Annotated in this window: 57 protein-coding genes, 1 tRNA gene and 2 other annotated features (1 of these 60 running past the window's edge); of the genes, 56 read left to right on the forward strand and 2 right to left on the reverse strand. The window is 42.9% G+C overall.

Annotation, left to right across the window (positions count from 1 at the left end):
- The first annotated feature begins 250 nt into the window (after window positions 1–250).
- The 19 genes from rph to ACTHPA_RS15805 all read left to right on the forward strand — a co-directional run bounded on the left by rph (window position 251) and on the right by ACTHPA_RS15805 (window position 23,005).
- Window positions 251–1,009, forward strand: coding sequence for a ribonuclease PH (gene rph / locus ACTHPA_RS15715; protein ID WP_440501527.1), 759 nt, complete (start codon window positions 251–253; stop codon window positions 1,007–1,009).
- Window positions 1,006–1,620, forward strand: a complete 615-nt coding sequence (locus ACTHPA_RS15720) for an XTP/dITP diphosphatase (RefSeq protein ID WP_440501529.1) — start codon at window positions 1,006–1,008, stop codon at window positions 1,618–1,620. Before rph ends, ACTHPA_RS15720 begins: the two co-directional genes overlap by 4 nt.
- Window positions 1,617–2,117, forward strand: a complete 501-nt coding sequence (locus ACTHPA_RS15725; RefSeq protein WP_440501531.1) for a metallophosphoesterase — start codon at window positions 1,617–1,619, stop codon at window positions 2,115–2,117. Before ACTHPA_RS15720 ends, ACTHPA_RS15725 begins: the two co-directional genes overlap by 4 nt.
- A 71-nt stretch (window positions 2,118–2,188) precedes the next feature.
- Window positions 2,189–2,262, forward strand: a tRNA-Arg gene (locus ACTHPA_RS15730).
- Window positions 2,263–2,601: 339 nt separating this feature from the next.
- Entirely contained in the window at window positions 2,602–3,546 is a 945-nt protein-coding gene (locus tag ACTHPA_RS15735; protein ID WP_440501532.1) for a ring-cleaving dioxygenase, read from the forward strand.
- 268 nt (window positions 3,547–3,814) lie between these two features.
- The gene (locus ACTHPA_RS15740) at window positions 3,815–5,461 is read left to right on the forward strand and encodes a PAS domain S-box protein (RefSeq protein WP_440501534.1); all 1,647 of its coding nucleotides are present in this window, start codon (window positions 3,815–3,817) and stop codon (window positions 5,459–5,461) included.
- A gap of 140 nt (window positions 5,462–5,601) precedes the next feature.
- Window positions 5,602–6,579: a DUF3196 family protein gene (locus tag ACTHPA_RS15745; protein WP_440501535.1), complete on the forward strand. Its 978-nt coding sequence runs from the start codon at window positions 5,602–5,604 to the stop codon at window positions 6,577–6,579.
- A 110-nt stretch (window positions 6,580–6,689) separates the two neighbouring features.
- Entirely contained in the window at window positions 6,690–7,976 is a 1,287-nt protein-coding gene (tig, locus tag ACTHPA_RS15750; protein WP_440501537.1) for a trigger factor, read from the forward strand.
- A 146-nt stretch (window positions 7,977–8,122) separates the two neighbouring features.
- Window positions 8,123–9,391 carry an ATP-dependent protease ATP-binding subunit ClpX gene (gene clpX, locus ACTHPA_RS15755; protein ID WP_440501539.1) on the forward strand — a complete coding sequence of 423 codons (1,269 nt, stop codon included), beginning with the start codon at window positions 8,123–8,125 and terminating at the stop codon, window positions 9,389–9,391.
- Between the two features lie 121 nt (window positions 9,392–9,512).
- The gene (lon, locus tag ACTHPA_RS15760; RefSeq protein ID WP_440501540.1) at window positions 9,513–11,837 is read left to right on the forward strand and encodes an endopeptidase La; all 2,325 of its coding nucleotides are present in this window, start codon (window positions 9,513–9,515) and stop codon (window positions 11,835–11,837) included.
- Window positions 11,834–12,415, forward strand: a complete 582-nt coding sequence (gene yihA, locus ACTHPA_RS15765) for a ribosome biogenesis GTP-binding protein YihA/YsxC (protein ID WP_440501542.1) — start codon at window positions 11,834–11,836, stop codon at window positions 12,413–12,415. Before lon ends, yihA begins: the two co-directional genes overlap by 4 nt.
- A gap of 313 nt (window positions 12,416–12,728) precedes the next feature.
- Window positions 12,729–14,063 (forward strand): glutamyl-tRNA reductase, encoded by a 1,335-nt coding sequence (hemA, locus tag ACTHPA_RS15770; RefSeq protein WP_440501544.1) that lies wholly within the window; start codon window positions 12,729–12,731, stop codon window positions 14,061–14,063.
- A gap of 40 nt (window positions 14,064–14,103) precedes the next feature.
- Window positions 14,104–14,934: a cytochrome c biogenesis protein CcsA gene (gene ccsA / locus ACTHPA_RS15775; protein WP_440501545.1), complete on the forward strand. Its 831-nt coding sequence runs from the start codon at window positions 14,104–14,106 to the stop codon at window positions 14,932–14,934.
- Window positions 14,935–14,969: 35 nt separating this feature from the next.
- Window positions 14,970–15,899 (forward strand): hydroxymethylbilane synthase, encoded by a 930-nt coding sequence (gene hemC / locus ACTHPA_RS15780; protein WP_440501546.1) that lies wholly within the window; start codon window positions 14,970–14,972, stop codon window positions 15,897–15,899.
- The gene (locus ACTHPA_RS15785; protein WP_440501547.1) at window positions 15,892–16,653 is read left to right on the forward strand and encodes a uroporphyrinogen-III synthase; all 762 of its coding nucleotides are present in this window, start codon (window positions 15,892–15,894) and stop codon (window positions 16,651–16,653) included. Before hemC ends, ACTHPA_RS15785 begins: the two co-directional genes overlap by 8 nt.
- Complete coding sequence (hemB, locus tag ACTHPA_RS15790; RefSeq protein ID WP_440501549.1) at window positions 16,650–17,630, forward strand: porphobilinogen synthase; 981 nt, start codon at window positions 16,650–16,652, stop codon at window positions 17,628–17,630. Before ACTHPA_RS15785 ends, hemB begins: the two co-directional genes overlap by 4 nt.
- A complete protein-coding gene (hemL, locus tag ACTHPA_RS15795) occupies window positions 17,631–18,923 on the forward strand; it encodes a glutamate-1-semialdehyde 2,1-aminomutase (protein ID WP_440501550.1) in 1,293 nt (430 codons plus the stop codon).
- A gap of 103 nt (window positions 18,924–19,026) precedes the next feature.
- Window positions 19,027–19,842, forward strand: a complete 816-nt coding sequence (locus tag ACTHPA_RS15800) for a hypothetical protein (RefSeq protein WP_440501551.1) — start codon at window positions 19,027–19,029, stop codon at window positions 19,840–19,842.
- A 226-nt stretch (window positions 19,843–20,068) separates the two neighbouring features.
- Window positions 20,069–20,293, forward strand: a binding site (T-box leader).
- Window positions 20,294–20,359: 66 nt separating this feature from the next.
- On the forward strand, window positions 20,360–23,005 hold the full coding sequence (locus ACTHPA_RS15805; RefSeq protein ID WP_440501552.1) for a valine--tRNA ligase: 2,646 nt from the start codon (window positions 20,360–20,362) through the stop codon (window positions 23,003–23,005).
- A 469-nt stretch (window positions 23,006–23,474) separates the two neighbouring features.
- Here the strand turns inward: ACTHPA_RS15805 and ACTHPA_RS15810 are convergent, their stop codons facing one another.
- Both ACTHPA_RS15810 and ACTHPA_RS15815 read right to left on the reverse strand, forming a co-directional pair.
- Window positions 23,475–24,272, reverse strand: coding sequence for an ATP-grasp domain-containing protein (locus ACTHPA_RS15810; RefSeq protein ID WP_440501554.1), 798 nt, complete (start codon window positions 24,270–24,272; stop codon window positions 23,475–23,477).
- The gene (locus tag ACTHPA_RS15815) at window positions 24,269–25,135 is read right to left on the reverse strand and encodes an ATP-grasp domain-containing protein (protein ID WP_440501556.1); all 867 of its coding nucleotides are present in this window, start codon (window positions 25,133–25,135) and stop codon (window positions 24,269–24,271) included. The genes ACTHPA_RS15810 and ACTHPA_RS15815 overlap by 4 nt, the downstream gene beginning before the upstream one ends.
- 62 nt (window positions 25,136–25,197) lie before the next feature.
- Between ACTHPA_RS15815 and ACTHPA_RS15820 the strand changes: the two genes are divergently transcribed.
- From ACTHPA_RS15820 to ruvB, 37 genes are all read left to right on the forward strand, one after another.
- Window positions 25,198–26,406, forward strand: a complete 1,209-nt coding sequence (locus ACTHPA_RS15820) for a bifunctional folylpolyglutamate synthase/dihydrofolate synthase (protein WP_440501558.1) — start codon at window positions 25,198–25,200, stop codon at window positions 26,404–26,406.
- An 88-nt stretch (window positions 26,407–26,494) separates the two neighbouring features.
- The gene (locus ACTHPA_RS15825; protein WP_440501560.1) at window positions 26,495–28,198 is read left to right on the forward strand and encodes a sensor domain-containing diguanylate cyclase; all 1,704 of its coding nucleotides are present in this window, start codon (window positions 26,495–26,497) and stop codon (window positions 28,196–28,198) included.
- Between the two features lie 20 nt (window positions 28,199–28,218).
- Window positions 28,219–29,946 carry a GGDEF domain-containing protein gene (locus ACTHPA_RS15830; RefSeq protein ID WP_440501562.1) on the forward strand — a complete coding sequence of 576 codons (1,728 nt, stop codon included), beginning with the start codon at window positions 28,219–28,221 and terminating at the stop codon, window positions 29,944–29,946.
- Between the two features lie 122 nt (window positions 29,947–30,068).
- Window positions 30,069–30,494 (forward strand): type II secretion system protein, encoded by a 426-nt coding sequence (locus ACTHPA_RS15835; protein ID WP_440501564.1) that lies wholly within the window; start codon window positions 30,069–30,071, stop codon window positions 30,492–30,494.
- Window positions 30,475–30,957: a prepilin-type N-terminal cleavage/methylation domain-containing protein gene (locus ACTHPA_RS15840; protein ID WP_440501565.1), complete on the forward strand. Its 483-nt coding sequence runs from the start codon at window positions 30,475–30,477 to the stop codon at window positions 30,955–30,957. The genes ACTHPA_RS15835 and ACTHPA_RS15840 overlap by 20 nt, the downstream gene beginning before the upstream one ends.
- A gap of 4 nt (window positions 30,958–30,961) precedes the next feature.
- Complete coding sequence (locus ACTHPA_RS15845) at window positions 30,962–32,179, forward strand: hypothetical protein (protein WP_440501567.1); 1,218 nt, start codon at window positions 30,962–30,964, stop codon at window positions 32,177–32,179.
- Window positions 32,180–32,194: 15 nt separating this feature from the next.
- Window positions 32,195–33,574 carry a VanW family protein gene (locus ACTHPA_RS15850; protein ID WP_440501569.1) on the forward strand — a complete coding sequence of 460 codons (1,380 nt, stop codon included), beginning with the start codon at window positions 32,195–32,197 and terminating at the stop codon, window positions 33,572–33,574.
- Between the two features lie 30 nt (window positions 33,575–33,604).
- A complete protein-coding gene (locus ACTHPA_RS15855; protein ID WP_440501570.1) occupies window positions 33,605–35,263 on the forward strand; it encodes a GspE/PulE family protein in 1,659 nt (552 codons plus the stop codon).
- A 10-nt stretch (window positions 35,264–35,273) separates the two neighbouring features.
- The gene (locus tag ACTHPA_RS15860; protein ID WP_440501571.1) at window positions 35,274–36,311 is read left to right on the forward strand and encodes a type IV pilus twitching motility protein PilT; all 1,038 of its coding nucleotides are present in this window, start codon (window positions 35,274–35,276) and stop codon (window positions 36,309–36,311) included.
- A gap of 2 nt (window positions 36,312–36,313) precedes the next feature.
- Window positions 36,314–37,525: a type II secretion system F family protein gene (locus ACTHPA_RS15865; protein ID WP_440501573.1), complete on the forward strand. Its 1,212-nt coding sequence runs from the start codon at window positions 36,314–36,316 to the stop codon at window positions 37,523–37,525.
- A 119-nt stretch (window positions 37,526–37,644) separates the two neighbouring features.
- Complete coding sequence (locus ACTHPA_RS15870) at window positions 37,645–38,082, forward strand: competence type IV pilus major pilin ComGC (RefSeq protein ID WP_440501575.1); 438 nt, start codon at window positions 37,645–37,647, stop codon at window positions 38,080–38,082.
- 21 nt (window positions 38,083–38,103) lie between these two features.
- Entirely contained in the window at window positions 38,104–39,057 is a 954-nt protein-coding gene (gene pilM / locus ACTHPA_RS15875; RefSeq protein WP_440501577.1) for a type IV pilus biogenesis protein PilM, read from the forward strand.
- Window positions 39,058–39,060: 3 nt separating this feature from the next.
- Complete coding sequence (locus ACTHPA_RS15880; RefSeq protein ID WP_440501578.1) at window positions 39,061–39,696, forward strand: PilN domain-containing protein; 636 nt, start codon at window positions 39,061–39,063, stop codon at window positions 39,694–39,696.
- On the forward strand, window positions 39,689–40,372 hold the full coding sequence (locus tag ACTHPA_RS15885; RefSeq protein ID WP_440501579.1) for a pilus assembly protein PilO: 684 nt from the start codon (window positions 39,689–39,691) through the stop codon (window positions 40,370–40,372). The genes ACTHPA_RS15880 and ACTHPA_RS15885 overlap by 8 nt, the downstream gene beginning before the upstream one ends.
- Window positions 40,369–41,124 carry a prepilin peptidase gene (locus ACTHPA_RS15890; RefSeq protein ID WP_440501581.1) on the forward strand — a complete coding sequence of 252 codons (756 nt, stop codon included), beginning with the start codon at window positions 40,369–40,371 and terminating at the stop codon, window positions 41,122–41,124. The genes ACTHPA_RS15885 and ACTHPA_RS15890 overlap by 4 nt, the downstream gene beginning before the upstream one ends.
- Before the next feature lie 89 nt (window positions 41,125–41,213).
- Window positions 41,214–41,882 carry a hypothetical protein gene (locus ACTHPA_RS15895; protein WP_440501582.1) on the forward strand — a complete coding sequence of 223 codons (669 nt, stop codon included), beginning with the start codon at window positions 41,214–41,216 and terminating at the stop codon, window positions 41,880–41,882.
- Between the two features lie 100 nt (window positions 41,883–41,982).
- On the forward strand, window positions 41,983–42,582 hold the full coding sequence (locus tag ACTHPA_RS15900) for a Maf family protein (RefSeq protein ID WP_440501584.1): 600 nt from the start codon (window positions 41,983–41,985) through the stop codon (window positions 42,580–42,582).
- Between the two features lie 28 nt (window positions 42,583–42,610).
- Complete coding sequence (gene radC / locus ACTHPA_RS15905) at window positions 42,611–43,288, forward strand: RadC family protein (RefSeq protein WP_440501768.1); 678 nt, start codon at window positions 42,611–42,613, stop codon at window positions 43,286–43,288.
- 239 nt (window positions 43,289–43,527) lie between these two features.
- On the forward strand, window positions 43,528–44,544 hold the full coding sequence (locus ACTHPA_RS15910; protein WP_440501586.1) for a rod shape-determining protein: 1,017 nt from the start codon (window positions 43,528–43,530) through the stop codon (window positions 44,542–44,544).
- A gap of 18 nt (window positions 44,545–44,562) precedes the next feature.
- The gene (gene mreC / locus ACTHPA_RS15915; protein ID WP_440501587.1) at window positions 44,563–45,459 is read left to right on the forward strand and encodes a rod shape-determining protein MreC; all 897 of its coding nucleotides are present in this window, start codon (window positions 44,563–44,565) and stop codon (window positions 45,457–45,459) included.
- Window positions 45,456–45,974, forward strand: a complete 519-nt coding sequence (gene mreD / locus ACTHPA_RS15920) for a rod shape-determining protein MreD (RefSeq protein ID WP_440501588.1) — start codon at window positions 45,456–45,458, stop codon at window positions 45,972–45,974. Before mreC ends, mreD begins: the two co-directional genes overlap by 4 nt.
- Window positions 45,975–45,998: 24 nt before the next feature.
- Window positions 45,999–46,670: a septum site-determining protein MinC gene (gene minC, locus ACTHPA_RS15925; protein ID WP_440501589.1), complete on the forward strand. Its 672-nt coding sequence runs from the start codon at window positions 45,999–46,001 to the stop codon at window positions 46,668–46,670.
- Between the two features lies 1 nt (window position 46,671).
- Window positions 46,672–47,469, forward strand: a complete 798-nt coding sequence (gene minD, locus ACTHPA_RS15930) for a septum site-determining protein MinD (RefSeq protein ID WP_440501590.1) — start codon at window positions 46,672–46,674, stop codon at window positions 47,467–47,469.
- Window positions 47,470–47,592: 123 nt separating this feature from the next.
- Window positions 47,593–48,144: a peptidoglycan DD-metalloendopeptidase family protein gene (locus ACTHPA_RS15935; protein ID WP_440501591.1), complete on the forward strand. Its 552-nt coding sequence runs from the start codon at window positions 47,593–47,595 to the stop codon at window positions 48,142–48,144.
- Entirely contained in the window at window positions 48,141–48,755 is a 615-nt protein-coding gene (locus ACTHPA_RS15940; RefSeq protein ID WP_440501593.1) for a M50 family metallopeptidase, read from the forward strand. The genes ACTHPA_RS15935 and ACTHPA_RS15940 overlap by 4 nt, the downstream gene beginning before the upstream one ends.
- A 41-nt stretch (window positions 48,756–48,796) precedes the next feature.
- Window positions 48,797–48,870, forward strand: a sequence feature (ribosomal protein L21 leader region).
- Window positions 48,871–48,883: 13 nt separating this feature from the next.
- Complete coding sequence (gene rplU, locus ACTHPA_RS15945) at window positions 48,884–49,192, forward strand: 50S ribosomal protein L21 (protein ID WP_440501595.1); 309 nt, start codon at window positions 48,884–48,886, stop codon at window positions 49,190–49,192.
- 6 nt (window positions 49,193–49,198) lie between these two features.
- Complete coding sequence (locus ACTHPA_RS15950) at window positions 49,199–49,525, forward strand: ribosomal-processing cysteine protease Prp (protein WP_440501596.1); 327 nt, start codon at window positions 49,199–49,201, stop codon at window positions 49,523–49,525.
- A 12-nt stretch (window positions 49,526–49,537) separates the two neighbouring features.
- Entirely contained in the window at window positions 49,538–49,828 is a 291-nt protein-coding gene (gene rpmA, locus ACTHPA_RS15955; RefSeq protein ID WP_041075331.1) for a 50S ribosomal protein L27, read from the forward strand.
- A gap of 186 nt (window positions 49,829–50,014) precedes the next feature.
- Window positions 50,015–50,539 (forward strand): Spo0B domain-containing protein, encoded by a 525-nt coding sequence (locus ACTHPA_RS15960; protein WP_440501598.1) that lies wholly within the window; start codon window positions 50,015–50,017, stop codon window positions 50,537–50,539.
- Window positions 50,540–50,550: 11 nt separating this feature from the next.
- Window positions 50,551–51,843: a GTPase ObgE gene (gene obgE, locus ACTHPA_RS15965; protein WP_440501600.1), complete on the forward strand. Its 1,293-nt coding sequence runs from the start codon at window positions 50,551–50,553 to the stop codon at window positions 51,841–51,843.
- Between the two features lie 45 nt (window positions 51,844–51,888).
- Window positions 51,889–52,344: an ACT domain-containing protein gene (locus tag ACTHPA_RS15970; protein WP_440501602.1), complete on the forward strand. Its 456-nt coding sequence runs from the start codon at window positions 51,889–51,891 to the stop codon at window positions 52,342–52,344.
- Window positions 52,345–52,457: 113 nt separating this feature from the next.
- Complete coding sequence (gene pheA / locus ACTHPA_RS15975) at window positions 52,458–53,339, forward strand: prephenate dehydratase (RefSeq protein WP_440501604.1); 882 nt, start codon at window positions 52,458–52,460, stop codon at window positions 53,337–53,339.
- A 185-nt stretch (window positions 53,340–53,524) separates the two neighbouring features.
- Complete coding sequence (locus ACTHPA_RS15980) at window positions 53,525–54,700, forward strand: LysM peptidoglycan-binding domain-containing protein (protein WP_440501606.1); 1,176 nt, start codon at window positions 53,525–53,527, stop codon at window positions 54,698–54,700.
- Between the two features lie 7 nt (window positions 54,701–54,707).
- On the forward strand, window positions 54,708–55,577 hold the full coding sequence (locus tag ACTHPA_RS15985; RefSeq protein WP_440501608.1) for a phosphotransferase: 870 nt from the start codon (window positions 54,708–54,710) through the stop codon (window positions 55,575–55,577).
- 11 nt (window positions 55,578–55,588) lie between these two features.
- Window positions 55,589–56,311: a YebC/PmpR family DNA-binding transcriptional regulator gene (locus ACTHPA_RS15990; protein ID WP_440501609.1), complete on the forward strand. Its 723-nt coding sequence runs from the start codon at window positions 55,589–55,591 to the stop codon at window positions 56,309–56,311.
- Between the two features lie 270 nt (window positions 56,312–56,581).
- The gene (ruvA, locus tag ACTHPA_RS15995) at window positions 56,582–57,187 is read left to right on the forward strand and encodes a Holliday junction branch migration protein RuvA (RefSeq protein ID WP_440501611.1); all 606 of its coding nucleotides are present in this window, start codon (window positions 56,582–56,584) and stop codon (window positions 57,185–57,187) included.
- A 31-nt stretch (window positions 57,188–57,218) separates the two neighbouring features.
- On the forward strand, window positions 57,219–57,671 hold the beginning of the coding sequence (gene ruvB / locus ACTHPA_RS16000) for a Holliday junction branch migration DNA helicase RuvB (protein WP_440501613.1). 552 nt of this gene lie beyond the right edge of the window; 453 of the gene's 1,005 nt are visible here — the first part of the coding sequence; it begins with the start codon at window positions 57,219–57,221; its stop codon lies off the right edge, out of view.

Consider the following 57,671-nt stretch of genomic DNA (forward strand, 5'->3'; position numbering starts at 1 on the left):
CAATCGCCGGTACAATACCGACAACTGGCTGCATAATAAGGTGTTTTTTAATTGTCTCAAAAAAGGTAGTCAGTGCCAAATTAAAAGGGTTCGAATCAATTGCGATCGATTGGCTCGGTATTGAAAATCCTGATGTCAGACATATTGTTCTACAGAACCCTGAAGCTTAAATTAGGCTTCAGGGTTTTGCTATCGTGAAAATGAATATGGTAAGATGGATGACGAATTTGATTTGTGGAGGGTATCCAATATGAGGCATGATGGAAGAACTGCAGATATGGGAAGGCCAGTATCAATTGAGACGGATTATTTAATCCATCCGGAAGGCTCGGTTTTAATTTCTGTAGGGAATACGAAGGTGATTTGCACGGCATCCATTGAGGAAAGAGTTCCACCGTTTTTAAGAGGAAGTGGACAAGGTTGGGTGACCGCGGAGTACTCGATGCTCCCTCGTGCTACCGGCCAGCGGACTCAACGGGAATCCTCACGCGGAAAAGTAGGCGGAAGGACAATGGAAATTCAGCGCTTGATTGGACGTGCTATGCGTGCAGTGATCGATCTGGGAGCGCTAGGAGAACGGACGATATGGATTGACTGTGATGTGATCCAAGCAGATGGCGGGACAAGGACAGCATCCATTACGGGTGCGTTTGTTGCCATGGGCATTGCTGTCTCTAAATTAACGAAAGAAAAGGGGCTAAGCCAATTTCCTATCAAAGACTATTTAGCCGCGATCAGTGTAGGGAAGACGGAAGAAGGCGTCTTGATTTTAGATCTTGATTATCCTGAGGACTCGGCAGCTGCTGTCGATATGAACGTCGTTATGACAGGCGCTGGAGAATTTGTTGAATTACAAGGGACTGGTGAAGAAGCGACATTCACACGGCAGGAAATGAATGATCTAGTCGAGCTCGCAGAAACAGGTATCCAACGATTGATCTGTGTTCAGAAGGAGGCACTTGGAGAAATCGGTACGCTTATTGGCGGAAAGGATGGCGAAGAACAATGAAGAAAATATTGATTGCAACGAACAATAAAGGGAAAGCAAAAGATTTTGAAACACTTTTTGGTCCTTTCGGTTTCGAAGTGCAAACATTGAATGATCTTGATCAAGACATTGATGTAGAAGAGACTGGCGTTACATTTGAGGAAAATGCGATTTTAAAGGCTGAAACGGTTTCGAAGCTGTTAGGTATTATGGTCATTGCTGATGATAGTGGGTTGGAAATCGATAGTCTTCATGGAGCTCCGGGCGTCTATTCTGCGCGTTACGCGGGCGAGCCAAAGAATGATGAGGCTAATATCGATAAAGTGCTGTCCGAGCTTCTGGGAGTGCCAGAGGAAGAGCGTACGGCTCGTTTCCGTTGTGTCCTTGCCGTTGCAGGACCTAGTGTGGAAACTGTAACATTTTCGGGTAGCTGTGAAGGAATGATTCTTGAGGAGAGAAGAGGAACGAACGGTTTCGGCTATGACCCGATATTTTATTCTCCTGAGAAGGGACAGGCGATGGCAGAATTGTCTCCGGAGGAAAAAGGCCAAATTTCACATCGTGGTGCAGCCCTTAGACAGTTGAAGGAGCGTTTGCCGGAGCTGCTAGATTCGTTAGGGGAAAACCAATGAAAATCGTCGTCTTGAGCGATTCGCATGGCGATAAGGAAACGGTGAAGGCCGTTTCCGCGTTGCGTGCGGATGCTATTTTTCATTGTGGAGACAGTGAACTATCATGGGATGATCCGATTTTGCAAAACCTGCATATCGTAAAAGGAAACTGTGACAGAGATCATCGTTTTCCGGATTCAATTGTAGTTGAAGTCGGTGACAAGAAAATTTGGATGGTCCATGGGCATAAGCATGATTGCAAACGGACAATGCTGCCTTTGTATTATGAAGCTCAGGAGCTAGGGGTAGATATTGTTCTTTTTGGCCATTCACATTCGTATGGCGCCGAGTTAAGTGAAGGAATATTATTTGTTAATCCAGGAAGCACATTGCTCCCAAGAGCGGGTAAACAACCAACTTTTGCAGAGATTGAATGGAACAATGGCTTCTGGATTTCCTTCAAAAACATGGATATGGAAACAGTAATTACAGTTGAAATGAAAAATATCGCAAATTAGCGTTGACTTTTCCAGCGAGCCTGCCTATAATAAAACTTGTCGTTAGGCAATCAACAGTTGCCAAACAACATGTCTCAGTAGCTCAGTTGGATAGAGCAACAGCCTTCTAAGCTGTGGGTCGGGGGTTCGAATCCCTCCTGGGACGTATTAAGTTAAATCGAACGCAATTAGAAATAAGAAACGTCCGCAAACTCTGTTTTAACAGTGTTTGCGGACGTTTCTTATTTTTTATAGAAACACTTTAAAGCGATACAAATGTGGAATATGTAGTGAACCCTAATTGGGGTCACTCTTTTAAAAGTGTCTGCCATTTGGATTCAGTTCACAATACAGGCGTTCGTTGTTCAACGATGAATTTAGTTTGAAATCAAGGTATTTTTCTTGTGCTGTTATCATTTGAGATGTAAAGTGAAGAAACGCACACAGGTAATTTATTTCCCAAACAACTTGACTAATCAAACGACAATATAGGAGGAGAAAACTTATGTATACAATTCCAGGACATCATCATATTTCGATGATTACGAAAAACGCTAGCCAAAACAATCACTTTTATAAAGACATTCTTGGTTTACGTCGTGTGAAAATGACCGTCAATCAAGATGAGCCGTCAATGTATCACTTATTTTACGGAGATAAAACAGGGAGCCCAGGCACAGAATTATCATTTTTTGAAATCCCGGTCGTCGGGCGCACCCATCGAGGGACAAATGCCATTACGCGAATTGGGTTGCTTGTCCCTTCGGAGGATAGCTTAACTTATTGGAAATCCCGTTTTGAGAAGTTCGGCGTTTCGCATGATGAAATTACAACATACGCAAACCGTCCTGCTTTGCCTTTTGAGGATTCCGAAGGCTTGCGTATGGTACTTCTCGTATCCAAAGGGGGAAAAGTCGAGCACTGGAAAACTTGGGAAAAGTCGATTGTACCAGTAGAGCATCAAATTCAAGGAATGGGTTCAGTAGAAATAACCGTCCGTAAGCTCGATAAATTAGCTCGAACGCTAACTGAAGTATTTGGTTATACTGAAGTGTCACGTACGGAAGAAGAGATGATATTCCAATCGGTGAAAGGTGAAGTGTTCGGCGAAATCGTTGTGAAATATTTAGATGGTCCAGCCGAAAAGCCGGGACGTGGAAGCATTCATCATTTAGCGATCCGAGTTAAAGACGAAGAAGAACTCGCACACTGGGATGAGCAAGTCCGCGCTCGAGGCTTCCATTCATCCGGCGTCGTGGATCGTTTCTATTTTAAAAGCTTATATTTCCGCGAGTCGAACGGCATTTTATTTGAAATTGCAACAGATGGACCGGGATTTACAATTGACGGAGATATCGAAACGTTAGGTGAGAAATTAGATCTACCGCCGTTTTTAGAATCGCGTCGTAGAGAAATAGAAGAGAAACTACAACCTATTGAGGAAAACTAATTATGGAACAATCTCGTATTGAGGTGTTATAGACCATCTTTAGTTTGTTGAGTGCTGATTAATAAATATCTATAAAATAAAGGTTGATTGAAGACGAAAGATGGGTAGAAATATAAGGAATTACTAAATTACCGTAAAGTAACATGTTAATTTGTCGAAAATAAAGGCAGGGAGGTGGTGTATAACCCGTCCCTGCCTGTTATTTGTAATCAAACATAGCCTATTTACGAGCCATTGTACGTAGTCATTAATAGAAGGAGTAATACAAATGGAAAGTTTTATAAGAGGAATTCCGAATGATATGTATGAATTCATGTTAAATCATAGTCCAGATCCTATATTTCTAATAGGTGAAAAAGGAAAAATGTTTTATGTGAATGCTGCAGCTACGGACTTGTTTGGCTATTCATCTTCTGAATGGAAGAACATCAACTTACGAAATATTATTGACCCGGAATTCTTGGGTGAAGCAGCTCTCTTTTTTTCGAAAACATTGAATGGAGAATATTGCTCTTATACTGTAAATGCTCACGACAAAAAGGGGAAGCAACTTCATTTGCAAGTTAAAAATATACCTTTGTTTACGAATGCGCGGCAACCGAAAAATGTAATGATTTTAGTTAATGATTTTACCGAACTCGTGGAAACGAAAGATGCATTGCAAAAAACAACACAGCAATTAGGTTTCTTTTATGAGTCTTCCGCAGAAGCAATGGATATTATCGACCTTGATGGCAATGTCTTGCAGGTTAACAAAGCCTTTGAGGAAATGTATGGATGGAAAGAGGAAGAAATAGTAGGGAAACCGATGCCGACAATCCCACCCGAACGGATGGGACAAGTAAAAAGAGATCGTGCCCTTGTCTTGAAAGGTTTAAGCATTAAAGGGTTGGAAGTGGATTGTTATAAAAAGGATGGCACATTAATACCCGTCAGTATTACACTTTCTCCCCTTCATGATGACCAAGGAAGAGTTATCGCATTTTCTGGCATTTCACGTGATATTTCGGAAAGAAAAAGATACGAAGAAGCATTAATACGCAGTGAAGAAAAATATCGCTTAATTGCCGAAAACATGACGGATCTAGTTACAATTTTAGATGCAAACGGAGTCATCATCTATGCATCGCCTTCCACTACCCGGGTTTTAGGATTTCCATTGGAATACTATGAGCGGAAAAATGCCTTCAATATTATCCATCCAGAAGATTTACCAGAGGTCAAAAAGTTGTTCTTATCTATATTCCGTTCAAAGGGCTCTGCTGATATGGAGTTTAGGTATGAACATAAAACGAAAGAATGGATATGGCTTGAGGCGAAAGGATCTTATTTTGTAGATGAAGAAAAGGGTGAGGGATTTGTACTGGTAGTCTCCCGCGTCATCGAAGAAAAAAGGATAATGCGTGAGAAGTTAATGCAAATGGCATTCCACGACGAATTGACGGGATTGCCAAATCGGAGACTATTCCAAGAAATCATGCGCCAAACATTGAAAGAAGCTAAACGGAATAAAGAAACATGCGCCTTGTTATATATGGATATTGATGAATTTAAATGGGTGAATGATCATCTTGGCCATTCAATAGGTGACAAGTTGTTGAAACAGTTTTCTAAAAAAGTTAAGCTATCACTTCGTGAAAGTGATGTATTTGCCCGTCAAGGCGGAGATGAATTTCTAATCCTTCTTCCTAATACCGATGAAAATGAAGCGATAACGATTGGAGCACGTATTTTAGATAGTTTGCAGGAACTATGGCAAATCGGAGAACACTCATTTACGACGACTTCAAGTATCGGCATCGCTGCATACCCAAAAGACGGCGTTTCAATCGATGAATTAATTCGAAATGCAGACAGGGCATTGTATAAAGCAAAAGAAAACGGTCGGAACACATATAGAACGTACTCTAATTAAAAATGAGTTGACAAAAAAGTTGTATGAACGACTTTGTTGTCAACTTTTTAATACATACTTATATAAACTGAAGTGAATAATTCATTTCCGGTTGGAAAATGCTATATGTTATAGTGAATGGATGAAAGAAGGTGAATCCAGTGAGACATAGATATGGAAGGCTCATTAAAAAGGATAACATCGTCGTGTTTCCTGGTGCCTTGGAACGGCTGATCGAAAAAGGGTTGGATGCAGTTGAAGATACCGACTACGCGGAAGCTGTTGAAGCGTTCGGACAGGCGTACCATTTTGACCCGGACAATACCCGATTATTAGCGCCATACGCAGTTTCATTGTACGAAACAAAAAACTTCCCATTGGCGAAAGAAGTGGCAACAAAACTACTACATAGCGGAACTACGGATTATCTTGATGCCATGGAGTTATATTTGGCGATCAGCATTCAACTTCAAGATTATGAAGAAGTCGAAATGACAATCGAAACTCTTCTAGATGAAGGAATCGTCCCACCAGACACGTTGAAGAAGTTCAACTATTTACGGGATCTAAATAAAAGACTTTCTTATAGATATATTCGTGAGGTAAGTGAACCCCAGAAACATGACTTGTTCACCTTGGATGAATTCGTGCAAGAAACAACTGAAACACAGCAGAAAATGCTTGCTGTTTTTGAAAATAGCGAGTTAGATCAGACTATCAAAAAACTCCTCGCACAAATTGTCGAAACGGAAAGCTTGCATCCGATCGTCAAAACATATGCACTCGTTCTTCTACGTGATTCAGGATATGAAAAAGAAGTGACCGTCCAGAAATTTGGATATTCAAAAAATGTCATCCCTGCAGATCTCGAACTTCCGAGTCAAGATGAACGTTCCATTAATGTAGTGAATCAGATAGGAGAGCTATTTGAAAAGGACCCATCTCGGATGCAAATGGCGATTGACGCTAGTCTGCGTTATGGAATTATTGCCTATCCTTTTTGTTGGGATGGATTTACGACTTTTGAAGTTGCTGATGCATATACAGAATACATAGAAAGCATGTTCACTGGTGAGCCGGTTACTAACACGGAATTGAATTCATTGATCAAATCTGTCGATGAACAGACAGATAGGTGATATGCATTAAATCTGTTGAAAGATCGAAAGTCTATGATATACTGTAAGGGTTGTAAATAGCGTATAAACGTGAGAAAATATATTGGTCATTATGATTCGGAGGTATTAACATGTCTGTTAAATGGGAAAAAGAAGAAGGAAATAAAGGGACGCTTACAGTTGAAGTTCCTGCTGAAACAGTAGACGCAGCACTTGACGAAGCATTCAAGAAAGTTGTAAAGAAAGTTCAAGCGCCTGGCTTCCGTAAAGGGAAAATGCCACGCAAAATGTTCGAAAGAATGTATGGCGTAGAAGCACTTTATAACGATGCTCTAGATATCATCCTTCCAGAAGCGTATTCCAACGCTCTTGACGAAGCTGACGTAGAGCCGATCGCTCAACCTGAAATCGAAATCGATGAAATGGAAAAAGGCAAAGCTTTAGTCTTCAAAGCGCATGTTACATTGAAGCCAGAAGTGAAACTTGGCGACTATAAAGGTCTTGAAGTGACACGTCAGGAAACTGAAGTGACAGACGAAGAAATCGAACAGCAATTAAAAGATCGCCAAACAGCATTAGCTGAAATGGTTGTAAAGGAAGACGGCGCTGTTGAAAACGGCGATACTGTTAACCTCGACTTCGAAGGATTCGTTGATGGCGAAGCGTTCGAAGGCGGTAAAGCTGAAGGATACGATCTTGAAATCGGTTCTGGTTCATTCATTCCAGGTTTCGAAGAGCAAGTCGTCGGTATGAAACAAGGCGAAGAAAAAGACGTTGAAGTCAATTTCCCTGAAGAGTACCATGCAACAGAATTGGCTGGAAAACCTGCAGTATTTAAAGTGAAAGTACATGAAATCAAATCGAAGGAAGTTCCAGAGCTTGATGATGAGCTTGCAAAGGAAATCGATGAAAGCGTCGAAAGCCTTGAAGAACTTCGCACAAAAATGAAAGAACAGACTGAACAAGATAAAAAAGGCGCATCTGAAACAGCAATGCGTGACGATCTTGTAGAAGCTGCAGCAAGAAATGCTGAAATTGATATCCCAGAAGTAATGATCGATTCCGAAGTGGACCGTATGATGGATGAGTTTGGACAACGTCTACAAATGCAAGGCATGAACCTTGACTTGTACTTCCAGTTCTCAGGTCAAGATGAAGCTGCATTGCGCGCACAAATGAGAGACGATGCTCTAAGCCGTGTCCGCGTTTCCTTGACGCTTGAAGCAATCGGCGCTGCTGAAGGTATTGAAGTGACTGAAGAGGAAATCAATGCTGAGCTTGAAAAAATGTCTGAACAATTTGGTATGGAAGTTGACCAAATTAAACAAACACTAGGCGGAACAAGAGTACTTGAAAACGACTTGCGTTTCAACAAGACAGTTGAATTCCTAGTTGAAAATGCAAAAGTCACTGAATAATGGGTAACGAAAAATACAAGGTGCGGTTTTCCGTGCCTTGTTTTTCATAGGCGAGGATTTTTTGGGAAGCCTAGTAAGGCAGTTCTAAATAGTTGATAAAAACGGGGGAATCTTGTAAGATTGTCACTTGAATAGGGGTGAGCTTGATGTTCAAATTTAATGATGAAAAAGATAATTTAAGTTGTTCTTTTTGTGGTAAAACCCAAGACCAAGTACGAAAACTCGTTGCCGGTCAGGGTGTTTATATTTGTGATGAGTGTGTTGAACTTTGTGCGGAAATCGTCGAGGAGGAAGTGGGCCTTGATGAACACTTCGAGCTGAAAGATGTTCCGAAACCACGTGAAATCCAAGGCATTTTAGATGAATATATTATCGGTCAAGATCGAGCTAAGAAATCATTGGCTGTTGCAGTTTACAACCACTACAAACGTATTAATACAAATAGCAAGGTTGACGATGTGGAAATCGCAAAATCAAATATCGTCTTAATTGGGCCTACTGGTAGCGGTAAAACGTTGTTGGCGCAAACATTGGCGCGTATTCTCGATGTTCCTTTCGCTATCGCAGACGCAACTTCATTGACAGAAGCAGGTTATGTCGGTGAAGACGTTGAAAATATTTTATTGAAATTGATCCAAGCGGCAGATTTTGATATTGAACGTGCTGAAAAAGGAATCATCTATATTGACGAAATCGATAAAGTTGCCCGTAAGTCGGAAAACGCATCGATTACTCGTGATGTATCGGGTGAAGGTGTACAGCAAGCCCTCTTGAAAATACTAGAAGGCACGGTTGCAAGCGTTCCACCACAAGGCGGTCGTAAGCATCCGCACCAAGAATTCTTGCAAATCGATACGACCAATATCCTGTTCATCGTTGGTGGAGCGTTCGATGGTATGGAAGAAATTATAAAACGCCGTACTGGGCAAAAAGTGATTGGTTTTGGCACGAATGCAGATGAGGAATCCAAAGAGGAAGCATCCTTGCTTTCAAAACTGATTCCAGAAGATCTACAGCGTTTTGGACTGATTCCAGAGTTCATCGGCCGTCTACCAGTGATTGCAACATTAGAGCAGTTGGACGAAGCAACTCTTTATCAAATCCTGACGGTTCCGAAAAATGCAATCGTTAAACAGTACCAGAAGATGGTTGAATTGGATGGCGTTGCATTGCGCTTTGACGAGGATGCTCTTATGGAGATTGCCAAGGAAGCGATTGAACGGAAGACGGGCGCTCGTGGATTGCGTTCCATTATCGAAAACATCATGTTGGATATTATGTATGAACTTCCTTCACTTGATGAAGTGACAGAATGTATCATTACGAAAGATTCCGTCCTGAAAAAGTCAAGTCCGATCCTTTATCGAGAAGATGGAACACAGTTAGATCTCGATCAAGAGAAGAATACGGCCTGAAAATTGGAGGAATAAAGCTGACTCCGACGGAGCGATACATTCGCTCATCGGTTGTCGGCTTTTTCCACCTTATATGATTTGTACATAATGGATATACATAACTTATGGAGGTGACTTCCGCATGCCAAATCAAAAAAAGCTGAACGTGCCTTTATTGCCTTTACGCGGGATGTTGGTTTACCCGACGATGGTTTTACATATTGACGTCGGGAGAGAGCGCTCCGTATTCGCGGTAGAACATGCAATTGCAAACGGTAATTACATCATGCTCGCTTCACAGAAAGATACGGGCGTGGAAAATCCGGAAGCTGATGACTTATACAAAATTGGTCTTTTGGCTTATGTTAAGTCATTGACTGAATTGAACAATGGAACATACCGTCTCTATATTGAAGGCATTGAAAGGGCGGAATGGTCCAATTATGAAGAGGCGGATCTCTACCCCGTCGTTGATGTGAATAGTATTCCTGATGATACAGAAGTGGATGCGGAATGTATCGCCCTAATGCGAATCTTATTACCTTATTTTGAGAACTACACCAATTATTCAGCAAAGGTGTCACAAGAGACATTCGATTCCATTGCTACAATTGAAGAGCCGGGCAGATTTGCAGATATGATCGCTTCTCATCTGCCACTAAAATTATCTGCAAAACAAGAAATCCTTGAAATTACCGACGTTAAAAAACGATTGGAATTTCTAATCAATAAATTGCATGATGAACAAGCTATCCTTGCGTTGGAACGTAAAATTAACACACGCGTGAAAGAAGCGATGGAGCGGACGCAGAAGGAATTTTATCTCCGTGAGCAGATGAAAGCTATACAGAAAGAACTTGGCGACAAAGATGGAAAAAGTATTGAAGTCGTGGAGCTCACAAAAAAAATTGAAGAAGCGGGCATGCCCGAAAATGTGAAACAAATAGCATTCAGGGAGTTGGATCGCTATGAAAAGGCTCATTCCGCCTCTGCTGAAAGTGGAGTGATCCGGAATTATATCGATTGGCTTATCGCTTTACCGTGGTCTGATGCATCGAAGGATCAATTGGATATTAAAAGATCTGAGGAAATATTGAACCGCGACCATGAAGGACTTGATTCAGTCAAGGAACGTATTTTGGAGTACCTTGCCGTCCGTCAAATGACGAAATCATTGCGTGGGCCGATTCTATGTCTTGATGGTCCGCCAGGAGTAGGGAAAACTTCGCTCGCCCGTTCAATTGCGGAATCATTAGGCCGTAAATTTGTACGGATTTCACTTGGCGGCGTACGTGATGAATCTGAAATAAGAGGGCATCGTCGTACATATGTCGGTGCTATGCCGGGACGAATTATTCAAGGTATGAAAAAAGCTGGAAAGATTAATCCTGTTTTCCTGCTCGATGAAATTGATAAGATGTCCAATGACTTCAGAGGAGACCCGTCATCGGCCATGCTGGAAGTTTTGGATCCTGAACAAAATTCGACGTTCAGCGATCATTATATTGAAGAACCCTATGATCTGTCGAATGTATTATTCATCGCAACTTCCAACGATTTAAGTTCCATTCCTGGACCTTTGCGGGACCGCATGGAAATCATTTCGATTCCTGGATATACTGAACTCGAAAAGCGGTCTATTGCGAAAAACCATCTTATTCCGAAACAGTTGAAAGAGCACGGATTAACAAAATCACAGGTTCGTTTTAGTGACGATGCAATCCGTAATATCGTCCGTTATTATACACGTGAAGCCGGCGTCCGAGGGTTGGAGAGGGAGATAGCGAGGATTTGCAGACGAGCAGCAAAGCAGATCGTTACCGGAGAAAAGAAAAGTATTACAGTCAGCGTAAAAACTCTTGATGCATTGTTAGGCAAGAAGAGACATACTTATGGACAAGCAGAAAAGAAAAATCAGGTCGGTGTTGCAACTGGTTTGGCATATACGACAGTCGGTGGGGATACACTTCAAATCGAGGTTTCATTATCTCCCGGCAAAGGTAAACTCATATTGACGGGTAAGTTGGGCGATGTCATGAAAGAGTCCGCGCAAACAGCGTTGTCATATGTCAGATCAAAAGCTGTGAATTTTCATATTAATCCTAATTTCCACGAATCAAATGATATCCATATTCACGTTCCGGAAGGCGCTGTCCCGAAAGATGGGCCATCTGCAGGCGTGACTATTGCGACCGCCCTCGTTTCGGCGTTAACAAAACGTCCGATTAAGAGGGAAGTTGGTATGACAGGTGAAATAACGCTTCGTGGCAGAGTATTACCGATCGGTGGCGTGAAGGAAAAGTCATTAAGTGCACATCGTGCAGGCTTGACCACAATTATCTTGCCTATTGCAAATGAAAGAGACATTGAAGATATACCGGAAAGTGTGCGTAATGAACTTACATTTAAGCTTGTCTCAGATGCTGAGGAAGTATTGGCGTACGCATTGGAGGAGGCTTCCGAATGAAAGTCAATCAAGTTGAAATGATTATGAGTGCAGTAAAACCTGAGCAGTACCCGGATGATGGATTCCCCGAATTTGCATTGGCAGGCCGTTCGAATGTAGGGAAATCTTCGTTCATCAATAAAATGATTGGACGGAAAAGCTTGGCCCGTACATCATCGAAGCCCGGGAAGACCCAAACCTTGAATTTTTATAAGATTGAAGAAAAATTATTTTTCGTCGACGTTCCCGGTTATGGGTATGCAAAAGTGTCCAAATCGGAACGGGAAGCTTGGGGTAAGATGATTGAAAGATATTTAACGGGACGTGAACAACTTCGCGCTGTTGTCCTTATCGTTGATCTTCGTCATCCGCCAAGCGTAGATGATTGTATTATGTATGACTTCTTAGGTCATTACGATATTCCTACAATCGTCATTGCGACGAAAGCCGATAAAATTCCGAGAGGCAAATGGGAAAAACATAAAAAAATCGTTAGAAATGAATTGAATATGCGTGCTGGAGATCCTTTGGTCCTTTTTTCTTCAGAAAAAGGGATCGGAATGGATGAGGCGTGGCGTGAAATAGAAAATAGAATGTAATGGTAATCCGGATGAATTCTACGTTCATCCGGATTTTTCTTCAAAAGCGGAGGCGGCCAGCTTAGATGCGACAGGCATAAGGCGGACCTGCGAAACGGCGCTTTATGCCGTACAGCAGGGCTGACTTATGACCCCGAGCATCTGGCCGGCGGAGCTAGATGTTAAAGCGGAACCTTATTACATTAGAATTATTACAAAAATAGGGAACGAGCCGTTGTTATTTCAAGAGTTAGTCACAAAATTGTCCGTTATAAAAAGTATGATATGTTATAATCGTATATGGTAAATAGAACGGGAGAGGTGTGAACACCTTATGTATACTATCGTGGTCGGTGTCAACCACCGAACAGCTCCAGTGGAAATCAGGGAGAAATTATCTTTTGTAGAAGCTGATCTGCCGAAGGCTATGGAAGCATTGCAAAAAGAGAAGAGTATTTTGGAAAACGTCATCATATCTACGTGCAATCGTACTGAAATATATGCAGTGGCGGATCAAATTCATACTGGCCGTTATTATGTAAAACGGTTTTTAGCGGATTGGTTTGACATGGAGCTTGAGGAATTATCCCCCCATTTGCTCATTTATGAAAATGATGCAGCGATTGAACATTTAATGCGTGTATCTGCAGGCATCGATTCAATGGTGCTTGGAGAAACGCAAATTTTAGGACAAGTACGCAACAGCTTCCTGGAAGGGCAGAATATTGGAACGACAGGAACAGTGTTCAATGAATTGTTCAAAAAGTCGATAACGCTTGCGAAAAAGGCCCATTCAGAAACTGCTATCGCGGATAATGCTGTTTCTGTATCTTATGCAGCAGTCGAGCTTGGTAAAAAAATCTTTGGTTCATTGAACGATAAACATATTGCCATCCTCGGTGCAGGGAAGATGGGTGAATTGGCCATTAAGAACTTGCACGGCAGTGGAGCAGGAAAAGTGACAGTCATCAATCGTACTTTGTCGAAAGCGGAAGAAATGGCGAAGCAATTCGGAGGCGTGGCAAAGCCGATGCAGGAATTGCAATGCACTCTATTGGAAGCGGATGTATTAATTAGTTCTACGGGCGCAACCGATTTTGTCATTGATTTCGAACTGATGCAATATGTCGAGAAGCTTCGTAAAGGAAAGCCGATCTTCATGGTCGATATCGCGGTTCCTCGCGACTTGGACCCTAGAATTGGCGACTTGCCGAATGTTTTCCTTTACGACATTGATGACTTGCAAGGAATCGTCGAAGCGAACTTGGCGGAGCGTAAACGCGCAGCGGAAGAAATCGGTTTGATGATTGAAGCAGAAGTTGTCGACTTCAAGGAATGGATTGCGACGCTTGGTGTTGTGCCGCTCATTTCTGCATTACGTGAAAAAGCACTCACTATCCAAGCGGAAACAATGGCAAGTATTGAAAATAAAATGCCGAATTTGACGGAACGCGAAAAGAAATTATTGAACAAACATACGAAATCAATCGTCAATCAAATGCTGAAGGACCCGATCTTGCAAGCTAAAGAGCTGGCGCTGGATGAAAAAGCGTCGGAAAAATTGACCTTGTTCAAGCAAATATTTGGATTGGCCGATGACGTGGAAGAGGAAGTCGTCCATGCAAAAACTCAATCCATTATCAAATCGCCTAACTTAGCCGAGGCGTAATTTATTTGATTAGATACATGCGAAAGGCAGAGGTTGCGTCATGACCGAAATGACTATGGCGAGATTTCATGAAGTAATCGTCGTCCTGTATGCGGTGAGCCTCGTATTTTACTTCATTGATTATTTGAACAGTAATAAAATCGCCCATCGCAGTGCATTATGGATTTTATCGGTCGTCTATGTGATGCAAAGCGGATACCTCATTGCGCGGGTGATCGATACACAGCGATTCCCCGTCCTTTCCCTGTATGAAGGGATCTATTTCTACGCTTGGCTGCTTATATCGTTATCGATAATCCTCCAAGTGTTTTCAAAGGTCGGGTTCGCTGTTTTCTTTTTAAATGTTATTGGATTTATATTTATGACAATTCATACATTCACGCCGACACAGATTGATAAATCGCCGGTCGGGGAATCGCTCATATCTGAATTGCTTTTCATTCATATCACTTTTGCGATTCTTTCGTATGCGGCATTCGCGATGTCTTTTGTTTTCGCAATCCTTTATTTGCTCGTCTATAAAGTGTTGAAAAAGAAAAAGTGGACAAAGCAATTTGGACGGCTCCCATCACTTCAGCAATCGCTATCAGGGATGAAAGCTTCTATTTACACGGGAATCCCGGTATTGTTCATTAGTCTTGTGTTGGGGATTCAGTGGGCAACAGTCGCGTTGGATGACTGGATGATCACCGACATGAAGATTATCGGGTCTTTCCTCGTTATTATCCTTTATAGTTTAGTATTGTTTTTACAAAGAAGAGGTAGACTGACAGCGAACGATTTTGCTTGGGCGAACGTCTTCGCTTTTCTTTTTGTTATCGTCAACTTTTTTCTTGGAAGCAGATTATCGCAATTCCATTTTTGGATTTGACGTTTTAAGAGTACTTCAATAGGAGGAAGATCATATTGAGAAAAATCATCGTAGGATCGAGAAGGAGCAAGCTCGCTCTAACACAAACAAATTGGTTTATCGACCAAATGAAAGCAGCGGGTGCTCCTTTTGAATTTGAAGTGAAGGAAATTGTGACAAAAGGGGATAAGATCCTCGATGTAATGCTCTCAAAGGTGGGAGGCAAAGGCTTATTCGTCAAGGAGATCGAGCAAGCGCTATTCGATAAAGAAATTGACTTCGCTGTTCATAGCATGAAAGATATGCCAGCTATTTTGCCTGAAGGGCTGACAATCGGATGTATTCCTCCGCGGGTTGATGCTCGTGATGCATTCATCTCAAAAGGTCATGTGAAATTCATGGACTTGCCGGTAGGGGCAGTCGTAGGAACTTCAAGCTTACGCCGTAGCTCACAGCTGCTCATGCTTCGTCCCGATCTTGAAATAAAATGGATACGTGGCAATATCGATACACGATTGAAGAAAATGCAAGATGGAGAATATGATGCGATTTTGTTAGCTGCCGCAGGCTTAAAGCGGATGGGGTGGAGCGACGACGTCGTTACTGAATATATGTCGATCGAAGACTGTATTCCGGCTGTCGGCCAAGGAGCGCTTGCAATTGAATGTAGAAGTGATGATGAAGAACTGCTTGCCGAACTGAAAAAAGTTTCCGACGATAAAACATGGCTTGAAGTCGATGCAGAACGAACTTTCCTATCCGAAATGGACGGCTCTTGCCAAGTTCCGATTGCAGGATTTGCGGTTTACGATGGTGATGAAGTGGAACTAACAGGGTTTATCGCTTCGCCGGACGCAAAGCAAGTCTTCAAAAAGACAGTTCGCGGTTCAAATCCGATCGAGGTAGGCAAATCTGTCGCATCCACTCTACGTGCTGAAGGTGCTGCAGAAGTGATTGAGAAAGTGAAGGCGGAAATGGATGCCTGAATTGCCTTTGAAAGGTGAATCTGTAATTTTCACAGGAACACCGAAATCACTTGAGATTTTCGATCTTGTTAAGGAATACGGAGGCATTCCATACTCCTTGCCGCTTATTCAAGTGAATGAAATTGAAGATAGAACAGATGAATATGAACTGAAAAGATGTGCAGAGTTTGATTGGTTAATATTCACCAGCCAAAGTGCTGTGACAGCATTCCATTCAAAAATGAAACGATTCCATGTGACATCTCAACATATTCCATCCAAAATTGCTGCTGTTGGTACACAGACTGCTGCGGCATTAGAAAAGATTGGCTTTACGGTGGAATTTATCCCGTCCATTTTTAGTGCCGACGTCTTCGTAAAGCAATTCAAGCCTACGGTAAACAGAAAGCTGCGAGTGCTGTTTTTAAAAGGAAACTTAGCGGGCAGCATCATCCGTGAAGAACTGCCTTTTCAAGTTGAAGAATGGACAGTCTATGAAACAATTGCCAAATTGGATTCGGTAGATTCAATTATTGAGATATTGGAAACCGGGGACAACAACACTGTCTTATTCGCCAGCCCGTCAGCGGTGCATGTCTATCATGAACGCATCGTTCCTGTTGTCGGTTGGAAAGGGTATGCAATAGGAGCGATCGGACATGTCACAGAAAAAGCTTTGCTTGACGCAGGGGCAGTAGTGGATGTAAAGCCTGAAATTTATACTCTAAAGGAACTCGTCAAGGTTTTGGCGAAACGAAAGGAAGATATCCAATGACTCAACTACAATTTCGACGTAATCGTCGACTGCGCACTTCAGCTGCAATGCGTTCGATGGTAAGGGAAACAATTTTGCATAAAGAGGATTTTATTTATCCGATATTCGTCATAGAAGGCGAACATGTGAAAAACGAAATTAGCTCGATGCCGGGTATTTACCAATTGTCACTTGATCGTTTAATGGAGGAAGTGGATGAAGTCGTTTCATTAGGCATCCCTTCTGTCATCCTGTTCGGTATTCCTGCAGAGAAAGATGCGACGGGCACGGGGGCGTTTGATGATGAAGGCATTGTACAGCGTGCGACGCGCCTCATCAAAGAGAAGCATCCATCGCTCGTTGTAATTGCCGACACTTGCCTTTGTGAGTATACGGATCATGGGCATTGTGGAGTCGTTCATGGATCCGACGTATTGAATGATCCATCGCTTGAACTGCTGGCTAAAACTGCGGTCAGCCAAGCAAAAGCGGGAGCTGACATTATTGCCCCTTCCAATATGATGGATGGATTTGTCATCGCCATTAGGGAAGCGCTTGACAAAGCTGGCTTCGAAAATGTGCCGATCATGTCATATGCTGTCAAATATTCTTCAGCTTACTACGGACCGTTTCGTGATGCTGCTGACTCAGCTCCGCAATTCGGCGATCGCAAAACGTATCAAATGGACCCTGCCAACCGGATGGAAGCACTTCGCGAGGCGGAGTCTGATGTTATGGAAGGCGCGGATTTCTTAATTGTCAAACCTGCTTTGTCCTATTTAGATATTATGCGTGATGTGAAAAACAACGTCCTTCTTCCTGTCGTCGCTTACAATGTGAGCGGTGAGTATTCGATGGTGAAGGCAGCTGCACAAAATGGCTGGATCAATGAAAAAGAGATTGTATTGGAAACATTGACAAGTATGAAACGCGCAGGTGCGGATCTTATTATGACATACCATGCAAAAGACGCAGCGCGTTGGCTGGAGGGAAAATAAATGGGGAAAAGTTATGAAAAGTCTAAGAAAGCGTTCGCAGAAGCAGTAAAGTTAATGCCAGGTGGCGTGAACTCTCCTGTCCGGGCTTTCAAATCAGTCAATATGGATCCGATATTCATGGAAAGCGGAAAAGGACCGATCATTAAAGATATCGATGGCAATGAGTATATCGACTATGTCCTTTCTTGGGGTCCGTTGATTTTGGGACATGCTGATCCAGATGTCGTTGAAAGCATCAAGAAAGTGGCTGAGACAGGTACAAGCTTCGGAGCACCGACATTACTGGAAAATGAACTTGCGAAAATTGTTATTGACCGTGTCCCTTCCATTGAGGTTGTCCGTATGGTTTCTTCAGGAACGGAAGCGACAATGAGCGCATTGCGTTTAGCTCGCGGATATACAGGTCGTAATAAGATTTTGAAATTTGAAGGCTGTTACCATGGCCATGGCGATTCACTTCTCATTAAAGCTGGTTCCGGCGTCGCTACACTAGGTTTGCCGGATAGCCCGGGAGTACCTGAGGGGATTGCAAAGAACACGATTACAGTGGCGTACAATGATATGGATGGCGTTCGTGCCGCATTCGACCAATTTGGGGACGATTTAGCGGGCGTCATCGTTGAGCCGGTTGCAGGGAACATGGGAGTTGTCCCACCGGAGCCGGGCTTCCTTGAAGGATTGCGTGAAATCACCGAGCAGAATGGCACATTGCTTATCTTCGACGAAGTGATGACTGGTTTCCGTGTCGATTACAATTGTGCGCAAGGCTATTTCGGAATCACTCCTGACCTAACTTGCCTTGGCAAAGTGATCGGCGGTGGACTTCCTGTCGGAGCATATGGTGGGAAGCGTGAAATCATGGAAAATATCGCACCTGCAGGAACTGTGTATCAAGCAGGGACATTATCTGGAAATCCGATGGCGATGACAGCTGGCATCGAAACATTGAAAAAATTGACGCCTGCTTCATATGACCATTTCAAGAAGCTAGGCGATCAGTTGGAGGCTGGCTTCCGTGAAGCGGCGACGAAATACAATATCCCACATACTGTGAACCGTGCCGGCTCTATGATCGGCTTCTTCTTTACGAATGAAAAAGTATACAACTATGACCAAGCGAAAACGTCCGACTTGGAGTTGTTTGCAGAATACTTCCGTCTAATGGCAGAAGAAGGCATTTTCCTTCCGCCATCCCAGTTTGAAGGTATGTTCTTATCTGCAACCCACACGGAAGAGCATATCGAACAAACTGTTCAAGCATTCCATAAAGTGTTCGCCCAATTGGCGCGATAATCCTACACCACCTATTGTCGATCGACAATAGGTGGTTTTTTATTCTACCTACCCCTCTTGATGCATATAATGGCAAGTGAATGAAACCGGGGAGGGAAATGGAATGAAAAAGCTGCAATGGAATATGGAAGAAGTCTTTTATTTTCCTGAAAGCGTCGGAGTGCCAAAGGATGCACGTTTAGTTAAAGTGAAAGCAGGATTTACAGAAAAACGATCTGAAGATGCGGTCCGCCTTTCTGGAATTTATCATATCGCCGCCAAGGTCGATTTTGGCGAGGGAGAGCGGAGTGAGACACTTCCAGCAGACGCGGTCTTTGTGGATGATGTAGAGCTCGATGGGGAAACGGGTTATTTTGAATACGCTGTGCCTTTATATATCGATTTGCCTCCTGAAGTTGAACATCCATTGCATATTGAAGCGACAAATGTCAAAACAACATTTGACGGACAAGGTGCCTTCACAGTCGCTTGGAATGTAAACTGTACGTATGGAGAGGATTCGACCGCAAAAGCTGCAAGCGATGAGCCAGCGGCAAAAACTAGTAATGAAACTGCCTCCAACGAGACTTCCAATGTACAGACTGCCAACAACAAGTCTTCATCGGAAGCGAATAATGAAGCAGAATCCGTAGAAGAGAAGACGGATGCTGTAGCAGTTAAAGAAACGCCAAAGGAAAAAGTCGCAGCAGGAATGTCGGAGCAGGAACAAGCTGTTCAAGTTTCCGAACCTCGACCAGCCGCAGCTGTACAAAGTCGAACAAAAGCTGTGCCTGTACAAGAGCGGCAGACAGCTGCAATGCATGACAGCAGCTCGTGGAATGACCTTGATGATATGCTGTCATACATCGCAACGTTGCCGGATGAATGGACGACGACAAGATTCCGCTCAAATGATATCTTTGTAAAGGAGGAAAGTTAAACCTATAAGCGCGCATAATAGGAGGAAATCACCCGTCGTAGGGACGATTAAAACCCTAATGAGCTGAAAAACGGCAATAGGGATGATGATGCCTTTGCAATAAAATCTTGTCTTCCGTAGCCACGGGGGCAATAAATAAGGATTGTATCCCTTTCTCATAAATACCTTCCTTTCATATTTACTTGACGAAATCTCCTCTAATCGAATATAATACTCATAACTATATAATGATGCTTTGATCGGGAAAGTACGTGAGTTTCATTTATCCAAGAGAGGGCGCCGTCGGTGGGAGGGCCTATAAATGAATTTACAGAAAGTCACCCAGGAGCAGTTTCCGTGAATTTTGAGTAGCGGAAGCCGGTTTGAAACCGTTATTTATTATTGAGGCGCAAACATTTTTTTAGTTTGCGTGAATAAAGGTGGTACCACGGATAACTCCTTCGTCCTTTTTGACGAACGGAGTTTTTTTGTATTCACTTTTACAAGCAGCACGTGCAAGTAAAGAGGAGGAGTTCATATGTCAACAGAAAACTTGTCAATGCCAACGAAATATGAGCCGCAGTCAATTGAAGCGGGCCGTTACGAATGGTGGCTGAAAGGTAAATACTTTGAAGCACAGCCTGAAAGCGGGAAAGAACCGTACACAATCGTCATTCCACCGCCGAATGTTACAGGTAAGCTCCATTTAGGGCATGCTTGGGATACTACGCTGCAAGATATTCTTATCCGCATGAAGCGGATGCAAGGCTATGATGCTTTATGGCTTCCAGGAATGGACCATGCGGGTATTGCGACACAAGCGAAGGTAGAAGAAAAACTTCGTGAAGAAGGAAAATTCCGTTACGACCTTGGACGTGAAAAGTTCCTAGAGGAAACGTGGAAATGGAAAGATGAATATGCTGGTCATATACGTGCGCAATGGTCGAAATTAGGTCTCGCGCTTGATTTTTCAAGGGAACGCTTCACGTTAGATGAAGGATTGTCAAAAGCTGTCCGCGAAGTCTTCGTAAAACTTTACGAAAAAGGTTTTATTTATCGCGGTGAGTATATTATCAACTGGGACCCGGCAACGAAAACTGCACTTTCGGATATTGAAGTTATCCATAAGGATGTTCAGGGTGCATTCTATCATATGCGCTATCCACTCGCTGACGGAACGGGCAGTATCGAAATTGCAACGACGCGTCCTGAAACAATGCTTGGAGATACTGCGGTAGCAGTTCATCCGGAAGACGACCGTTATAAGCATTTAATCGGCAAAACGGTTACATTACCGATTGTCGGACGGGAGATTCCGATTGTTGCTGATGATTATGTCGACATGGAATTTGGAAGCGGCGCAGTAAAAATTACGCCGGCACATGACCCGAATGACTTTGAAATCGGAAATCGCCATAACTTGCCTCGCGTTCTTGTCATGAATGAAGACGGCAGCATGAACCAACTTGCAGGCAAATATGAAGGGATGGATCGCTTCGAATGCCGAAAAGCAATCGTCAAAGATTTACAGGATATCGACGTTTTATTCAAAATCGAAGATCACTTGCATTCTGTCGGGCATTCTGAACGTAGCGGAGCTGTCGTTGAACCATATTTGTCAACACAATGGTTCGTTAAAATGGCGCCGCTAGCAGAAGAAGCGATTAAACTTCAGCAATCCGAAGGAAAAGTCAACTTCGTTCCGGAACGTTTTGAAAAGACATATTTGAGCTGGATGGAAAATATCCATGATTGGTGTATTTCCCGTCAACTTTGGTGGGGACATCGTATTCCTGCTTGGTACCACAAAGAAACCGGCGAAGTGTATGTCGGTCATGAAGCTCCTCAAGATATCGAGAATTGGAACCAAGAAGAAGATGTACTCGATACATGGTTCTCATCCGCATTATGGCCATTTTCGACAATGGGCTGGCCAGATTTGGATAATGAAGAGTTCAAACGCTATTATCCGACTGATGCACTCGTAACGGGTTATGATATCATTTTCTTCTGGGTATCCCGGATGATTTTCCAAGGTATCGAATTCACTGGTCAACGTCCATTCAAAGATGTATTGATCCACGGTCTCGTCCGTGCAGAAGATGGACGGAAGATGTCGAAATCACTTGGCAATGGAATCGATCCGATGGAAGTGATCGATAAATACGGAGCGGACGCATTGCGCTATTTCCTAGCGACAGGTTCGTCACCAGGCCAAGATTTACGCTACTCAACTGAAAAAGTTGAAGCAATCTGGAACTTTGCAAATAAAATTTGGAATGCTTCACGTTTCGCTTTGATGAATATGGACGGCATGAAGTATGAAGAAATCGATCTTACAGGTGAAAAATCCGTTGCAGATGCATGGATTCTGACACGATTGAATGAAACGATTGAACAAGTAACGAAGCTTGCGGAGAAATACGAATTCGGCGAAGTCGGCCGTGCGCTTTACAATTTCATCTGGGATGACTTCTGTGACTGGTATATCGAAATGGCGAAATTGCCGTTGTACGGTGAAGACGAAACTGCAAAGAAAACAACTCGTTCCGTTCTTGCATACGTCCTCGATAACACGATGCGTCTCTTACATCCGTTAATGCCGTTCATTACGGAGGAAATCTGGCAGAACCTTCCTCACGAAGGGGAGTCGATTACGGTAGCTGCTTGGCCAGTAGCTGATCCTGCGTTGACGGATACGGCAAAAGCATCCGATATGAAGCTGCTCGTTGACCTTATTCACGCAGTACGTAATATTCGTGCTGAAGTGAATACGCCAATGAGCAAAAAAGTACCTCTTTATATCGCTGCGAAAGACGAAACGACTGTATCCGTTTTGGAAGCGAACCGTAGCTATATCGAACGTTTCTGCAATCCGGAAACACTGGAGATTGGAGTCGGTATTTCAGCGCCGGGCAAATCGATGTCAGCTGTCATTACGGGAGCAGAATTGTTCTTGCCACTTGAAGGGTTGCTGAATCTTGATGAAGAGATTGAGCGATTGAAGAAAGAACTGGCGAAGTGGGAAAGCGAAGTGAAACGTGTTCAAGGCAAACTTTCCAATGAGCGATTCATTTCAAAAGCGCCTGAAGCGGTTGTAGCAGAAGAGCGCGCAAAAGAGCAGGATTATTTAGAGAAGAAAGCTGCAGTCGAACGCCGTATTGAAGAATTAAAAGAGATTTAAAAAGGAAAAAGAGTTGGTCCTCCAGTAGTGGAGTTGACCATCTCTTTTTTAGTTTGTTCAAAAAAGCGACTAGTAAAGTACGGCGAGTGATCATAAACGTGCGTGAGTGATTATAAATGTGCGTGAGTGATCATAAATCCATGCGGGTGATCATAAACGCGCGTGAGTGATCAAAAATCCGTGCAAGTGATCAAAAATCCGTGCGAGTGATCATAAATGTGCGTGAGTGATCAAAAATCCGTGCGAGTGATCATAAATGTGCGTGAGTGATCATATATCCGTGCGAGTGATCATAAACGCGCGTGAGTGATCAAAAATCCGTGCGAGTGATCATAAATGTGCGTGAGTGATCATAAATCCGTGCGAGTGATCATAAACGCGCGTGAGTGATCAAAATCCGTGCGAGTGATCATAAATCCGCGTGAGTGATCATAAATGTGCGTGAGTGATCATAAATCCGCGTGAGTGATCATAAACTCTCCAATTTCCTCTTCACATACTCCAGCAATTTCTCCGCAACTGAAAAATCATGGGTGATATACAGCGATCTCGCGCCGACTGGGTCTTCAATTTCATTCAACATCCAACCACCGTCCGGCAATAACAGGAAATCGATGCCGATATAATCGCTTTTTAATGCCTTGGCAATTCTCCGGACTTCATTTTCTTGCCAGGACGAAAGTGTGTATTTCTCCACAGTCCCGCCAAGGGTAAAATTCGACTTGAAAGAGTCATTTCCAATTCGTTTGACAGCTCCTAACACTTCCTTACCGAGCATGAAAACACGGACGTCCGTGGAATCCGATTCGATATATGGCTGCACAATTGTCCGTCTTCCTTCGAATTGAGCGAAAAACTCTATTGCCTCATTCTGTGTATGACAAAGAAAAACTTCGCGGCCCCCATGTCCATCAATTGTTTTCAACACAAAAGGGGCAGGGGGTATGTCTAATAAGGAATTTGCCCTTTTTGTTGGAACTGCAGGAACCCCTAACAACGAAGCTAGTTCATAAGTCTTCAGCTTATCGTTTGCAATTTTGTTCACTTCCCCCCGGTTGATCACTCGGAATCCCGCAGACTCCCATTTTCTCGAAAGCTCTGGATCTCGGTCGCGGAATAAAATAAAATCCGCATCATCGTCCGGTTCTTCCTCATCTACTAACAACGTCAATGCAATATCCATCCTTGAAGCATGAATCATCAAATCATCAATGAACCCGCGATTCCGTTCCGCTTCCTTTAACGAGTAATAAACATACCCTTTCATGCAAGTTTACCTAAAATGTATTCGATCATCTTGTCTGCTACGTTGATGCCCGTCACGTTATAAATATTGCGGATATGCGCTGCGGCATTCACTTCGCAGACAAGTGGTGCTTCATTTTCTCCAAACAATAGATCGACACCTGCAAATTCGGCACCGACCGCATCTGCCGCGCATATCGCCAGTGCCTCCTGTTCTGGAGTCAGGTCAATCATACTAGCCACTCCGCCGTTTGTAATATTTGCTCGGAAATCCGTCTCGGATAAACGATACATCGCCGCGACAATTTCACCGCCAACAATATTTACTCGGATATCCCTTCCTCTACTCGTCGCAATGAACTGCTGAAATACATAATCGACTCCACGCAATTCATCTACTTTCGAAAAGAACTGCTCTTCTGTTTCAATCAAATACACTTTCATGCCGAATGATCCGTGGCCTTCTTTGATAATCATAGGCAAGCCTAGTTTTTCAAGAACCATTTCATAATAGCCCGATCCTTCAATCGTAAAATTCGGATATACTTTCGGTGCGATAATCGTTTCGGGCATTGGAATATCATTCTTTGCCAGTTGTATGTATTGCTTCGCTTTATTATCACATGTCTCAATTACTTCAGGGTCATTAAAGACAGGGATACCAGCATTTTTCAAAAATGTGGCCAGCAGGATATCTTTGTCCAGAAAGACGACAAAATCAGGTCGGACTTTCAACTTTTCATTAAGGGCCATAAGCACTTCATAGTTCTTTTTCAGGGTAGCATTGACGCCTGCCCGTTCAGCAGCGTCTCGTAAAAGGTCCGCCTGATCGCGAAATTTATCACTCGTTAAACTCCCGTTATAGATTACCCAACAATTTTTCATTTCGTTCCCTCCGGCCGTGATATACTATTTCTAAGCTGATTTTACCATAAGGGGCGAGTGAATTGATTCCAAAATTTGATGAATATAAAGAGCGATTTGACATCATTAGTGATGATGAAATAAAACCGGGGCTTGATAGCATTCGTAAAGCACTTCAAAAGGTTGGGAATCCAGAAAAGTGTCTACCTGTCATTCATGTGGCGGGAACAAACGGAAAAGGCTCCACTATTGCTTTCATGGAATCCATCTTAAAAGAGCATGGATTTTCGACAGGGGTCTTCTCGTCACCTGCGTTGGTAGATGTGCATGACCAAATTCGTATAAATGGGCTCCCGATCAGTTCGGAAGAGATGGATAAGACGTTTCTCAAAATGAAAGAGTCGGATCTAAGCGGAACGTTGACTGATTTTGAATTGTTGACAGTTGCGGCTTTCCTTACTTTTGAACGGTTAGCTCCTGATTATGTCTTGCTCGAATGCGGGATGGGGGGCAGTTTCGACAGCACGAATGTCGTTTCGCCGCTCGTATCAGTTATTACATCAATCGCCCTTGACCATATCGGTTTTCTTGGAGGAACGATTGAGGAGATAACTGAGCATAAGGCAGGGATTATTAAAGAGAATACGTCAGTAGTCGTTGGTCCGCTTCCAAAAGAGGCTATGATCGTCGTTCGAATGAAAGCGAAGGAGACGAACAGTAAAGTTATCGCATACGGAGAAGATTTCATAACGAAAGATGAGGAGTTTATCGGGGAATCAATTCGGGTACCTATTCGTGAACGTAGGATGAAAGGACCGCATCAAGCTGTCAATGCTGGAGTAGCAATAGAGGCGCTGCTGCAAGTAGGACTAAAAGTGGATGTTGAACTTCTTGCAAAAGGCGTGTCGCTGGCTACTCTGCCATACCGATTCCAAGAAATTGCCGAAGGGGTTTTTATCGATGGAGCGCACAACCCTGCTGCTGCCAAAATGCTTGTCGAGACGATAAAATCCGAATTTCCTGGAGAGAAAGTCGACTTTGTCATCGGCATGTTGAAAACAAAAGATATTAAGAAAACGATAGATGAGTTGATTCCTGTTGCGGCTTCCTTCACTTTCGTCACGTTTCCTCATCCGCAAGCTGCCACTGTAGAGGAATTACTATCCAGTTGTCAGTATAATAGAAAAAGGGTGACAAAACATTTGGATGATACTATAATACTAAGAAAGGGAAATGATAGGAAGAGAATAGTCGCAGGGTCACTTTATTTGGTTAGTAGTCTTTTGAACTAGTTTCTTCAATAAGACATGATTACTTCAATTTGGACAACACCATATCATTTCGCATGTTTTCATATATTTTATAAGGGGTGCATGAACGGTGTCTGAAAAAAAGTGGTCTACAATCTTACTTTTAATTACATGGTTGCTCATCGTTCCACCCGGAATTGGTTATTTCCTTCTAACTCGGATGCCTGAAAGCATCAATGTTGCCCACTTGATGCTTTTTATTATTTTTGGTTTATTAACTGCGCTATTCCCCATCAAAAGGAATGGACAACCTGTCACTTTAGTCATGTGGGTTACATTACCTGCTTTCCTCATGTATGGAATTGCAATTGAAATGGTCGTTATGCAGTTATCAATTCTCGCAAGCCTTTTTGTTACAAAAAGGTACCAAAAGCAATCACATCGATTTTTTCTGAATTCCATCATGATGTTCATTTTATCAATTGTCGCTGCGGGCGCATTTTACGTAGTAGGTGGCACAATTGGTTCAATGGACTTTTGGCCACTTCTAATTGGTGTGTCAATATATAGGCTTGTCCATACAACTACAAATATTGGCTTATTGAATACATATTTTATGATAAAGGGAGCGAAAAGTCCTTATACGAAAAAAGATATGCTTTTTGAGTATTCGACGCTCATTCTCATTTTGCCATTGGCTTTAACATTTTATTTAATGTTGAACATGGTCGGCAACGCTTCTTTTTTACTACTAGGTTTTCCTTTTTTTATGACAATCATGATTATCCGCTTGTATGGACGTTCTGAAAAGATAAATGAATATATTAAAATAGCTGGCAAAATCGGAAGTGAACTTTCTGTCATGACGGCCGAAGAAGCGGTGACAACACAGTTCATTACGAAGACGAGTGAATTATTCAAAGCAGATTATGTATTACTTTTCACGAATCATGATCAATGGCTCGAACTGGAGAAATGGTATGAAAGAAGGCATTTTGTCGATCGGCCAAACCAAACTGTCCAAATCGGGGAAGGAATTGCAGGGATGGTGTTGGAGAAAAAGGAACCGGTCATCTATTCGAAGAGAAAAGACTGGGAGCAATATGCGACAACTTCGGTTCTGGAGGATTTGGAGAGTGTTCTTTGCATACCATTGGCGCATAACGACAAAACGAACGGCGTTCTTCTATTAGGATCTACTAGGAAAGGTGCTTTTGGCGATTACCAACTGAAGATTTTAGATTTGCTCGGTTCTTATTATATTGTTTCTCTAGAGAAGGCTAGATATGTACAAGAAGCATTGCAACGAAGTGAAAGATGCGCATTGACGAAGCTGTACAATTATCGGTATTTGGAAGAAAAGCTTCACTTTGAAATGGAACGGATGCGTATGGGAGATATCGATGACTTATCGGTCGTCATGCTTGATATTGATCATTTCAAAAAAGTGAACGACACATACGGCCATCAAAGCGGCAACGATATTTTGTATGGATTTGCAAGATTATTGGAAAAGAATTTACCGGAACGAGGAACGATTGGTCGGTATGGCGGAGAAGAGTTTGTCTATATTTTACCCGGCTTTTCAAAAGCCGAAGCAGCCGATTTTGCAGAACAACTTAGATTGCTTATTAGAAAACATGCATTTACTATCATCCCCGATTTGGGCGATGATAAATATCCGGTAAAAGTATCGATTACATCTAGTGTCGGTGTTGCAAATGCGCCAACGGATACGGACGAAGCGATGAATTTATTGCGCAACGCCGATCGTGCATTATACATTGGTGCGAAGCAAGCTGGTAGAGACCGAGTGGCCGAATATGTAAAATGACGAAGGGAGAGGGATGAGAATTGATAGTTACGGCTAGACAAAAAAAGGCTGTATATATTATGTGGCTCCTTGTTGTTCCTTTAATGTTTTACATTGCCCTCAACTACTTTCCGGCGAAATCACTTAATTACGTAGAAATTGTCATTTATTCGGCTATCCTTATTGCGACATTAATGACTTCGATTTCATTGGATAAAGTAAGTATGACGTTGGAGAGATGGGTTATCTTCTCTTTGTTTTTCCAATATGGCATTGTCGCCGAAATGATGTTTATGCAAATTACAAGTTTTATATTGCTATACACAATGAAGTCTTCGACACCGAAAGCGTTCAGGTTTGGATTTAATTCTATTAATTTTGCAATTGTTTCTGTAATAAGTAGCGCGATATTTTATGCTATTGGAGGTTCACTTCAAGAAATGTCATTAGGGACATTTCTACTGGCAGGCTTCATTTATGCTTCTGCCTATTCATTGGTTAATAGTCTTGTCATTTATACGTTTTTCAGATGGATGAAGATAACTACAGCAGGAATGAAGAAAGTTGTATTGTGGGATTATGTTTCTTCGATTCTGCTTTTACCTTTCGCCATTACGTTTTGTCTACTTTTACAACAATTTGGCAGTGAAGCATTTTTACTCATAGGTGTACCGTTTATTATTGTTTTACTTGTTTCAAGCAAGTATATGAAATCAGATAAATTGAATGAAGTACTATCATCATCAACGGTTATCGGTCATCAGCTGGCTGATAGCTTGCGATTCGATGATGTTATGGTTACATTCATTGACAAAATTAATGACGTAATACCTTATGATAACGCATACATCGTCGATTTAAGGATGGGTGAAAATCTTGTCATGCTTTCCCATAAAGAAGGGAAGCTTCAAAGTGAAGTGCCAAATAAGTTTTCTTTTCCTCAAAAGATTTCTGAGGGGGATGGAATGGACTTAAATGTGACAAGGATATTTTTGAATAAAAAAAACATCGGCTCACTGAAAGGATATTCATTTGACGAATCAGTGGAAAGTGTTATGACTGCACCCATTAAGAGAAATCAAAAGACAGAAGCTTTCCTGATCTTAACATCGCAACAAAGGTACGCATTCGAAGATGTACATGTAAAGATGGCGGATCTGTTAACAGGCTATTTTGCAACCGCAGTGGATAAGGCAAGATATTATGAAAAAACAGTGGAAAAAAGTGTGAGATGCGGTTTGACAGGTCTTTATAATTTCCGTTACTTGGAGTCCAAGCTGGATGAGGAGATGATACGCTATCATATTGGGGAGATTTCTACGTTGTCTACGATCATTTTAGATATCGATCATTTCAAATCAATCAATGATACATATGGACACCAAAGTGGAAATGATCTGCTCTGCGCATTCGCAGCACTATTGAGGAGTTGCCAAACACCCGAAATGACCTTAGCTAGGTATGGCGGCGAAGAATTTGTAATCGTCATGCCAAATTATAAAAAAGAAGACGCAGTGGAATTTGCAGAGATGATTCGAAAAAAGATGGAAGAGTCTAGCTTTGAAATTATCCCGGACCTCTTGGAAGACAGGAAACCTGCAATCGTTCAAATGACAATCAGTGTTGGTGTAGCAACATTGCCGATGGATGCAAAAGATGGTAAGGAATTGCTGCGGAACGCCGACCGGGCGCTTTATATTGGCGGGAAACAAGCAGGACGCAATCGGGTAGGGGTGTATGAAGAAGAATATGTTGGCATATTGAATTGAGACTGGCAGATGCCGGTCTTTTTCTATGATATTTTTACTATTGAAAGAGACTAGTTGATTAGTTTAAAAGGATTTTGTATGCTGTAAGTAATGGATACATAATAAGGGAGGCGATGTTTCAGATGAAAAGCCATAAAAGAAACGAAAAAGGGATGACCCTCGTTGAAATCTTGGCTGCTCTAGTCATCTTAGGCATCGTCTTTATTGGGTTTATGACGATATTTCCGCAGATGACGAATTTTAATCAGAAGACTGGGACCAAGCTGAGTGCAATGAACGAGGCAAGGGTGCTTCTAGATAACTATAGAAACTCATCATATTCTCTAAGTGATTTCACTTCGGAAAATGGTTATATCGATAAAAATGAGACCTGGATTCGAACTGAAAAAAGTGAATTTGGAGAAGTAGAGTATAGAGTTAAAAAACAAGCTGCATTGCCAGCTGGGGATGCTGAAGGCGAGTTGAGTCTGCATGAAGTCAATATATCGATTCAAAAAGATGGCAAAGTTATCAGTGAGACTTTCGGCTATGTTGAAGTCAGTAAATGAAAAACATAACAATAGTTCACGACAATCAGGAATGACGCTAGTAGAGGTATTGGCCGTACTTCTATTGACCGCACTTGTCATAATGTTAATTTGGACAACAGTACTTACAAGCATGAAATACAATATAACGGAAACTAAAAAGTTAAGAATGCAACAGGAGGCTAATTATATAATTACGAATCTTCAACAGATTCACCGGAAATGTGATACATATAAGTTGGAGGAGAGAGATGGGGAAATTTGGATGACAGATTGTATGGGAGCTGTCAATCAATCAGATAAGAAAATCGTTTCGGAATTTGAATTTAAAATTAGTGGATTGCCAACGGAACAAGAAATTGAAGCGAAAACAACAGATTCCTCTTTGAATGTGGATCTAGTAGTTGCTGATCCGGTTAATAACAAATTAGAAGTAAGTGTCTCAACCGTCATCTCTAGATATAAAGTGGAGAAGGAGGAGTGAAAAAATGCGAAGAAGTCACAACGAACAGGGATACGCATTATTAATAGTCCTCTTTTTAGTCGTCTTCATTATGGCTGTTTCAGCTGTCTTTATTAGAGGTTCACTTGGAAATGCAAAACAAGAATTCAAAGTGGATGATAGCCAACTTACAGTAATGGCTGCAGAAGCGGGTGTAGACTATTATAAGACTTATGTTTCAAATTTATACTTTTCCATTATACCTGACTTGGAAACATTTGTTCAAAATGATATTAAAAAACAACTTGAGAATCCCAATAATAAAGCTAAGGTAGTTGATTATAATTTAACTAGAAAAAATACCACTAGCGAGCTGGAACGAATATTTAAAGAGAAAGAGAAAATTCTTGAATTAACCTTAGAGAAGAATATTACGCTATATAATTTCAAATTAAAAACCACTTCTGTGAAAAGGTATCCCGAAAGGCACACAGTAACGGTATCTGGAACTTCAGTGGGAATGGGAAAAGGTACTGAGAAGAAGATTTCATTTGAACAATCATTTACTATACCTGATTTCAGTGGAGCATCGAATTCAAGTGGAGATGGGATGTCGTCCCCTCCCAATATGCATAAACTTTATCCTGATAATGTAAATGCCGCGGGTTGTAAAAGCAGCAAGGGCGGAGAGTTGAAAGATACCAAGTGTTTAGGATCAAAGAATGGCGACTATAAAGAAATATCCAATTCAACTGTTTACTTTGAAGACGGATTCGTAAACAATAGCGGAAATTTGGCAGTGCAAAATTCAATAATTTTTAGTAAAGATGGTTTTGACGTCAAAAACTTTAATCAACTAACTGGATCAGATCTATATATTGATTACTCTTTCAAGGCGAAAAATATGAATGGAATCAAGAATACTACAATGAGAGTAAACGGAGCTGTAAATATAACAAGTAATATGGACATGGAAGGTTCAACTATAATAATTAGGGGATCGGGACGTTTCAATGGGCACTTGAATATTTCTAAAAACTCATTAGTGTGTGTGGCTGGTTCACTAACAGTCGATAAACACTTAGATATTGATGCAGGAAGTAAGTTAGTTCACTATGCTAGCGTAGCATATGGTAAAAAAGTAGGCACAGGAGAAATAATTCAGTTAAATAGTGAACAAGAAGTTTGGGAAAAGTGTAAATCGGAAAATGGTAAATCGATATCTTGGCATAAACCCACTATTGAAGATGTGATATATGAGTAAAGGGGGTTCGGAGAAGTGTTCCAATTAAACAAAAAAACATTAACTATTGGTATTTCTTCTATAGTGGTTTTGATTTTTATGTCAAGTGTCGCCTTAGCTTCTGATTTTCGATTTGGTAAGCAATTTGAAAATCACACATACGTAGGGCCATTCAACATATCTGACAAAAAAAACGAGCAAGCCAAATCCAAATTAGTATCCGACTTTTCAGAGCTTCAATCCAAGCTAGAAGTGAACTTAATTTACCAAGACATCCAATTTTCACTTCCACCTGAAACAATCTCATTCAATATCGACATGTCCTTAGCTAATGCAAATTCAGGAGAAGACAATCCGATTATCGCAAGTGTCTCCCATGATGGATTGAAAACAGTTCTCAGTCAAGAGCTACCAAGCATCCAGTTCTCGGAAGATGCAGTCAAGTCGGTTGCTGCAGGAGTTGAAAAGGAGCTCCAAACAGGGATCATGCCTAGAAATGTTCATATTACTGACTATCTAGCGAATGAAATTCCAAATGAAGTAGTCGCATCAGCAGAATATAACATTGACATGATATCTCCGGCTTTATCTAAAGCAATCAATGCCCTCAATGGAGTGATCATTCAGCCATATGCATCGTTTTCAATGATGGAGCTGTTAACAAGTGAAGAAGTTGGACCACTTACGGATGAGGAAATGACATTACTTTCTTCTATACTTTACACTGCCGTTTTACAGACGAATTTTGAGATTGATGAACGTAATATTAGTGCGTCCTTATCTTCAAACATCCAACAAGGTTTTGAAGCCGCTATGAACCAGACATTAGGACTTGATTTTCAATTTACAAACCCTAACAAGACGGAATTCACTATGCACACAGCTTGGTCTGCTGGGGCAATCCGTCTATCGATCGAAGGCATGCCGCTCTATTACAAATATGAACCTAGTACGACTAATATTGAAACGTATAAACCAAGAATTGTTCGGCAATATAGTTCATTCGTTGATGATGGACAAGTTACTGTTTCTCAGGATGGAAAAGAGGGCATTGAAGCAATCGTTAAACGGACACTTTCTATCGACGGTCAAATTGTTGACACTGAAGACATTTCCGAAGATTTTTATGCACCAATTAATCGAATCGAAATCCATCCATTATCAAAAGGGAATACTTCGGTGACTGATAGTACAGATAGCGAAAATACCACTCTTCCGCAAAACGGTGAAGCTGCTGCTGCGGACGTGGAACCTGGAAATATCAACAGTGAAGAAATAGAATCAAGTGACTCAAATAACTCCAACAATATTAACGGCTCTCAAAACTCAGACACTGAAGATGGGACTGTCCATGAAGAGTCGACTGAAGAAGAGATTAATTACGATAAAAGCGGTCTTCCGATATCAGGGAAATGATATACGTCAAGAAGTGAAAGAGGGATAAAAATGACGACAACACGGAAACGTTTAGGCGATTTGCTCGTTGAATCAGGACTCATTACGGACTTCCAGCTTCAAACTGCATTGGAAGAAAAGCCAAGAGATCAAAAACTCGGAGATGCTCTTCTTCAGAGAGGCTATATTACGGAACAGCAATTGATCGAGGTGCTCGAATTTCAACTGGGGATTCCGCACGTCAATCTTTTCAGGTATCCGTTCGATCCAAAGCTGTTCAATATAGTACCGAAAGAATTTGCTAAGCGAAATTTACTTGTCCCGTTAAAGGCGGAGGGGGACAGGCTATTTGTAGCGATGTCCGACCCTATGGATTATTTGGCTGTCGATGACTTGCGTTTGTCAACAGGCTTTCACATCGAAACAGCGATTGCCTCAAAAGACGATATTTTACGGACGATATCGAAGTATTATGAAGATGAATTGCTGGAAGACTTTTTCATCGAGCAACCTGAGGAAACGAGAGAGCAGCAAGATGAATTGACGGATCTTGATTCGCCGATTGTCCGTCTTGTCAATCAGTTATTGTCTTCTGCAATTACGCAGAAGGCGAGTGATATACATATTGACCCACAGGAACATCAAGTCGTCATTAGGTTCCGAGTAGATGGGATGCTAAAGACCGAACGATATTTGCCGAAACATATGCAGGCGATGCTTACAGCACGGATTAAAATTATGTCGAGCCTTGATATTACAGAGCACCGTGTTCCGCAAGATGGAAGGATTAAGGCAACAATCGACTTCCGTCCGATCGATCTAAGGGTATCGACATTGCCCACAGTATTTGGCGAGAAAGTCGTTATGCGTATTTTGGATTTGAGCAGCTCGCTGAATGACCTTACGAAGTTAGGTTTTAGTCCAACGAATTTAGAGCGGTTCTTGAAGGAAATTGAACGTCCGAACGGGATTGTGTTAATTTCCGGTCCAACCGGTTCAGGGAAATCTTCCACTTTATACGCGGCACTTAATAGATTGAATCAAGAAGAAGTGAATATTATCACCGTTGAAGATCCGGTAGAATATCAACTCGAAGGCATCAATCAAATCCAAGTTAATCCTGCAGTCGGTTTAACTTTCGCAAATGGATTGCGATCGATTTTACGACAAGATCCGGACATTGTTATGGTCGGTGAAATTCGTGACCGTGAAACGGTGGAAATTGCAATTCGAGCATCATTGACAGGTCACCTCGTCCTTAGCACAATCCATACGAATGACTCGATCGCTTCAATCACGAGATTGATCGACATGGGCGTTGAACCGTTCCTTGTAACAGCTTCAGTAAATGCAATTATCGCGCAACGGCTAATTCGCCGTGTTTGTCGGGATTGCGGCAGGGAAATGCCAGCATCGAACCGTGAAAAAGAGATATTCGCAAAACGCGGCAAAGAGATTGAAACGGTTGTCCGTGGACCTGGTTGTGCAGCTTGCAATATGACTGGATATCGTGGGCGTGTCGCCATTCATGAAGTGCTTATTATAAATGATGAAATGCGGGAAGTAATTAATAACCATGGAACTCCGGCAATGCTGCGAGAAATTGCTATGCGGAATCATACTATATTTTTGATCGACGATGGATTGGATAAAGTGAAACGGGGCATTACGACGACAGAAGAAGTGTTGCGTGTTTCGCTTCTGGAATAGGGGTATAGAAATGAATGAAAAAATAAATTCAATATTAAAAAAGGCATTTGAACTACAAGCGTCCGATATTCATTTGACGGTTGGCGTGCCTCCTGTCTTCAGGATCCATGGGGAGTTAAAGCGTTATGGTGATATATCAGTAGATGATTCTTTTACCGATGAAGCGGCTAAAACGACGATACCAGAAAAGTTATTCAAGACATTTCTTGAAAAAGGACAAATTGATTATTCGTATACATTGAAAGATCTCGTCCGCTTTCGTGTGAATGCGTTTCAACAACGCGGTTCGATTTCGTTGGCGTTCAGGACAATTCCGACTATCGTTCCTTCAATCGATGAATTGCAAGTGCCCGGATCTTTAAAGACACTCGCTGAAACTACCCAAGGACTTATATTAGTGACAGGACCAACAGGTTCTGGAAAGTCCACGACGCTTGCTGCAATGATCCGTTATATGAATGAAACGATGCGTAAACATATTATCACTCTTGAAGACCCGATCGAGTATGTACATTCCCATCAAGCATCTATCATTGACCAACGAGAAGTTGGCTTTGACACAAGTTCATTTGCTGACGGATTACGAGCTTCTTTACGTCAGGATCCCGACGTTATCCTTGTCGGGGAGATGAGGGATTTGGAGACGATTTCAACCGCCATCACTGCTGCTGAAACTGGGCATCTAGTTCTTGCGACGCTCCATACTTGGAGTGCGGCCTCCACAATTGATCGGATCATCGACGTTTTCCCGCACGGCCAGCAATCCCAAATACGTGTTCAGTTGGCTGGCGTTTTGACAGCAGTCTTATCGCAACGTCTCTTTCAAACAGTAGACCGGAAAGGTAGGAGAGTCGCTACTGAGTTAATGATCAACAACTCTGCGATTTCGAACTTAATCCGTTCGGAAAAAGTACATCAAATTCCGAATATCATTCAGACGAACCGTTCAATGGGGATGCATATGATGGAAACTTCGGTCAGACAGCTGCTTGACCGTGGACTTATTTCATACGAGACAGCACTGCCATATATTGAAGGTGATGATTAACGATGGCTCGTTTCAAATATGATGGTCGAGATGCCAAATCCAAAAGAACCGGCGTTGTTGTCGCAGTGAATAAGCGGGAAGCTGCATTGAAGTTAAAGAACCAAGGAATCCGTGTCACTAATTTGACCGAGCAAGCCGAAACGGTTCTTACAAAAGAAATCCATCTCGGAAAACCGATCAAGCGAACGCAGTTCATTATGTTTCTCCGCCAATTTTCGACATTGCTTCGAGCGGGCGTCACGATAGTAGAATCGATCCGCATTCTTTCTTTGCAAGTCGAATCGAAGCCTTTCCAAAAGATTTTAGTTTCTATTGGAGATGACCTTCGTAGTGGTGGAGCATTATCGGACACGTTGATGAAACACCCGAAGGCATTTGAACCATTGGTCATCAACATGATCAAAGCGGGGGAAATGTCAGGAACAGTCGACGATTCGTTAGACAGGCTTGCCGAGCATTATGAGAAAGCCCATATGACAAAGCAAAAAGTCATTTCTGCGATGTCCTATCCGATAGTCGTAGGTATTGTCGCAATTGGCGTTGTCATTTTCCTATTAACTTTTGTCGTCCCGATGTTCGTCGACCTTTTCGATAGCGTCGGTGGAGAACTCCCTTGGCTGACGCAGTTTGTTTTGAAGGCAAGTAATTTCATGGTCAGTTACTGGTATGTTTTTATCCTATTGGTGGCTGCGATCATTGTTGGTATATTGATGATGCGTAGCAATAAGGAAGGGAAGTATATACTAGATTCATTTTTATTACGAATTCCGATTTTCGGTGACCTTATGAAAAAGTCAGCGCTATCTACACTGACGAGAACGCTCAGTTCATTATTTGCTAGTTCCGTGCCAATCTTACAGGCATTGTCGATGACGGAGAAAATAGTTGAAAACGAAGTCATTTCGCGGGTTGTCGGTGAATCAAGACAATCATTGGAAAGAGGCGGCTCGTTGACGGAACCGATGGCGGGTCATTGGGCATTCCCTCCGTTAATTCCACATATGATTGCAATCGGAGAACAAACTGGATCACTTGATGCGATGCTCGGTAAAGTAGCCGATTTCTATGAAAAAGAAGTCGATGCCTCAACGGATCGGCTTAAAGCATTAATTGAGCCCTTAATGATAGTTCTTTTAGCAGGTTTGGTCGGGACGATAGTGCTTTCGATCCTATTGCCGATGTTTAGCCTGTTTACAGAAATAGATAATATGTAACGAATTTTGTCGAAAAATGAAAAGTTATATAAATAGGTAGGTTGATAGTTTCATTTCTACTAGTAGTTTGGTATTCTTAATTTGAAAATGAAAATAAGGTAGAATAGGGAGGAATCATGATGAAAAAGTTTTTACAAAAACGTTTGAAAAATGAAAAAGGGCTAACGCTTGTCGAGTTATTAGCGGTAATTGTGATTTTGGGTATTATTGCAGCGATTGCTGTGCCTTCGATTGGAAGCATAATTGAAAACTCAAGAATCAAGGCCGTTAAAGCAGATGCTTTAAATGCAATTTCTGCTGCGGAACTATACTTTGTGGAAAATGACAAAGCAACAGATGTAACCTTAGAAGTCTTGAAAAATGATGGATATATGTCTGATTTAGGTAAATTAAACGCGACTGATGGAAAAGTGTTTAAGAGAACAGAACAGAAGAAAACAAATATCACCGCTTCAGGAAATTATGCCGATGGAGCTGATAAGACTGTTTCATTCACTACAGCAACTGTACAAGAAATTAATGACAGCGGTAATTCAAAGGTAGTACCTAAAAAATAAAGTTATTTGGGAGTAGTAATAATGCCACTATTCAACCGCCGCAAACAGCCGGCAACACTTACAATTGAAGATGATGCCGTCCGGTTTGTCCGGTTGAAGTCGACTGACCCGCTTGTCGTCGATTGTGCGGAGGAAGTTGTGCTTCCTCCTAACACGGTCGTCGAGGGGAAGATTGTTGATACGGAGACGCTTGTGGTCATTTTGGAAGGGCATTTGAAGGAATGGGGCATCGCGAAGCGTGATGTCCAATTCCTTGCGCCCGATACATATGTGATGATTCGTAAAGTGCCTTATCCGGATGATGTTGAGCCGGATGAATTAAAGGGGCATTTTTTCATTGAAATCGGTTCAACGATTTATTTGCCGTTTGATGATCCGGTTTTTGATGTCGTCCCTTGCACGTTGAATGATGAGAGCAAAGAAGCGATTTTGATTGCCTCAAAGGAAAGTATTTTGGATCAGTACGAAAACGTCTTTAAGGCAGTGAAACTCAATCCTGTCGTTGCTGATATCGGCCCGCTCGCACTGTATCGGCTTGCGTACAAAGTGTATCAATTTTCAGGGCATGAGCATGTGTTGATCGCCGATATGCATGATGGTGTATTAACTGTCTCGATCTTCCATAAGCATTACCCACTTTTCATGCGACCTGTCGATCTGTCACAATCAGCTGATCTTTCAATCGTTGCGGATGTTCACGCAGATCCTCATTCCATTACGCCGACAACGATTGTGATGGAACTTGAAAAGTTGATGAATTTTTATCGATATAATTTACATAACGGAAATGCTTCCATCACCCACTTGCTCGTCAATGGCGAATATAGAGATATGGAAGATTTATTGTCCACCATACGCGAGCGGTTTTCAATCCAAGCGGAACGTTTGCTGAAAAGACCGTTGGAGCTTCAAGATGGACGACAATTGCCCGCAACCTTCAACCGGACGATCGGTTTGGCATTGAAAGAGGTGTAGTACATGCTCGTTGATATTAATTTATTGCCCGAAAAGGAAAGGGAGCGATCGACGCTCCTTATTGCTGCACTCATTGTTATAGGTGCGGCTATTCTTTTTTGGGCTGTTCTTTTTATCCTCTCCCTTTCTTTGTCGAAAGAGGCTGCTCGGACGGAAATGCAAATCACCGCCTTGCATGCAAGCCAAGAAGCGATTCGGGAGGATATTCAGCCTTCCACAAATGCAGATGATTGGGAAAAACTTGCATCGACTGTAGAATGGGCGGAGGCGAATCGGTTCGATACTTTACCTTTATTGCGTGAAATGATCGCTTTATTGCCACAACGAGGTTTCTTTGTTTCATTCGAATTTACAGCACCTCATAAATCAACAGTCATCGTCCAATTCGACAATAAATCCGACGCCGCCTATTATTTGACGAGAATCAAATCTTCGACAGTCGTCTCTTCGGCTACGATGGAATCGTTAGTCGCCGAAAGTCTGGATGAGGAAACAGATTTGGCGACGCTTCCACGCTTTGAAGCGACGTATCATATTGAATACAAAGATGAACGTGGTGCTGTCGTTGAAGTTGAAGGAACAGAAGAAGTTGAAGCTACAGATGAAACAGTTGAGCAGGAGGGTGACTCCGATGAGTAATATGACAAAACGTCAAAAGGAGACGGGACTGCTTATTTTGGCGATCGTATTTCTAATCGTCCTCGCTGCTTATTCGTATTTTCAAATCTATGCTCCTGCGAAAGATTCGGCTGAACGTGCTGAGCAGACGTTGGCGAATGAAAGAGATATCCTTTTTGCATTACAGCGACAAGAGGCTCAGCAAAGTCAATCCAGACTATCGAGCTCTCGTCCTTTGCAGGAAAAGCTGCCTGTAAAGCCCCTTGAGGATCTAATTCTTCTTCAAGTACAAAAGGCGGAAGTGAAATCGGAAGCATTAGTGAATGAAGTGAATTTTTCACTTGAAGAAACGATTATGGAAAATCCTCCTGAACTTGTTGAGAATGTACAAGCTGTCGTTGCGGAAGTGCATTTACAGGCGGATGAATACATGCAGATCGATCGATTCATCGAAGAAATTGAAAAGATGGAGCGAATATTCATTATCAATCGTATTGAATTCACGGCGCCTGAGGAAGTGAGAACGTTCGAACAGGAGAGCGGCTTGATGGATCTCCTAATTACTTTCCATGCGTTTTTCCGGTCCGATTTGGGCAATCTTGAAAATGAAGCTCCCAAAGTGGACGCGCCGGTGCCGGCTGGCAAACAGGATCCGACACCAATTAATCAAATGCCTGGATTGGGTGATCATGAATGAGTATTGTGTGGGTAATTTTATTTTTCTTATACGGCACCATCTTCGGTTCCTTCTTTAACGTCGTCGGCCTTCGTGTGCCGAAAAAGGAATCGATTGTTTCGCCGCCATCCCATTGCACTGCATGCAATCGGAAGCTGCGCACGCTCGATTTGATACCGATTTTCTCCTATATTGCTTTGCGCGGAAAATGTAAGGGATGCGGACAGAAAATTAGCCCGATGTATCCTTTAATGGAATTCCTAACAGGTGCTTTATTTGCATTTTCGTATTACCATATCGGTTTTACATATGAATTGGTTATCGCTTTGCTTTTCGTTTCATTGCTCGTTATCATTACTGTTTCAGATATAGCGTATATGATTATTCCGGACAAAGTGCTACTGCCGTTTGCCATCGCTTTTTTAATCCTTCGATGGATCATTCCAACGTCGCCTTGGTGGGATAGCTTGTTAGGAGCCGCTGTCGGTTTTGTCGTGCTCTTTCTCATTGCTGTCTTGTCGAAAGGCGGAATGGGCGGAGGAGATATTAAATTATTCTTTGTCATCGGTCTTGTGCTCGGTACGATAAATACACTTTTAACATTGTTCCTCGCCTCTCTGATCGGCTCTGTCGTCGGCATATACGTGCTGAAGAAAACCGGGAAAGGCAAGAAGACACCTGTTGCCTTCGGACCATCCATTGCAGCGGCAGCAGTCCTTTCGTATTTCTTCGGAGCAGACTTTGTCGAATGGTATCAGCAATTATTCATTTAAGTCGATAAATTTTTTAGGACAAGGCGACATACGTCTTGTTCTTTTTCATGTCGAGTTTGATACGGTTACTAAAAACGGGGTGGACTGGCATGAATTTCAGAAAGAAATATTCGAAAGTGACAGTTGCGATGGCGATGCTCCATGGTGTATTAATCGGCATTGCTGCAGTAGTGATAGTAGGTTTAATTATTGTCGGAACGAATGGGATAGGGAAGGAAAAAGCGATCGAACAAGAGACAGTTGCGGCAGACCCGCCGACTTCGGGTGAAACAACACCAGCATCCGGCCCGGCCATATCTGGGGATGAAGCCCCTCTCAAACTGTTCGCTAAACAGCATGGTGTGTTTTCATCCGTGCAATCAGCGAAAGATTTCATTGCGCAAGATGTAAGTCTTGCAAAAGCAGCTGTTTTACAAATCGAGGGACAGTTCTATGTGTGGAGTGAGGTCGGCATTCAGGAAGATGAAATTGAAGTGAGCGATTATGAAATGACGTTTAGAAAGCCATTTTTCGTTGATGCATCGTCATGCTCGAACGTGGGCGCTGGAAAATTAAGAAGCGTTTTATCTGAAACCGAATTATCCAAAATTAAAGTTTTGACAACTGCTGCAGAAGGAGAAGTGGAAGATGAAAAGACAGCTGAATTCCGCAAAAATATATTGGGTCTAACAGCGTTCACTTCGGATTTACGTATTGTCCGACTTCATCTGATTTCGAACTATTCCAATAAGGATGGCTGCGCGAAAATTAATTTTTAAAGCCGGAATTCGAGGGGAAATCAAGTTATTGCTGATTTATGAAAATTTCCATTACGCATCTTCTACAGTATGATATAGATAGAATAAGGAGGTTGCATATATGGAATTCATGACGGAAGTACCGATTATTTTAGCTTCTGGCTCTCCAAGAAGGCAGGAGCTGCTTAGGAACATTGGCATACCTTTCGAAACGATGCCGAGCAATGTCGAAGAAGTAGTGGAGTGGACGGAAGGGGATTTTGAAGAGTACGTCCAGAAGCTTGCGGTGAAAAAGGGAGCAGCCGTTTCGAAAGAAAAACCGGATGCAGTCGTCATTGCGGCGGACACGATTGTTGTTTTTGAAGGGGAGGTCTACCCGAAACCATCTTCGAAAGAACAAGCCGAAAGCTTTCTAAGGAAGTTTTCCGGTAACACCCATTCGGTTTTCACGGGTGTGAGTATTATTGGAAACGGATTGTCGAAAGTATTTTCGGTGGAGACAAAAGTAACATTCAAGAAACTAGATGAACAGCTGCTTCAGGCATATGTCGATTCAGGCGACCCGATGGACAAGGCAGGCGGATACGGCATCCAAACAGCGGGTGCGCTTCTTGTCGATAAAATTGAAGGGGACTATTTGAATGTTGTAGGATTGCCTTTATCAAAACTCGTCGAGACATTGCGCAATGAAGGCATCATCCTGTTGAAGGAAGGTGAATGATTCTTTGACAGTCGATGTGAAGAAGCAAATGATGATCCGGGATGTACATATCGCGGATAGACCTCGAGAAAGGCTTATTCGCCAAGGTGCTGGAAGTTTGTCGAATCAGGAGCTCATGGCTATCCTGCTTAGGACAGGCACGAAGGAAGAGTCCGTCTTGATGCTTGCCAATAGGATTTTGAAGTCATTTGACAAGATTCAAGACTTTAAAGATGCGACTGTGGAAGAGATGACGGCCATTAAAGGCATCGGAGAAGCGAAGGCTGTCCAAATTCTTGCTGCAGTGGAGCTTGGGAAGAGGATTTATCGCAAACATTCGGAGGGGCGCTATGTCATTAAATCGCCGGAAGATGCCGCTGCGTATTTGATGACGGACATGTCTTCCCTTGTTCAGGAGCATTTCGTCGTTCTTTTTTTGAATGTAAAAAATGAAGTGCTTCATAAACAGACGATTTTTATCGGTAGCTTAAATTCATCAATCGTCCATCCTAGGGAGATTTTCCGTGAAGCAGTGAAACGATCCGCTGCCTCAATAATTTGTGCACATAATCATCCAAGTGGCAATCCAACACCATCACCGGAGGATATCGAGGTTACAGATAGGCTTGTTGAAGCAGGCGCCATTATTGGAATCGAGCTGCTGGACCATCTTATCATTGGCGATCATCGTTTCATAAGTCTTAAGGAAAAGGGATATATGAGTTAGCAATTAACTCCTAAACTGGTAAAGGATTTATTTGCACAAATAAGTGAGAAAGTGCCCCTAACCCTATAGCATAAAGGGAATTCAATTGCTTAGCATGTTTGTATTTGATAGGAAGGCATTAGCATCAAAATACTTACTATTGCTATTGACACTGTGAATTTGTTCTCCAATCCGTTATAATGTGGTGTATGATTTCAAGAAGACCATTTTATGCGGTCGAATAGAAAGGAAGAACAAATTTGTTTGGATTAGGATCAAGAGATGTCGGGATCGACCTCGGCACAGCAAATACATTGGTATTCATTAAAGGAAAAGGGATCGTTCTTAGAGAGCCATCCGTCGTAGCGAAAAACACAGTGACGAATGAAATCGTGGCAGTCGGTTCAGCGGCTAAAAATATGATTGGACGTACACCGGGTTCTATCGTGGCGACTCGACCAATGAAAGATGGAGTTATTGCGGATTTTGAAATTACAACAGCAATGATTGAGCATTATATGAAAGAAGCGACAAAAGCTGCGGGAAGTGCTTGGAAGAAGCCTAACGTCATGGTATGTGTTCCTTTCGGCATTACATCTGTCGAACAGCGCGCAGTTATCGATGCGGCAAGACAAGCCGGTGCCAAAGATGCGTTTACAATTGAAGAGCCCTTTGCAGCTGCTATCGGTGCTAATTTACCAGTTTGGGAACCTACTGGCAGCATGGTCGTCGATATAGGTGGCGGTACGACGGAAGTTGCAGTCATTTCTCTTGGAGGAATTGTTACGAGCGAATCGATTCGTGTCGGCGGTGACTCGATGGATGGCGCGATCATCAGTTATATCCGTAAAGTGTATAATTTGACAATCGGTGAACGTACTGCGGAAGCTATCAAAATTGAAATCGGTTCAGCGAAAGTATCTGCTAAGCCTGAAAAGATGGAAATTAGAGGCCGTGACTTGTTAACTGGCCTGCCAAAAACATTGGAAATCTCTTCAGATGAAATCGTTGAAGCCCTTCGTGAATCCATTTCACAAATTATTGAAGGCGTTAAGAAAACATTGGAAGCTACACCACCTGAACTTTCTGCGGACGTTATGGAACGAGGAATTGTCTTGACAGGCGGCGGAGCGCTTCTTGAAAACTTGGACAAGGTTATTTCTGATGAAACGAATATGCCTGTTTTCATTGCTGAAGATCCGCTTGATTGCGTAGCGATTGGGACAGGGAAAGCACTCGATAATTTCGAAGTGATTAAAAAGATGCAAGCTAGGTAATGAGGGAGGATTTGGGCAATGCCGCGATTTTTTTCGAATAAACGGTTGATTTTGCTGCTTGTGGGCGTCATTGTCCTCGTGGCATTGATTTCATTCTCCCTAAAAGACAGGCAGAATGCCACCCTTCCAGAGCAAATAGTGAAAGACGTCGTCGGTTTCGGGCAATCTCTTTTCTCGAAACCGGCACATTATATTACGGGCACATTAGATAAAATCGATGGCATTTTGAATACATATGAAGAAAACAAGCATTTAAAAGCGCGATTAAAAGAATATGCCTCTACACAAGCAGAGCTGGCGGATGTGAAGGCGGATAATAAAAAACTCCGTGAAATTGTGGACAAGAAGGAAAGTCTTAGAGATTATGATCCTATTCAAGCGACTGTCATTTCGAGAAATCCCGACCAATGGGAAGAAAAAATCATTATCGATAAAGGTACTGCTGCAGGCGTCGAGTTGAATAGGGCTGTCATAACCTCAAACGGCCTCGTCGGAAAAGTTGTGCTTGTCACTGCTTTCACATCAACAGTGGAATTATTATCGACTGAAAACAGCAATTTCCGGGTTGCTGCAGTTATTCCAGGCGATGAAGCGATTTTCGGTTTGATAGAAGGATATGACCCTTCTCGCGGCGAATTGATAATGAAACGTATCGATTCGAATTTTGACGTCAAGGAAGGTCAAAAGGTTGAATCATCCGGATTAGGCGGAATCTTCCCGAAAGGCTTGCTCATCGGGGAAGTGACGGAAGTGTCAACGGATGATTTTGGATTGACGAAGTTAGCCTATATTCGTCCGGCCGCAGATTTCTCCATGTTGGATCATGTAATGGTCGTACAGAGGTCAACCGGAGTTACGAGTGGTACAGATGGTATAGTCCCTGGGGAGGACGAAAAGGGGGATGATGAATCATGATTAGGTTCATAATCCCTCTTATTGCTGTCATATTATTTTTCCTCGAACCAGTATTCAGTCTTTTCTCACCTGTATCGATCGCAGATGTATCTTACACTCTCGTGCCTCGTTTCGTTATCGTCTATCTGATTTTCATCACCGTCTACTATGGACGGAGGCGTGCAATCCTCTATGGAATCGTACTTGGACTCTTGTATGATATGTATCACATTGATATTATTGGTATATATACTTTTTTATATCCGGTAATCTGCTATCTTGCCGCTTTGATCATCCGGCAAATCCATCGCCACATCCTTACCGTCATGCTTTTATCAATGGTGATGATTGCGCTGCTTGAACTGCTGTCGTTCTTCTTTGCCAGCCTGATTGCATTGACGGCAATCGGCTTCGAAGAATTCATCGTCATCCGACTCATGCCGACAATAATTGCTAATTCTATTTTCGTAGCGATGTTCGGATATTTATTCAAAAGGTTGTTCGATGAAAGAGGACTGCAAAAAGCCGGAATATAATCAAGAAAACTGTGAGGGACGCAAATGACGAAACAGCACTATGTAACAATAAAAGGGACAAAAGACGGGCTTGTCCTCCGACTTGACGACAAATGCGCTTATTCGGACATGATTGCAGAACTCCGCAATAAAGTCAGCGAAAATAGTCTCGAAGGGCTTGCTGAAGTGAAGGTGCATACCGGTAATCGTTATTGTAATGAAGAAGAGTTAAAGGAAATTATGAATGTCGTTCACGAATCGCCGCATTTACGAGTTTCCAAGATTCAAAGCGAAGTCATTACAATAGAGGAATGCAACCGTAAAGTATTGGAGAATCAATCGGAGACCTATATCGGCATCGTCCGCTCAGGTCAGGTCGTTAAAGCTGATGGAGATCTTGTTGTAATCGGCGATGTCAATCCGAACGGCCGTGTCGAGGCCGGGGGAAGCATTTACGTATTAGGAAGATTAAAAGGAATCGCTCATGCGGGTGCTACTGGCAATGAAGAAGCAGTAATCGCGGCTTCGTGGCTTGAGGCGACGCATTTGATGATAGCGGATAGACTGGAAACAATGACTGACGAGCTGACAATTTTGTCAGAACAACCGGAGATGGAATGCGCATACATACATCCTAACGGTTTCATTGCCATCGACCGTTTACAGGAGCTTCGGATTCTCCGACCTAATCTGTCGACATTCAAAGGAGGGAGCTAGTGTGGGTGAAGCAATCGTTATAACGTCTGGAAAAGGTGGAGTCGGTAAAACGACGACATCTGCAAATCTTGGGACAGCATTGGCTCTACAAGGGAAAAAAGTGTGTCTCGTTGACACGGATATCGGCCTCCGCAATCTGGACGTCATCCTCGGTCTTGAAAACCGTATCATATACGATCTCGTCGATGTCATCCAAGGCCGATGCAAAATCCATCAAGCGCTCGTCAAGGACAAGCGTTTTGAAGATGGGCTCTTTTTGCTTCCGGCTGCTCAGACAACTGATAAAAATGCAATTGAACCTGAACAAATTAAAGAATTAATCAACGAATTAAAACGTGACTATGATTATATTTTGATAGACTGTCCTGCAGGTATTGAGCAAGGATATAAAAATGCGGTTGCCGGTGCAGACCGTGCCATCGTTGTTACAACACCGGAAATTTCAGCAGTGAGGGATGCAGACCGTATTATTGGTCTGTTGGAGCAAGAGGACATTGAACCTCCGAAGCTGATCATCAATCGGATTAAAAGCCGTCTAGTCAATAGCGGCGATGCTTTGGACGTCAATGAAATCACTACTCATTTATCAATCGATCTGCTTGGGATCGTCCTCGATGACGAAAAAGTCATTTCCTCATCGAATAAAGGAGAGCCAGTCGTAATGGATCCATCAAACCCGGCAGCGATCGGTTACAGGAACATTGCCCGTCGGATCCTAGGCGAATCCGTACCGCTCATGTCTTTAGACGAAGGTAAACCTGGATTTTTCGGGAAGTTGAAATCATTATTTGCTAAGTAAACGGGAACCCTTGATAACAAGGGTTCTTTTTTTGCGTTCTATAATAAACAGTTTCCTTGGACATTTGCCCATAATATTCATAGTACACCCGTCATATACTGAGAAAAAAGGTGGTGTGGCGGGGTGAAATGGAAAACAAAATGGGTCATTGCAACCATAGTAGCGATTGGCGTATTCAGCTTTGCCAAGTTAGAAGAAATCGGAATCATCAACAAGCCTGTAACCCAATATATAACGACAGGCAAAGATTTTCTCGTCATGAAAAAGTGGGTCGCCTCTATCATAGGAAATCCAGAAGAGGATGCAATTACAGTATCCGCCGAATCTGTAGAGGAGCTTCCATTCGCAGCTTACGAATCGATGCAGCCGTATAAGGATGGTGTAATCGCTTCCTATGCTCATCCGATGCCTATTACAGCACAAGGGGACGGGCTCATCGTATTCACTGGATTTACCCGGCAATCAGGTAAGACAATTACGGTGTTATACGATGATGGAGACGAAGTGACATATGGATTTGTCGGATCGATTTCGAAGCTTCCTTACTCGACTGTAAAAAAGGGGGACACGCTTGCCCTTATGAACGAAGAAGCAATCTATTTGAAAGTGAAGCGGGAAGGAGTCGTATTGGAGGCTGAAGTTTTGGCTACTTATTTCTCGGAAGACACGAAATGAAGCTTCGTCTCCATCCTATATTGGCACCTTTTTTCATCTTGCTGATGATTACAGGGGGATTAGCGTTTTACGCTCTCGTCTTCATTTCACTTCTTGTTCATGAAGGCGGCCATATTCTTTCTGCGAAATTAGTTGGCATGAAGGTCCGCTCGTGCACAATCATGCCGTATGGAGGAGAACTGAGGATACCTAATAGGCACTCTTACGGGAGAAGGCAAAGAGTGTTCGTTGCCATTGGGGGTCCTGTTGCCACATTCTTTCTCCTCCTGCTGTCGAAGCTATTTTCTTTTCCGGGGAATGAACAATTCCTTCGTATTCAAGTAGTGATCCTCTTGCTGAACTTATTGCCTATTTTACCTCTTGACGGTGGACAGGCTATTAGCGCAATGCTTGAAACAGATGAGAGAAAATATAAAGTGAGATCTGCATATCTCATTTTTTCCATATCGGTTTTAATAGCCGGCAGCCTTTTGCTTCTTCTTGGACTACCTGAAACGATCCTCTTTCTTACTCTTGCTCTATTTTTACTGATTCAAAATATATCTGCCTTCAAGTTTCGGAAATACGAACAGGCTTATGAGCAATTGAAAAGAAAACAGTTGACGCCATGAGTTGTGCATGGTAATATTTTAATGTTATTGTTTGTAGCGCACCTGTGCTACAACCGCACTGACAAGGTACAAGCATCCGTTAGGATCACCTTTGAAGGCGAGTCTGAGTCTATTGAGGAGGTGCAAGTATGTACGCAATCATTGAAACTGGTGGAAAACAAATCAAAGTCGAACAAGGCCAAGAAGTCTACATCGAAAAAGTAGTCGGCGAAGCTGAAGAAACTGTAACATTCGACAAAGTTCTATTCGTTGGTGGAGAAAACGTGAAAGTCGGCGCTCCATTCGTGGAAGGTGCAACGGTTACTGGTAAAATCGTTAAGCATGGCCGCGGCAAGAAAATCACGGTTTTCAAATACAAGCCGAAAAAGAACTACCACAAAAAGCAAGGTCATCGTCAGCCATACACAAAAGTTGTCATCGAAGGCATCAACGCGTAAGCCGACATGATCAAAATCAGTATTAATGAACAACCATCCGGCCGGATCAGCTCATTTGAGATGAAAGGCCATGCCGATTTCGCAGTACATGGAAAAGATCTTGTCTGTGCAGGCGCATCTGCGGTTTCATTCGGAGCCGTCAATGCTGTTATTGCACTCACTGGCATAACTCCTGACATCCAACAAGGATCAGATGGTGGTTATTTGAAAGTGGTTTTTCCGGAAACGGAAAAAGATAAGGAAATTCAATTGATTGTGAAGGCGATGATTGTTTCATTACAGACGATTGAACAAGATTACGGGCAACATATAAAACTTATTTTTAACCGATAGGAGGTGGCACTGATGTTACGTTTGGATCTCCAGTTTTTCGCATCGAAAAAAGGGGTAGGTTCTACAAAGAACGGTCGTGACTCCGAATCGAAACGTCTTGGCGCTAAACGTGCTGACGGACAATTCGTTTCTGGCGGCTCTATCCTTTATCGTCAACGCGGAACAAAAATTCACCCAGGTGAAAACGTTGGCCGCGGCGGGGACGATACACTTTTCGCAAAGGTTGACGGCGTAGTTCGCTTCGAGCGTTTTGGCCGCGACAAGAAAAAAGTGAGCGTATACCCTGTAGCTCAAGAAGCTTAATGTTATGACTAACATTGAAAGGACTGCATTTTACGTGCAGTCCTTTTTTATTTTGATTTTTATCTGCTATTAATGCCAATCCATTATCGCCAAAGTACATAACACCAACAAATTAATCCATATCTTTGACGGATTTTGTGAAAGGGATGCTATACTGTAGTATATGATATCTTTGGCGGTGAGAAAATGGAATCGGAAGACTTGACGATTGGGAAAGCGCTGAAATTTGCACGCCATGATTTTTTAAATGATTTGCAACTAATGTTATTATATATGGATCTCGGGAAAATGCCTGAAGCCCGAAATACGCTATTAGAAACGACAGAACGCATGCGGCACCTATCCATGTTGGAAAAGCTTCGCCTGCCGAAGACGGAAATTTGGATTAGCACATTTGAATGGAGGCATACGGCTTTCTCGAAAAAGTTGCAATGCGACATTATTGCAGGAGACCGGACGGCGAATGATGAAGTGATTGCCGATTATTTGGAACGGTTAATTGGCATCGTAGGAGAATCAGTCGATCCGATGGATGAATACATCGTCCATATCATAGTAAAAGCTACCGAAGAACAATGGTCGCTTCAATTGACCATCGAAGGGACCCTCTCATTTACCGAATCGCCCAATTTACCAAATACGGACGATGGGTTTGAAGTGAGTGGAGTTTTGCAAGATAAGCAATGGACGTTCACATTAAGTGGACGATAGGAGGAAAAAACATGTTTGTCGATCACGTTAAAGTATATGTCAAAGGCGGCGACGGCGGCGATGGAATGGTTGCATTCCGCCGCGAGAAGTACGTAGCCTACGGAGGTCCTGCTGGTGGGGACGGAGGAAAAGGCGGGGACGTCGTTTTCATCGTAGATGAAGGATTACGGACGCTAATGGATTTTCGCTATCAGCGACACTTCAAAGCCCCACGTGGAGAGCACGGAGGCAGTAAAAACAAGCACGGTAAAGGCGGAGAGAACATGGTAGTTAAAGTTCCTCCAGGTACGATCGTCAAGGATTTGGAAACTGGTCATATCATCGCTGATCTCGTGGAACATGGCCAGACAGCTGTCATCGCGAAAGGCGGACGAGGCGGACGAGGGAATTCGCGTTTCGCTACACCGCAAAATCCTGCACCTGAGTTATCGGAAAAAGGAGAACCGGGCGTCGAACGGGAAATTACACTTGAATTAAAAGTGCTCGCAGATGCTGGCCTCGTTGGTTTCCCGAGCGTAGGAAAGTCGACATTATTATCTGTCGTATCCGCAGCAAAACCGAAAATTGCCGACTACCATTTTACAACGCTTGTGCCGAATCTTGGAATGGTGGAGTTGGAAGGTGGAAGGACATTTGTTCTAGCCGATTTACCAGGTCTTATCGAAGGAGCACATGAAGGCGTCGGTCTCGGTCATCAGTTCTTGCGGCATATTGAACGGACAAGAGTCATCATCCACGTCGTCGATATGTCTGGAATAGAAGGGCGGGATCCGTACGAAGATTACATTACAATCAACGAAGAACTGGAGAAATACAATCTTCGCTTAATGGAGCGTCCTCAAGTCATCGTTGCAAATAAAATGGACATGCCGGAAGCTGAAGAAAACTTAAAACTGTTCAAAGAGAAGCTGGGCGAAACAGATGCAAAGATTTTCCCTATTTCTGCGATTACACGTGTAGGGTTGGATCAGCTGCTATTTACAGTTGCCGACTTGCTTGAAACGACGCCGGAGTTCCCGATGCATGAAATCGAAGAAGAGGATGAAAATCGTTCAGTTCTTTATAAGCACGAAGCTGAAACCGCTGACTTCAAGATTACGCGAGATGATGATGGAGCATATGTCCTATCAGGATATACTCTCGAACGTCTATTCAAGATGACCGACTTCAATTTCGATCAATCTGTCCGTAAATTTGCACGTCAAATGCGTGGAATGGGTGTAGACGATGCTCTTCGCGAGCGAGGTGCGAAAGACGGGGATACAGTTAGAATCCTCGACTTCGAATTCGAATTCCTCGAATAAGATATTATCGAGGATGAGTAATGAATTGTTGCAAGGAGGCATTCAATGAGGCCATTGGGGGAAGGGCAGTTTTATCTAGTAAGGGAAGATGTACTTACGGAATCGATGCTTAAGATGTTAGAGGCGAAAAGGCTTCTAGCGAGCGGGGAGGAAAGGACAATCCAGGAAGCGACGAAGCGGGTCGGATTGTCCCGCAGTGCTTATTATAAATATAAGGATACTGTCTTCCCATTCGAATCGATCGCTCGTGAACGAGTGTTGACAATTTTTATTCAACTCGAGGACCGGAAAGGATCGCTTGCGACGATTCTTCGGATCATTTCGGAGGCGAAATGTAATGTGCTGACCATTCACCAGACAATCCCGGTGCAAGGTCGTGCTAATATAACGTTGTCACTTGATGTAACCGAGATGCAGATCAAAATGGAGGAATTTATGCAAAAGTTGAAAGCGCCTAACTTCATAGATTCCGTCCATTTGATCAGCTCGGGAGCTCTTTAATGCGCCTATAGCTCGGTAATGATAAAAGCGGAGGGCGTTTATCGGGGATAGCACCCAAAGGCGAACAACAAAGATAGAAAAATAAAGTGGAGCAACTAGATGGAGGATCTGAGATGAGCGAACAAGATTACAAGCCAACGGTCGCCTATTTGGGGCCTGAAGCATCATTTACTCATGTTGCGGCAACTCACCTTTTTGGAACGGAAGGCTTGGTGCCCCAACCGACGATACCTGATTGTATAGAAGCTGTAACGGAAGGTCATGTCGCGTACGCGATAGTGCCGCTTGAAAACGCGTTGGAAGGCTCGGTGCCAATGACGATTGATTATTTATTCCATGGTAGCGAATTGTATATCAATGCGGAAATTTCGATTCCGATTGAACAGCATCTGATGGTGAATAAGAAGCAGAAGGATCATTTAGAGAAGCTCGAATCGGTCCATTCTCATCCACATGCACTTGCACAATGCCATAAGTATTTGCAATATCATTACCGCCGTACGCCTTTGATTCAGACAACATCGACAGCTGCGGCTGCAAAATATATTTCCGAAAATCCGGAGCTTCGTATCGCCGCAATCGGAAATCGTTTGGCTTCTGAAAAGTACGGCCTACATATCGCTGAAGAAAATATACACGATTTTCATTTCAACCATACACGGTTTGTCGTCTTATCATTGAGAAAAGGCCATTTGGAAGTACCGGGTCATTCGAAAGAGCCGAAAACGACATTAATGATAAAGTTACCCGAAGACGATCGTTCAGGAGTGCTTCATCAAATATTATCAGTGTTTGCATGGCGGAAGCTAAATTTAAGCAAAATCGAATCACGGCCCATGAAAACTGGGTTAGGAAATTATTTTTTCATCATCGACGTATTGGAAAGTGAAGAGCACCCGATGATGAGAGGTGCCCTTGAGGAACTTGCGGCGCTTAATTGCACGGTTCAATCATTCGGTTCGTATTTTCCATATGAACATAGACCTTCAAGCTAACTTTTATTAGCTTGGAGGTTTTTTCATTTAAAAGGCTAGAAAGCCTACGAACATCAATTTTTCAAATGAATAATCGGGACAATTCCACAATATACATACTAAGAGAGAGGGCGTCTTTCTTAAATTTGCGTCACATAGACGGGCGTTCGTTCATACGATGGATTGATGGAAGGGGGATTTTGTTAGTGGATGTCCATATTGTTGTAAAAGGGGATACGTTGTGGAAAATTGCACGACAGTACGGTATCCCTTTTGAAGATTTGAAAAGGGTGAATGCCCATTTGGCAAATCCGGATTATATCGTTCCGGGAATGAAGATTTTTTTGCCAAAGAAGAAAACTGCACCTCTGCCGAGTGAGAAAGGCAAGGAAAAAATGCCTGAGAAGGTTAAGCCTCAACAAGTAAAGCCTCAGCAAGTAAAGCCATCTACGCCTCCTGCAATGGAAAAGCCGACTAAGCCGAAGGAACCGGTTCCATTGCCGAAGGTTGAACCTGAATTTGAAATGCCGAAGCCGCCATCTGTGCCGAGACAGCCTATGCCGAGCTTGCCTGTTCAGCCACCGCCTGTAATGACACCACCTGCAGAGACTGTGCAGCCATTACCGTCCATACCGCCTGCCGTTCCTACACCGCCAATGGCAATGCCACAATTTTTCCAGCCGATTATGCCTGTTCCTTGCGGATGGATGCCTATTTACGATGCGGATTGTGTACCGATGCCGTTTCCAAGCTTCACTCAACAAATGCCGGCGCCTATGCCAACGCCAGCCATGCCGCCGCAATCTATGCCTTCACAAGTAATGCCGGCGAAGGAAATGCCGACAACACCAGCAAAATTAGGAGTGAAACCACCTTCGATTGAAAGTGCCGAAGAAATGGATGAGTTTGAAGAATCACCAATTTATCCGGGAAGAGGTCCTGGAGTTTCTCCGCCTTATCCTGTCAGAGGCTGGGAGTTGATGGAGTCACCGACGATTCCGCTTGAATCACCGGAACATATGGTTTACTGTCCGCCGGAGCAAGGATATGTGCCTCAAATGGTATCACCCGAGTATCAAAATCCTAGCGAGATGATGATGCAGCCTCAGCAACCATTCTTTTTCGGTTATCCATGTCCTCCGATGCCTGTTCATCACTGTGGTTGCCCTCACCATGGATTCTATGGATTTGGTCCGAGTGAGATGCAACCGAATTATATGATGCCGATGCAAGTGAGCCCGATGCAAGTGAGCCCGATGCAAATGAATCCGACGCAAATGAATCCAATGCAAATGAATCCAATGCACATGAACCCGATGCAAATGAATCCAATGCATATGCAGCCTTTCAATCCTATGGATAATTACGGATGCGGCTGCTGACCGGCGTATGGCGCTGGAAAAGAATATCCGTAAAGTAAAGAAAAATGTCTGGAAAATGGTGGAAGGGGAATCCGCCTATTCGTTAAAAAGATATACAACGCGTTCAACGGCGGTGAAAGTCGAGTATGTACACCGACAGTTGCATGCGATCCGTTTTCCTCATATTGTTCCAATCCTTCCAACGGAGGATCCGTTATTCATTATGCAGCCATGGATTGAAGGGACGAAACCCGTCAACTTCAGGCGACGTAGTGATCGAACCGATTCCTTAATAGCCCTTCAAGCATTGCATCGAACAAAAGAGCAGATTGATTGGGATGCCTCCCCTTATCTGCATAGATATCAGCTCTTGGAAAAATGGCAAGAAAGACTTGATCGCTTTATTGAAAATCGTGATGCTTTCGGGAAATTTTTAAGGAAACAAGCGGTTGATGAGATAATCATGTATGGGGAAGAAGCTCTTCCCATTTTGAAGAAGAACTATCGGAAGCTTTCGGGCTATACGTTGCTTCACGGGGATGTCGTCCATCACAATATTCTTCGTGATGGAAACGGTTTAATTCGCTTCATCGATTTCGACCTTGCATGTACAGGACCACCTGGAACCGAATTGGCACTTTGGATGCACCGTGTCTTGCCGAATGTTTGCTACAATTTGGAGTTCCTATTGGCAGAGCAGATGTCTTTAAAAGATCTCGATAACGCATCTAAATCGATGCTGCTTTATCCGAATGAGATGTTAAGGGAATGGTTGCATCTTTTAAATATGCCGGAAGCGAAACAAGAAAATATTTCTAGAAAGCTCATCCCCTTTACGGAGTATGCCCTCTCTTCATGGCCGAAGTTATGGTATGATGTAGAACGGAACATGAAGTAGGAGGATGCATAATGGCTGGCCATTCAAAGTGGAAAAATATCCAAAACCGTAAAGGCGCGCAAGACGCGAAACGAGGCAAAATCTTTCAAAAGATGTCGAGGGAACTCTATGTCGCTGCAAAAACGGGTGGAGGAGATCCCGACATGAATCCCGCACTCCGTCTTGCAATCGAGAAATCAAAAGGCTTAAACGTGCCGAATGATGTCATTAAAAGAGCTATCGATAAAGCGACTGGCGCAGGTGCGGATGAAAACTATGAGGAAGTCGTCTATGAAGGATATGGACCTGGAGGGGTAGCTGTTCTTGTTTATTGTTTAACTGAGAACAGAAACCGCACAGGGCCGAATATCCGTGTAGCTTTCAATAAAAATGGCGGAAACTTGGGAGAAAGCGGATCGGTCGGCTATTTATTCAACCGAAAAGGACGCCTATTTGTCGAGCGTACTGCTGACACCGGTGAGGAAGCAATCATGCTTGCAGCTTTGGAGGCGGGTGCTGAAGACATTGAGTCGACAGAAGATGGCTTTGAAATTATTACAGAACCGTCCAGCTTCATGGAAGTAAAAGAAGCTTTGGAAGCTGAAGGAATAGAATTTATTTCAGCGGAGATTGAAATGATTCCGACGATCTATACGGGATTGCAAGGTGATCATGCCGACCAATTTGAAAAGATGATTGAAGCATTAGAAGACGATGATGATGTGCAAAATATTTATCATAATGCAAGTCAATGAATGAGCCGCCTCTTCAGCGGCTTTTTTTATTGTCCAGCACCGGGTGGCAGCAGCTCGGGTCGCTTCAGGCGTGAAGCAAAAGGCAAAAAGCGCCTTTTGTCCAAGCCCTCCATCGAAAGCCGTAACGAAGAACGGCTTTTGCGAGTAAAAGCGAAGCGTTACGAGCACATCTTTGCCCTGCTGTCGCAGCTGAACGCCACCCTCCGCTTTTCTATGTAGAAAACCCGTTCGTATGCTATAATAGTTTCGATACTTTAGGGGGAGAATGGCTTGTACGATTATATAAAAGGAATAATTACCCGGGTGACACCCGAATACATAACGGTTGAACAAGGCGGCATCGGTTGGCAGATCATGACGCCTAATCCATATGCCTTCCATCAAACGGAAGAAGTGCAGCAAGTATTCACTTATTTACATGTGCGTGAAGACATGCAGTGGTTGCTCGGGTTCAAATCGATAGAACAGCGTGAATTGTTCAAGAAGCTTATCACTGTTTCTGGAATCGGTCCGAAAGGTGCTCTAGCCATTTTGGCAAGCGGCATACCTTCTCAAGTCATCGGTGCAATCGAAAGGGAAGACGAATCATTCCTCGTCCAGTTTCCAGGCGTCGGAAAAAAGACGGCACGTCAAATAATCCTTGACTTGAAAGGGAAGCTCGGGGATCTATTCACGGAAATTGAAATGCCGGATACGGACGTGACACTGCTTTCATTAGCAGAAAACGGCGCGTTGGAAGAGGCAATCCTTGCTTTGCAGGCGCTAGGCTATTCACAACGTGAACTGGCAAAAGTGAAGACTGAGATGCAAAAGGAAGACCTGGATACAGAAGGCTATATGAAGTTGGCACTACGCCTATTATTGAAACAAAAATAATAAATCGGAATAGAAAGGAGGAGCGGTATGTATGGAACGGGTCATTTCAAGTGAACAATCCAATTATGACGACAGCTTCGAACAATCTTTGCGACCTCAAACGTTGCATCAATATATTGGACAAGAGACTGTAAAAGATAATTTGAGTATTTTCATCGAAGCGGCAAAAGGCAGGAGTGAAAGCTTGGATCACGTCCTTTTGTACGGTCCGCCAGGGCTTGGGAAAACGACGCTTGCAACTGTCATAGCAAACGAAATGGGCGTCAATGTAAAAATGACGAGCGGGCCGGCGATTGAAAGGCCTGGCGATCTCGCAGCGGTCGTTTCATCATTGGAACCGGGCGATGTTCTATTCATCGATGAAATCCACCGATTGAACCGGTCAATCGAGGAAGTGCTTTATCCAGCAATGGAAGACTTTTGTCTCGACATCGTTGTGGGGAAAGGGCCATCCGCCAAATCAATACGTCTCGATCTCCCGCCG

The sequence above is a fragment of the Sporosarcina sp. SAFN-015 genome, assembly GCF_051966875.1.
GTDB lineage: Bacteria > Bacillota > Bacilli > Bacillales_A > Planococcaceae > Sporosarcina.

Excerpts from the sequence above, each read along its gene's own strand:
- rph (WP_440501527.1), top strand. The coding sequence starts at position 251 with ATGAGGCATGATGGAAGAACTGCAGATATGGGAAGGCCAGTATCAATT.
- ACTHPA_RS15720 (WP_440501529.1), top strand. The coding sequence starts at position 1,006 with ATGAAGAAAATATTGATTGCAACGAACAATAAAGGGAAAGCAAAAGAT.
- ACTHPA_RS15725 (WP_440501531.1), top strand. The coding sequence starts at position 1,617 with ATGAAAATCGTCGTCTTGAGCGATTCGCATGGCGATAAGGAAACGGTG.
- ACTHPA_RS15735 (WP_440501532.1), top strand. The coding sequence starts at position 2,602 with ATGTATACAATTCCAGGACATCATCATATTTCGATGATTACGAAAAAC.
- ACTHPA_RS15740 (WP_440501534.1), top strand. The coding sequence starts at position 3,815 with ATGGAAAGTTTTATAAGAGGAATTCCGAATGATATGTATGAATTCATG.
- tig (WP_440501537.1), top strand. The coding sequence starts at position 6,690 with ATGTCTGTTAAATGGGAAAAAGAAGAAGGAAATAAAGGGACGCTTACA.
- clpX (WP_440501539.1), top strand. The coding sequence starts at position 8,123 with ATGTTCAAATTTAATGATGAAAAAGATAATTTAAGTTGTTCTTTTTGT.
- lon (WP_440501540.1), top strand. The coding sequence starts at position 9,513 with ATGCCAAATCAAAAAAAGCTGAACGTGCCTTTATTGCCTTTACGCGGG.
- yihA (WP_440501542.1), top strand. The coding sequence starts at position 11,834 with ATGAAAGTCAATCAAGTTGAAATGATTATGAGTGCAGTAAAACCTGAG.
- hemA (WP_440501544.1), top strand. The coding sequence starts at position 12,729 with ATGTATACTATCGTGGTCGGTGTCAACCACCGAACAGCTCCAGTGGAA.
- ccsA (WP_440501545.1), top strand. The coding sequence starts at position 14,104 with ATGACCGAAATGACTATGGCGAGATTTCATGAAGTAATCGTCGTCCTG.
- ACTHPA_RS15785 (WP_440501547.1), top strand. The coding sequence starts at position 15,892 with ATGCCTGAATTGCCTTTGAAAGGTGAATCTGTAATTTTCACAGGAACA.
- hemB (WP_440501549.1), top strand. The coding sequence starts at position 16,650 with ATGACTCAACTACAATTTCGACGTAATCGTCGACTGCGCACTTCAGCT.
- hemL (WP_440501550.1), top strand. The coding sequence starts at position 17,631 with ATGGGGAAAAGTTATGAAAAGTCTAAGAAAGCGTTCGCAGAAGCAGTA.
- ACTHPA_RS15800 (WP_440501551.1), top strand. The coding sequence starts at position 19,027 with ATGAAAAAGCTGCAATGGAATATGGAAGAAGTCTTTTATTTTCCTGAA.
- ACTHPA_RS15805 (WP_440501552.1), top strand. The coding sequence starts at position 20,360 with ATGTCAACAGAAAACTTGTCAATGCCAACGAAATATGAGCCGCAGTCA.
- ACTHPA_RS15810 (WP_440501554.1), bottom strand. The coding sequence starts at position 24,272 with ATGAAAGGGTATGTTTATTACTCGTTAAAGGAAGCGGAACGGAATCGC.
- ACTHPA_RS15815 (WP_440501556.1), bottom strand. The coding sequence starts at position 25,135 with ATGAAAAATTGTTGGGTAATCTATAACGGGAGTTTAACGAGTGATAAA.
- ACTHPA_RS15835 (WP_440501564.1), top strand. The coding sequence starts at position 30,069 with ATGAAAAGCCATAAAAGAAACGAAAAAGGGATGACCCTCGTTGAAATC.
- ACTHPA_RS15840 (WP_440501565.1), top strand. The coding sequence starts at position 30,475 with ATGTTGAAGTCAGTAAATGAAAAACATAACAATAGTTCACGACAATCA.
- ACTHPA_RS15845 (WP_440501567.1), top strand. The coding sequence starts at position 30,962 with ATGCGAAGAAGTCACAACGAACAGGGATACGCATTATTAATAGTCCTC.
- ACTHPA_RS15855 (WP_440501570.1), top strand. The coding sequence starts at position 33,605 with ATGACGACAACACGGAAACGTTTAGGCGATTTGCTCGTTGAATCAGGA.
- ACTHPA_RS15860 (WP_440501571.1), top strand. The coding sequence starts at position 35,274 with ATGAATGAAAAAATAAATTCAATATTAAAAAAGGCATTTGAACTACAA.
- ACTHPA_RS15865 (WP_440501573.1), top strand. The coding sequence starts at position 36,314 with ATGGCTCGTTTCAAATATGATGGTCGAGATGCCAAATCCAAAAGAACC.
- ACTHPA_RS15870 (WP_440501575.1), top strand. The coding sequence starts at position 37,645 with ATGAAAAAGTTTTTACAAAAACGTTTGAAAAATGAAAAAGGGCTAACG.
- pilM (WP_440501577.1), top strand. The coding sequence starts at position 38,104 with ATGCCACTATTCAACCGCCGCAAACAGCCGGCAACACTTACAATTGAA.
- ACTHPA_RS15880 (WP_440501578.1), top strand. The coding sequence starts at position 39,061 with ATGCTCGTTGATATTAATTTATTGCCCGAAAAGGAAAGGGAGCGATCG.
- ACTHPA_RS15885 (WP_440501579.1), top strand. The coding sequence starts at position 39,689 with ATGAGTAATATGACAAAACGTCAAAAGGAGACGGGACTGCTTATTTTG.
- ACTHPA_RS15890 (WP_440501581.1), top strand. The coding sequence starts at position 40,369 with ATGAGTATTGTGTGGGTAATTTTATTTTTCTTATACGGCACCATCTTC.
- ACTHPA_RS15895 (WP_440501582.1), top strand. The coding sequence starts at position 41,214 with ATGAATTTCAGAAAGAAATATTCGAAAGTGACAGTTGCGATGGCGATG.
- ACTHPA_RS15900 (WP_440501584.1), top strand. The coding sequence starts at position 41,983 with ATGGAATTCATGACGGAAGTACCGATTATTTTAGCTTCTGGCTCTCCA.
- radC (WP_440501768.1), top strand. The coding sequence starts at position 42,611 with ATGATGATCCGGGATGTACATATCGCGGATAGACCTCGAGAAAGGCTT.
- mreC (WP_440501587.1), top strand. The coding sequence starts at position 44,563 with ATGCCGCGATTTTTTTCGAATAAACGGTTGATTTTGCTGCTTGTGGGC.
- mreD (WP_440501588.1), top strand. The coding sequence starts at position 45,456 with ATGATTAGGTTCATAATCCCTCTTATTGCTGTCATATTATTTTTCCTC.
- minC (WP_440501589.1), top strand. The coding sequence starts at position 45,999 with ATGACGAAACAGCACTATGTAACAATAAAAGGGACAAAAGACGGGCTT.
- ACTHPA_RS15940 (WP_440501593.1), top strand. The coding sequence starts at position 48,141 with ATGAAGCTTCGTCTCCATCCTATATTGGCACCTTTTTTCATCTTGCTG.
- rplU (WP_440501595.1), top strand. The coding sequence starts at position 48,884 with ATGTACGCAATCATTGAAACTGGTGGAAAACAAATCAAAGTCGAACAA.
- ACTHPA_RS15950 (WP_440501596.1), top strand. The coding sequence starts at position 49,199 with ATGATCAAAATCAGTATTAATGAACAACCATCCGGCCGGATCAGCTCA.
- rpmA (WP_041075331.1), top strand. The coding sequence starts at position 49,538 with ATGTTACGTTTGGATCTCCAGTTTTTCGCATCGAAAAAAGGGGTAGGT.
- ACTHPA_RS15960 (WP_440501598.1), top strand. The coding sequence starts at position 50,015 with ATGGAATCGGAAGACTTGACGATTGGGAAAGCGCTGAAATTTGCACGC.
- obgE (WP_440501600.1), top strand. The coding sequence starts at position 50,551 with ATGTTTGTCGATCACGTTAAAGTATATGTCAAAGGCGGCGACGGCGGC.
- ACTHPA_RS15970 (WP_440501602.1), top strand. The coding sequence starts at position 51,889 with ATGAGGCCATTGGGGGAAGGGCAGTTTTATCTAGTAAGGGAAGATGTA.
- pheA (WP_440501604.1), top strand. The coding sequence starts at position 52,458 with ATGAGCGAACAAGATTACAAGCCAACGGTCGCCTATTTGGGGCCTGAA.
- ACTHPA_RS15985 (WP_440501608.1), top strand. The coding sequence starts at position 54,708 with ATGGCGCTGGAAAAGAATATCCGTAAAGTAAAGAAAAATGTCTGGAAA.
- ACTHPA_RS15990 (WP_440501609.1), top strand. The coding sequence starts at position 55,589 with ATGGCTGGCCATTCAAAGTGGAAAAATATCCAAAACCGTAAAGGCGCG.